53 protein-coding genes and 1 pseudogene (1 of these 54 running past the window's edge) are annotated in these 56,528 nt (G+C 59.8%); 20 read left to right on the top strand and 34 right to left on the bottom strand.

What is annotated here, in order from left to right; translation table 11 throughout:
• The 4 genes in view from DEVEQU_RS05235 to DEVEQU_RS05220 are tightly spaced (at most 28 nt apart) and all read right to left on the bottom strand, a layout consistent with a single transcriptional unit that may run on beyond the window.
• Positions 1–27, bottom strand: the start of a protein-coding gene (locus DEVEQU_RS05235; RefSeq protein ID WP_126149524.1) for a methylamine dehydrogenase light chain. The gene continues 513 nt to the left of window position 1, outside the view; only the first 27 of its 540 coding nucleotides appear in the window; it begins with the start codon at positions 25–27; its stop codon lies beyond the left edge, outside the window.
• Between the two features lie 28 nt (positions 28–55).
• Positions 56–655: a methylamine dehydrogenase accessory protein MauD gene (gene mauD, locus DEVEQU_RS05230; RefSeq protein ID WP_126149523.1), complete on the bottom strand. Its 600-nt coding sequence runs from the start codon at positions 653–655 to the stop codon at positions 56–58.
• A gap of 22 nt (positions 656–677) precedes the next feature.
• Positions 678–1,211 carry a MauE/DoxX family redox-associated membrane protein gene (locus DEVEQU_RS05225; protein WP_126149522.1) on the bottom strand — a complete coding sequence of 178 codons (534 nt, stop codon included), beginning with the start codon at positions 1,209–1,211 and terminating at the stop codon, positions 678–680.
• Positions 1,208–2,371 carry an amine dehydrogenase large subunit gene (locus tag DEVEQU_RS05220; protein WP_164550260.1) on the bottom strand — a complete coding sequence of 388 codons (1,164 nt, stop codon included), beginning with the start codon at positions 2,369–2,371 and terminating at the stop codon, positions 1,208–1,210. Before DEVEQU_RS05220 ends, DEVEQU_RS05225 begins: the two co-directional genes overlap by 4 nt.
• A gap of 154 nt (positions 2,372–2,525) precedes the next feature.
• On the opposite strand from DEVEQU_RS05220, the gene DEVEQU_RS05215 reads away from it, so the two are divergent.
• On the top strand, positions 2,526–3,452 hold the full coding sequence (locus DEVEQU_RS05215; RefSeq protein ID WP_126149520.1) for a helix-turn-helix domain-containing protein: 927 nt from the start codon (positions 2,526–2,528) through the stop codon (positions 3,450–3,452).
• A 35-nt stretch (positions 3,453–3,487) separates the two neighbouring features.
• On the opposite strand, the gene DEVEQU_RS05210 is transcribed toward DEVEQU_RS05215, so the two are convergent.
• From DEVEQU_RS05210 to DEVEQU_RS05180, 7 genes are all read right to left on the bottom strand, one after another.
• Positions 3,488–4,618: a PLP-dependent cysteine synthase family protein gene (locus DEVEQU_RS05210; RefSeq protein WP_126149576.1), complete on the bottom strand. Its 1,131-nt coding sequence runs from the start codon at positions 4,616–4,618 to the stop codon at positions 3,488–3,490.
• Complete coding sequence (locus DEVEQU_RS05205; RefSeq protein ID WP_126149519.1) at positions 4,618–5,403, bottom strand: class II glutamine amidotransferase; 786 nt, start codon at positions 5,401–5,403, stop codon at positions 4,618–4,620. Before DEVEQU_RS05205 ends, DEVEQU_RS05210 begins: the two co-directional genes overlap by 1 nt.
• 9 nt (positions 5,404–5,412) lie before the next feature.
• Positions 5,413–6,261 (bottom strand): creatininase family protein, encoded by an 849-nt coding sequence (locus DEVEQU_RS05200; RefSeq protein WP_223214109.1) that lies wholly within the window; start codon positions 6,259–6,261, stop codon positions 5,413–5,415.
• Between the two features lie 32 nt (positions 6,262–6,293).
• Entirely contained in the window at positions 6,294–7,988 is a 1,695-nt protein-coding gene (locus DEVEQU_RS05195; protein ID WP_126149518.1) for a dipeptide ABC transporter ATP-binding protein, read from the bottom strand.
• A gap of 11 nt (positions 7,989–7,999) precedes the next feature.
• Positions 8,000–8,929 carry an ABC transporter permease gene (locus tag DEVEQU_RS05190; protein WP_126149517.1) on the bottom strand — a complete coding sequence of 310 codons (930 nt, stop codon included), beginning with the start codon at positions 8,927–8,929 and terminating at the stop codon, positions 8,000–8,002.
• Positions 8,930–8,937: 8 nt separating this feature from the next.
• The gene (locus DEVEQU_RS05185) at positions 8,938–9,909 is read right to left on the bottom strand and encodes an ABC transporter permease (protein WP_126149516.1); all 972 of its coding nucleotides are present in this window, start codon (positions 9,907–9,909) and stop codon (positions 8,938–8,940) included.
• A gap of 68 nt (positions 9,910–9,977) precedes the next feature.
• Positions 9,978–11,603, bottom strand: coding sequence for an ABC transporter substrate-binding protein (locus tag DEVEQU_RS05180; protein WP_206437792.1), 1,626 nt, complete (start codon positions 11,601–11,603; stop codon positions 9,978–9,980).
• A gap of 217 nt (positions 11,604–11,820) precedes the next feature.
• Between DEVEQU_RS05180 and DEVEQU_RS05175 the strand changes: the two genes are divergently transcribed.
• Entirely contained in the window at positions 11,821–12,546 is a 726-nt protein-coding gene (locus DEVEQU_RS05175; protein ID WP_164550259.1) for an N-formylglutamate amidohydrolase, read from the top strand.
• A 25-nt stretch (positions 12,547–12,571) separates the two neighbouring features.
• On the opposite strand, the gene DEVEQU_RS05170 is transcribed toward DEVEQU_RS05175, so the two are convergent.
• The 7 genes from DEVEQU_RS05170 to DEVEQU_RS05140 form a co-directional block, all read right to left on the bottom strand.
• Complete coding sequence (locus DEVEQU_RS05170; RefSeq protein ID WP_126149514.1) at positions 12,572–13,567, bottom strand: ABC transporter ATP-binding protein; 996 nt, start codon at positions 13,565–13,567, stop codon at positions 12,572–12,574.
• Positions 13,560–14,939: a glycoside hydrolase family protein gene (locus DEVEQU_RS05165; RefSeq protein ID WP_164550258.1), complete on the bottom strand. Its 1,380-nt coding sequence runs from the start codon at positions 14,937–14,939 to the stop codon at positions 13,560–13,562. The genes DEVEQU_RS05170 and DEVEQU_RS05165 overlap by 8 nt, the downstream gene beginning before the upstream one ends.
• Positions 14,932–16,257 carry a glycoside hydrolase family 32 protein gene (locus tag DEVEQU_RS05160; protein WP_126149512.1) on the bottom strand — a complete coding sequence of 442 codons (1,326 nt, stop codon included), beginning with the start codon at positions 16,255–16,257 and terminating at the stop codon, positions 14,932–14,934. The genes DEVEQU_RS05165 and DEVEQU_RS05160 overlap by 8 nt, the downstream gene beginning before the upstream one ends.
• Before the next feature lie 3 nt (positions 16,258–16,260).
• Positions 16,261–17,100: a carbohydrate ABC transporter permease gene (locus tag DEVEQU_RS05155; RefSeq protein ID WP_126149511.1), complete on the bottom strand. Its 840-nt coding sequence runs from the start codon at positions 17,098–17,100 to the stop codon at positions 16,261–16,263.
• Positions 17,100–17,987 (bottom strand): carbohydrate ABC transporter permease, encoded by an 888-nt coding sequence (locus DEVEQU_RS05150; protein ID WP_126149510.1) that lies wholly within the window; start codon positions 17,985–17,987, stop codon positions 17,100–17,102. The genes DEVEQU_RS05155 and DEVEQU_RS05150 overlap by 1 nt, the downstream gene beginning before the upstream one ends.
• Before the next feature lie 76 nt (positions 17,988–18,063).
• Positions 18,064–19,341 (bottom strand): extracellular solute-binding protein, encoded by a 1,278-nt coding sequence (locus tag DEVEQU_RS05145; protein ID WP_126149509.1) that lies wholly within the window; start codon positions 19,339–19,341, stop codon positions 18,064–18,066.
• A 111-nt stretch (positions 19,342–19,452) separates the two neighbouring features.
• Positions 19,453–20,442: a LacI family DNA-binding transcriptional regulator gene (locus tag DEVEQU_RS05140; RefSeq protein ID WP_126149508.1), complete on the bottom strand. Its 990-nt coding sequence runs from the start codon at positions 20,440–20,442 to the stop codon at positions 19,453–19,455.
• Between the two features lie 246 nt (positions 20,443–20,688).
• Between DEVEQU_RS05140 and DEVEQU_RS05135 the strand changes: the two genes are divergently transcribed.
• Positions 20,689–21,423 (top strand): CPBP family intramembrane glutamic endopeptidase, encoded by a 735-nt coding sequence (locus DEVEQU_RS05135; RefSeq protein ID WP_164550257.1) that lies wholly within the window; start codon positions 20,689–20,691, stop codon positions 21,421–21,423.
• A 61-nt stretch (positions 21,424–21,484) separates the two neighbouring features.
• Here DEVEQU_RS05135 and nikE read toward each other — a convergent pair whose 3' ends face one another.
• From nikE to DEVEQU_RS05105, 6 genes are all read right to left on the bottom strand, one after another.
• A complete protein-coding gene (gene nikE / locus DEVEQU_RS05130; protein WP_126149506.1) occupies positions 21,485–22,312 on the bottom strand; it encodes a nickel import ATP-binding protein NikE in 828 nt (275 codons plus the stop codon).
• Positions 22,309–23,097, bottom strand: coding sequence for an ATP-binding cassette domain-containing protein (locus tag DEVEQU_RS05125; protein ID WP_126149505.1), 789 nt, complete (start codon positions 23,095–23,097; stop codon positions 22,309–22,311). Before DEVEQU_RS05125 ends, nikE begins: the two co-directional genes overlap by 4 nt.
• The gene (gene nikC, locus DEVEQU_RS05120; RefSeq protein WP_126149504.1) at positions 23,097–23,972 is read right to left on the bottom strand and encodes a nickel ABC transporter permease subunit NikC; all 876 of its coding nucleotides are present in this window, start codon (positions 23,970–23,972) and stop codon (positions 23,097–23,099) included. Before nikC ends, DEVEQU_RS05125 begins: the two co-directional genes overlap by 1 nt.
• A complete protein-coding gene (nikB, locus tag DEVEQU_RS05115; protein WP_126149503.1) occupies positions 23,969–24,913 on the bottom strand; it encodes a nickel ABC transporter permease subunit NikB in 945 nt (314 codons plus the stop codon). Before nikB ends, nikC begins: the two co-directional genes overlap by 4 nt.
• 7 nt (positions 24,914–24,920) lie before the next feature.
• Positions 24,921–26,486 (bottom strand): nickel ABC transporter substrate-binding protein, encoded by a 1,566-nt coding sequence (gene nikA / locus DEVEQU_RS05110; protein WP_164550256.1) that lies wholly within the window; start codon positions 26,484–26,486, stop codon positions 24,921–24,923.
• Positions 26,487–26,643: 157 nt separating this feature from the next.
• Complete coding sequence (locus DEVEQU_RS05105; RefSeq protein ID WP_164550255.1) at positions 26,644–27,285, bottom strand: DUF1028 domain-containing protein; 642 nt, start codon at positions 27,283–27,285, stop codon at positions 26,644–26,646.
• 203 nt (positions 27,286–27,488) lie between these two features.
• Here DEVEQU_RS05105 and DEVEQU_RS05100 point away from each other — a divergent pair, with 203 nt between their 5' ends.
• The 6 genes from DEVEQU_RS05100 (at position 27,489) to DEVEQU_RS05075 (ending at position 34,500) form a co-directional block, all read left to right on the top strand.
• Complete coding sequence (locus DEVEQU_RS05100) at positions 27,489–28,985, top strand: ABC transporter substrate-binding protein (protein ID WP_223214111.1); 1,497 nt, start codon at positions 27,489–27,491, stop codon at positions 28,983–28,985.
• A 158-nt stretch (positions 28,986–29,143) separates the two neighbouring features.
• Positions 29,144–30,091: an ABC transporter permease gene (locus DEVEQU_RS05095; RefSeq protein ID WP_126149500.1), complete on the top strand. Its 948-nt coding sequence runs from the start codon at positions 29,144–29,146 to the stop codon at positions 30,089–30,091.
• Positions 30,092–30,096: 5 nt separating this feature from the next.
• A complete protein-coding gene (locus DEVEQU_RS05090; RefSeq protein WP_206437794.1) occupies positions 30,097–31,875 on the top strand; it encodes a dipeptide/oligopeptide/nickel ABC transporter permease/ATP-binding protein in 1,779 nt (592 codons plus the stop codon).
• Positions 31,872–32,675, top strand: coding sequence for an ATP-binding cassette domain-containing protein (locus DEVEQU_RS05085; RefSeq protein ID WP_126149498.1), 804 nt, complete (start codon positions 31,872–31,874; stop codon positions 32,673–32,675). Before DEVEQU_RS05090 ends, DEVEQU_RS05085 begins: the two co-directional genes overlap by 4 nt.
• Entirely contained in the window at positions 32,672–33,460 is a 789-nt protein-coding gene (locus DEVEQU_RS05080) for a FadR/GntR family transcriptional regulator (RefSeq protein WP_126149497.1), read from the top strand. The genes DEVEQU_RS05085 and DEVEQU_RS05080 overlap by 4 nt, the downstream gene beginning before the upstream one ends.
• Positions 33,457–34,500, top strand: coding sequence for an osmoprotectant NAGGN system M42 family peptidase (locus tag DEVEQU_RS05075; RefSeq protein ID WP_126149496.1), 1,044 nt, complete (start codon positions 33,457–33,459; stop codon positions 34,498–34,500). The genes DEVEQU_RS05080 and DEVEQU_RS05075 overlap by 4 nt, the downstream gene beginning before the upstream one ends.
• Positions 34,501–34,786: 286 nt before the next feature.
• Here DEVEQU_RS05075 and DEVEQU_RS05070 read toward each other — a convergent pair whose 3' ends face one another.
• The 3 genes from DEVEQU_RS05070 to DEVEQU_RS05060 form a co-directional block, all read right to left on the bottom strand.
• On the bottom strand, positions 34,787–35,590 hold the full coding sequence (locus DEVEQU_RS05070) for a restriction endonuclease (protein ID WP_126149495.1): 804 nt from the start codon (positions 35,588–35,590) through the stop codon (positions 34,787–34,789).
• A 372-nt stretch (positions 35,591–35,962) separates the two neighbouring features.
• A complete protein-coding gene (locus tag DEVEQU_RS05065; protein WP_126149494.1) occupies positions 35,963–37,159 on the bottom strand; it encodes a PAN domain-containing protein in 1,197 nt (398 codons plus the stop codon).
• 79 nt (positions 37,160–37,238) lie between these two features.
• Positions 37,239–38,504, bottom strand: coding sequence for a hypothetical protein (locus tag DEVEQU_RS05060; RefSeq protein ID WP_126149493.1), 1,266 nt, complete (start codon positions 38,502–38,504; stop codon positions 37,239–37,241).
• 114 nt (positions 38,505–38,618) lie between these two features.
• On the opposite strand from DEVEQU_RS05060, the gene DEVEQU_RS05055 reads away from it, so the two are divergent.
• Together DEVEQU_RS05055 and DEVEQU_RS05050 are read left to right on the top strand one after the other, a co-directional pair.
• Complete coding sequence (locus tag DEVEQU_RS05055; protein ID WP_126149492.1) at positions 38,619–39,065, top strand: hypothetical protein; 447 nt, start codon at positions 38,619–38,621, stop codon at positions 39,063–39,065.
• Positions 39,062–39,472 carry a hypothetical protein gene (locus DEVEQU_RS05050; RefSeq protein ID WP_164550252.1) on the top strand — a complete coding sequence of 137 codons (411 nt, stop codon included), beginning with the start codon at positions 39,062–39,064 and terminating at the stop codon, positions 39,470–39,472. The genes DEVEQU_RS05055 and DEVEQU_RS05050 overlap by 4 nt, the downstream gene beginning before the upstream one ends.
• A 382-nt stretch (positions 39,473–39,854) precedes the next feature.
• Here the strand turns inward: DEVEQU_RS05050 and DEVEQU_RS05045 are convergent, their stop codons facing one another.
• The 3 genes from DEVEQU_RS05045 to DEVEQU_RS05035 all read right to left on the bottom strand — a co-directional run bounded on the left by DEVEQU_RS05045 (position 39,855) and on the right by DEVEQU_RS05035 (position 41,677).
• On the bottom strand, positions 39,855–40,445 hold the full coding sequence (locus DEVEQU_RS05045; protein ID WP_126149490.1) for a hypothetical protein: 591 nt from the start codon (positions 40,443–40,445) through the stop codon (positions 39,855–39,857).
• Between the two features lie 36 nt (positions 40,446–40,481).
• Complete coding sequence (locus tag DEVEQU_RS05040) at positions 40,482–41,150, bottom strand: hypothetical protein (protein ID WP_126149489.1); 669 nt, start codon at positions 41,148–41,150, stop codon at positions 40,482–40,484.
• Positions 41,151–41,266: 116 nt separating this feature from the next.
• A complete protein-coding gene (locus DEVEQU_RS05035; protein WP_126149488.1) occupies positions 41,267–41,677 on the bottom strand; it encodes a DUF6626 family protein in 411 nt (136 codons plus the stop codon).
• Positions 41,678–41,776: 99 nt separating this feature from the next.
• On the opposite strand from DEVEQU_RS05035, the gene DEVEQU_RS05030 reads away from it, so the two are divergent.
• Positions 41,777–42,298, top strand: coding sequence for a hypothetical protein (locus DEVEQU_RS05030; RefSeq protein WP_126149487.1), 522 nt, complete (start codon positions 41,777–41,779; stop codon positions 42,296–42,298).
• 575 nt (positions 42,299–42,873) lie between these two features.
• On the opposite strand, the gene DEVEQU_RS05025 is transcribed toward DEVEQU_RS05030, so the two are convergent.
• The 4 genes from DEVEQU_RS05025 to DEVEQU_RS05015 all read right to left on the bottom strand — a co-directional run bounded on the left by DEVEQU_RS05025 (position 42,874) and on the right by DEVEQU_RS05015 (position 46,122).
• A complete protein-coding gene (locus DEVEQU_RS05025) occupies positions 42,874–43,545 on the bottom strand; it encodes an AAA family ATPase (protein ID WP_164550254.1) in 672 nt (223 codons plus the stop codon).
• Positions 43,546–43,603: 58 nt separating this feature from the next.
• On the bottom strand, positions 43,604–44,347 hold the full coding sequence (locus DEVEQU_RS19830) for a hypothetical protein (RefSeq protein WP_164550253.1): 744 nt from the start codon (positions 44,345–44,347) through the stop codon (positions 43,604–43,606).
• A gap of 128 nt (positions 44,348–44,475) precedes the next feature.
• Positions 44,476–45,459: a hypothetical protein gene (locus tag DEVEQU_RS05020; protein WP_126149485.1), complete on the bottom strand. Its 984-nt coding sequence runs from the start codon at positions 45,457–45,459 to the stop codon at positions 44,476–44,478.
• An 87-nt stretch (positions 45,460–45,546) separates the two neighbouring features.
• The gene (locus tag DEVEQU_RS05015) at positions 45,547–46,122 is read right to left on the bottom strand and encodes a tyrosine-type recombinase/integrase (RefSeq protein ID WP_126149484.1); all 576 of its coding nucleotides are present in this window, start codon (positions 46,120–46,122) and stop codon (positions 45,547–45,549) included.
• Between the two features lie 302 nt (positions 46,123–46,424).
• Between DEVEQU_RS05015 and DEVEQU_RS05010 the strand changes: the two genes are divergently transcribed.
• The 8 genes and pseudogenes from DEVEQU_RS05010 (at position 46,425) to DEVEQU_RS20260 (ending at position 56,181) form a co-directional block, all read left to right on the top strand.
• Positions 46,425–47,198 carry a hypothetical protein gene (locus tag DEVEQU_RS05010; protein ID WP_126149483.1) on the top strand — a complete coding sequence of 258 codons (774 nt, stop codon included), beginning with the start codon at positions 46,425–46,427 and terminating at the stop codon, positions 47,196–47,198.
• 183 nt (positions 47,199–47,381) lie between these two features.
• A pseudogene (locus DEVEQU_RS20300) lies at positions 47,382–47,447 on the top strand (DUF4113 domain-containing protein); the annotation flags it as partial.
• Positions 47,448–47,867: 420 nt separating this feature from the next.
• On the top strand, positions 47,868–48,827 hold the full coding sequence (locus tag DEVEQU_RS05000; protein ID WP_126149482.1) for a DNA-methyltransferase: 960 nt from the start codon (positions 47,868–47,870) through the stop codon (positions 48,825–48,827).
• Positions 48,828–48,870: 43 nt separating this feature from the next.
• Positions 48,871–50,976, top strand: a complete 2,106-nt coding sequence (locus DEVEQU_RS04995; RefSeq protein WP_126149481.1) for a DEAD/DEAH box helicase family protein — start codon at positions 48,871–48,873, stop codon at positions 50,974–50,976.
• Entirely contained in the window at positions 50,976–51,179 is a 204-nt protein-coding gene (locus DEVEQU_RS04990) for a DNA modification system-associated small protein (protein WP_126149480.1), read from the top strand. The genes DEVEQU_RS04995 and DEVEQU_RS04990 overlap by 1 nt, the downstream gene beginning before the upstream one ends.
• Before the next feature lie 3 nt (positions 51,180–51,182).
• Positions 51,183–53,168: an AAA family ATPase gene (locus DEVEQU_RS04985; RefSeq protein ID WP_126149479.1), complete on the top strand. Its 1,986-nt coding sequence runs from the start codon at positions 51,183–51,185 to the stop codon at positions 53,166–53,168.
• Positions 53,169–53,170: 2 nt separating this feature from the next.
• Entirely contained in the window at positions 53,171–53,545 is a 375-nt protein-coding gene (locus DEVEQU_RS04980; protein WP_126149478.1) for a hypothetical protein, read from the top strand.
• Positions 53,545–56,181, top strand: a complete 2,637-nt coding sequence (locus tag DEVEQU_RS20260) for a DNA-directed RNA polymerase subunit alpha C-terminal domain-containing protein (protein ID WP_329601443.1) — start codon at positions 53,545–53,547, stop codon at positions 56,179–56,181. Before DEVEQU_RS04980 ends, DEVEQU_RS20260 begins: the two co-directional genes overlap by 1 nt.
• The last annotated feature ends 347 nt before the right edge of the window (positions 56,182–56,528 follow it).

Below are 56,528 nucleotides of genomic sequence, written 5' to 3'. Positions count from 1 at the left end.
GAAAAGTCGTTCCATCAGTTTTGCCATAGCGGCTCTCCTAAAGTGTGTTCGGGAACTAGTGCTGAACCGCCGACTGCTGATCGATGTAGGACTGGATCGAGGCAACCTTCATGTCATAGGCGTTGAAGAGGCTGTCGAACTGCTCGCGGCTGTTGATCAGGCCCTTGGCGCGGATAGTACCGTGCTGGTCGAACAGCACGGCGTAGGGCAGTCGGGCGACGCGATAGGCCAGGCCAAGTTCAGTCGAGACCACATAGGGGTAATCGGCGAGCCTGGCCGTTTCGATGAATCGCTCGTGTTGCGCCTTCTGGCCATCGCTTGCGAGCACGACATCGAGCCAGCTCGATTCCGCTTTGCGGACGGACTCGATGATCGGCAGCAGTTTTTTGCAAACTGGGCAGGTGGGCGACAGGAAGAAGACCAGCGTCGCCTTGCCCGGCTTAGGCCCGATATTGACCATACCGCCGGTGAGGCTGGGGAGGCTGAAGAGCGGGGTCATCTGGCCCACTTCGGGGCCGGAATCGTTGACCAGCGCCCCCATGGGCGAGACGCGTTCGAACAGGATCCCCACCTGCCGGCCGAGGGCGAGCAGGCCGACGGTCAGCGCGATGACCATGACGAAAAGAACGGCGAGAGCGAAAATGACGAGTGTCATGATTGAGAACTCCGTGGCGGCGTCAGCGGGTGAGCCGGGCAATTGAGGCGTTGGAGAGGATCTGTTCGATGAGGAGGAACCCCACCCAAAGGGCGAAGCCGGCACCGATGGCGGCGATGGCGTCGGGGGCGCTCATCGGGCCAAGCGGCATGGCGATAGCAACCAGGCCCATGGTGGCGAGGATGGCGTTGCGCACCACCAGCGACCAGGACAGCGGCTGCACCGCGCCACCGCAGCCGCATTCGATCGCCGTGCGTCCGCGACGGATATTGACGGCCATGGCACCGGCATAGGCGAGCAGCATCATGACTGCGATGCCGAGGCCAAGGAGGCGCCCACCGGGCACCAGTTGCAGGGCGACACTGGCGGTTTCGGCGGCGACGATGGCCCAGGATGCCGGGACAACGAGGCGCTCCGGCAAGAGCTGGTAGTCGGCAACGAAGCCGGTGAATTCGGTGAATTCGCTCAGCTTGTGCCAGGCGGCGCGGGCAAAGATCAGGCTGACGAAAACCGTCAGTGCCGCCGCCAGCAGGGAAAACATGTCCGCGTCGGTCATTGGCGGGCCGCCAGCGTGGTGGTGAAGCCCTTGGTGGCGTGTTCGGCAACCTTCTTGGCAGCGAACTTGGCTTCGGGATCAACCTCGAACTTGATGACCTTGCCGCCACCGATATCGAGCGCATAGAGGGTGGGAACGGCCTCATCGGTGGTGATCACCGAAGTGATGCCCTCGACCGGCGTGCGATAGAGCAGCTTGCTGTTGACCAGGTCGTAGGCCCAGATTTCCTCGGCGTCGTGATAATGGGAGCCGTCGTGGCGACCCGAGGCCATGGGCACGAAGAGAATGCCGTTGGGCTCGTTATAGCTGACCACGGTGTAGCCCGAAGTGCCCCAGTCGCCCTCGACACCTTCGGTGATGGGGGTGGTGGAAACCTCGGTGATGACGCCATCGGCATCGGCCACGCGATGGACCACGCCCTTATAGGAAATGAAAAGCAAGTCGCTGCCGGCGCGATCGAAGGAGAGGTAGATCGGGTCTTCCTCGGGGTCGAAGACCGGCGCGCTCTTCTTGGATTCGAAGCTCTTGCCATCGGCGCTCAGCGTCATGGTGGTGAAGGTGCCGTCGCCGCAAATGGTGGAATAGGCGTGGCCTTCCAGGCTCGGATAGATGCCGAAGCAACCCGGCGATGGCACTTCCTGGACAACTTCGCCCAGTTCCAGATCGACCACGGTCACCGAGGTCGCAGGCGTGGCATTCTGAACATAGAGGTATTTCTCATCGCTGCTGAGCTGCATGAGGGCGGCATCGTCGGTATATTGCGACACCTTCACCGGAAGCTGGATTTCCTTGATCAGGGTGGCGGTGTCGGTGTCGAAAATGCGCACCACATGCTCGGCCGTGCCCGAGCTCAGGCGACTGTAAAAGCCGGAGGCGATGTAGATTGTCTTGCCGTCACCGGAGATGGCGAAATGGCTCTGGGCGCCAGCGTCGGCCGTACCCTGAATGGTGAGGTCATCGGCGGAATAGATCCGCACGAAGCTCGGCCCGCCGCCCCAGTTCTGCACGTTGACGAACACCTTGGGGCCGGGATCGAGCCGCTCCCTGGCCGTGAGGGTTTCGGGCACGAAAGTGTCGTCCTGGGCGAGGACGCTCACGGGCGCTGCAAGCTGGGCGGCGAGCAAAGCCGAGCAGGTCAGAACCGAAAATGTATTGGCCATTGCCATCTCCATGGTCGCGGAGTTGGCACCTCAACAGCGCGAGCGGACCGGCGAAATCCGAATCCAAAAGATATTTCGCCTATTTTTTAGGCTATCTTTTCTGTTGCCGTATTTTTGATCGCAATGTAGGAGTCGGCTGTCCAGGGGTGAACCTTTGCGAACGCTGCCCAGCTTCTCCATCAATGCCTTTGCCGACGCATCCGAACAGGAACGCGGGCTTTTGGGCTGGGACCAGCGCTATACGCAGATGGGAGCCGGCCGTTTCGAGGGCACGGTGGTGCGCATGGAGCTGGGGCGCGTCAGTATCTGGGAAGAGCGGCTCAATGTCAGCGTGGCCGAAACCACGGCGCCGCCAGCCGGAAAGGTGGTGCTGGTGCTGCCGGCACCTGCGGTGGACAGCCGCATCAACGGCGCCAAGCGTGAGGGGCCCGGCTTTCTGCATATGGGCGGACACGAGATCAATGTGGTCACCTCCGAAACCACGCAGGGCTATTTCGTCACCCTCGACGAAAAGGACCTGCCCGGTCTCGACCGGCGGCGCACCGGGCCGCTTTGCAGCATCGAGGCCTATCCCGGCGCGCATGAGATGAGCAGCTGGATCGCCTCGATGATGTCGATGGCGCCGGAGGGCATGCGCCGATCACCGCGCGAATTCGGCACGGTCCTGCCCGATTTCATCGTCGACCGAGTCTCAGACCTGTGCACCTTTCTCTCGAGCATGGACCACAAGCCGCTGACCGAGAGCTATGCGCATGCCGTGGTGCGCAAGGCGCGCAAGGTCATCGAGGCCAAGTCGCATGGGCCTTTGAGCGTGGCCGAGCTGGCCAGAGCCATCGACCTGCCCGAACATGTGGTGCGCAGCGCCTTCATCCAGGCCGTCGGCATAAGCCCCCTGATCTGGCTGCGCCGGCACCGCCTCGATCAGGCGCGACGTGCCATGCTGCGGCCGGAGGAGGCGCGTAAGGGTGTAGCGCAGATCGCCATGGAAAACGGCTTTTTCCACCTTGGGCGCTTCGCGGCCTATTACACGCAGACCTTCCACGAACTGCCGATCGAAACCATTCGCAGCGTCATCGGCTAACGTTTGTCGCGGGCGCGCCGTATGGCGCCCATGGCTTAGTCGGACGGTTCGAGGAGAGCGTTCTCGCTCGTGAGGAAGGTCTCGATGCGCTCGATATCGGCACGCAGGTCGAGTTTTTGTTCGGCCAGCCATTCCGGGTTGTAATAGGTGTCGGCGTAGCGCTCGCCACTGTCGCAGATCAGCGTCACCAGCGAGCCCTTGGCGCCATCCCGGCGCATCTGGCTGGCAGCCCAGCAGAGGCCGTAGAAATTGGTGCCCGTAGAGCCACCGACGCGCCGACTGAGGCGTTTGGAAAGCACATGCATGGCGGCCAGCGAGGTGGTGTCGGGCACCTTGATCATGTGGTCGACAACACCGGGAATGAAGGATTTTTCGACGCGCGGACGCCCCACGCCCTCGATGCGGCTGGGCAAAGCACAACGGGCTTCGGGATTGGCGTCGAGCCAGCCTTCGTAGAAAGCGGAGCGCTCGACATCGGCGACGCAGAGGCGGGTATTGTAACCGCGATAGCGGATATAGCGGCCGATAGTGGCCGCGGTGCCACCGGTGCCGGCGCCCATCACAACCCAGCTGGGGACGCAGAAGGGTTCGTTTTCCATCTGCCGGAAGATGGATTCGGCGATGTTGTTGTTGCCGCGCCAATCGGTGGCACGCTCGGCGAAGGTGAACTGGTCGAGATAATAGCCGCCGCACTCGGCCGCCAGATCGGCAGCGACCTGGTAGATGGTGCTCCCATCTTCCACCAGATGGCACCGGCCGCCCTGCTGAGTGATGGCGGCAATCTTGCTGGGGCTGGTGCGCGCGGGGAGGACGGCGATGAAATCGAGCCCGAGCATGCGCGCGTAATAGGCTTCGCTGACGGCGGTGGAGCCGGACGAAGCTTCGGTCAGCGTCGTGCCCTTGCGGATGAGGCCATTGCAGATGCCGTAGAGGAAGAGCGAACGCGCCAGGCGATGCTTGAGGCTGCCGGTGGGGTGGGCGGATTCATCCTTGAGATAGAAGGGCGTATCCTCAAAACCCCGGATCGGCAGGGGAATGAGGTGCGTGTCGGCCGAACGGCGGCCCTCGGCCTCGAGCAGCACCAGGGCCTGACGGGTCCAGGCGCGGTTGGGGCAGTCGATGCTGGGGATCACCGGCTCGGTGCGGGGTGCGAGGGAGGCGGCCATCATGCTGCAACTCCATAAGCGATGCTCATCGGCTCGATGTGGATGCCACCGGCATCGACGCGCAGCACCGACTGCTTGGGGACCACGTTCCAGCACTTGGTGCCTTCGTCGATCGGCTCGGAGACGACGAGATAGCCGCCCTCCTCCTCGCGATAATAAAGGCTCGGCGCCCTGTCGTCAGAGGCCCAGCGATAGGCCCAGAGGGTTTCGCCATTGGTGTAGCAGCTGGTGAAGCGCAGGGGTTCGGTGATGCCGGCGCGATCAAGCATGGATTGGACCGTACCCAAAGTGCGCTCCATGGCGGCAATGGGTTCGTCGCGCAGGCCATTGGCGAGAGCCATGAGAAACAGCGCCTCGGAATCGGTAGTGCCCAGGCGATGCTCGTAAAGCGTGTCGGGCAGGACGGTTTCGATCTGGCGCTTGAGGTGGCGATAGCCGCCGATCTGGCCATTATGCATGAACAGGTCAGCCTGGTGGCGGAAGGGATGGCAATTGGAGCGCGACAGTGCGGTGCCGGTCGAGGCGCGCACATGGGCAAAGAACAGGCGGCTACGGATCTGGCCGCAGAGGCTGCGCAGGTTCTGGTCGGACCAGGCGGGCAGGACTTCGTGATAGATGCCCGGCTCGGTGCGGTCGCCATACCAGCCCAGTCCGAAGCCATCACCATTGGTCTCGGTCTTGGCCTCGGTCGCGTGCAGAGATTGGTGAATCAGCGAATGGGCCGGGGTATAGACCAGCTCATCGAGAAAGATCGGCGCTCCGAGATAGGCGAGAAAGCGGCACATGATTTTCTCCTAGGACTTTGACGGCGCCAGCGGGCCGTCCTGTGTACGCAGGCCCCTGCCCTCTTGCCAGACGGCATCGGGCTGCGACCAGACACGCTCGTTGCGGATGGCCTCGACCACCAGGCGCTTGTGAATGGCGAGGACCGCTTCGCCCTTGGCGGCAGTGGCCTTGCGCGGATCGCCCATGACACCGGTCTGGGGGGCGCGCTCGGCGAAGGAATAGAAGCGCGAAATGCCCGGCGGGGCATTGGTGGGCGCGATGGTCGAGGATGCGGCTTCCTCGAATTTCTCAGTGCGCACGAGATCGCCTGCAATGGCCAGCATCAGGGACGTCTCACCTTCGCAGGCATGGCCGGGCGCAGCGCTTTCCATCAGCGCGGTGATTTCGGCCCGGGCGTTCATCCAGGGCATGATGGTGGCGATGGGCATGTCGTGTTCTACCGCCAATTCGCGCGCCGACAGATTCAGCCCCTCGATATTGCCGCCATGGCCGTTAACGATCAACAGGCGTGCAAAGCCGATAGCCTTGAGCGAGCGGACAATCGCGGCAAGCACGGCGCGATAGGCGGCGTAATCGAGGCTGATGGTGCCGCCGAACGGCAGATGGTGCTCGCTCATACCCATCCACAGCGGCGGCAGAACCGCCACCGGCATGTCCGCCGCAACCTCCTGCGCCGCAGCAAGCGAGGCGGCATTGGCGCTGGCCGTGTCGACGATAACAGGCAGATGCGGGCCATGTTGCTCGAGCGCGCCGGCGGGAAGAATGGCGAGCGCCTTGCCGCTCATGGCCAGCGCCTTGAGCTCGGGGGCGGTCATGCGTGCCCATTCGACTTCGCGCTTGGCATTGGTTTCGGTCATGGCGTTCCTCGATTGTCCAGAAGCCGATGTCCTCAGAGCGAGGGCATCAGGTTCAGCAGTTCCTTGGCGTAGTCGGACTTTGGGGCATTGAAGAGATCGTTGACTTCTGCCTCCTCGACGATGGCACCGTTGCGCATGACGATGACGCGGTCGCACATCTGGCGAACCACCGGCAGGTCGTGGCTGATGAACAGCACGGTGAGATTGAGCGCGTCGCGCAGATCCTTGAGCAGATTGAGGATCTGCGCCTGGATGGAGACGTCGAGCGCCGATGTCGGCTCGTCACAGATGAGGAAGCGCGGACGGGTGGCCAGCGCTCGGGCAATGGCGATGCGCTGGCGCTGGCCACCGGAGAATTCGTGCGGGAATTTCGATGCCGCCGCGGCGCCGAGCCCGACCACTTCGAGCAGATCTTGAACGATGCCGCGCAGTTCGGTCTCGTTCTCCGCCAAGCGGTGGTGGCGGATGGGCTCGGCGATGATGCGATCGACCCGCATGCGCGGATTGAGCGAGGAATAGGGATCCTGGAAGATCATCTGGATCTGGGTGCGGATCGCCATGGCTTCGCGGCTGGGCAATTTGGCATCGACCAGCTTGCCGCCAAAGGTAAAGGTGCCGCTGGTGGGGCGGTAGATCTGGGCCAGGACGCGGGCGATGGTGGATTTGCCGCTGCCGGACTCGCCGACCAGCCCCAGCACTTCGCGCTCGCGGATATCGAAGCTGACATCGCGCACGGCATTGAAATAGCGCCGGTTGCGCGGCAGCATGGCATTGCGGGTCAGAAAGCGCAGATCGAGATTGCGGACCTCGACCAGAGCCTTGCCTTCGGTGCTGGTGGCGGCGTTGGCGGCGCGACCCAGCCAATGGGTGCCGAGGTCAATCTGCTTTTCGGGCGTGGCATTGTCGGTCTTGTAGACGACGCGCGGGAAGCGGTGAAGGCTCCTGTCGCCCCGCGGCACGGCGGCGATCAGCGACTTGGTATAGTCGTGGCGCGGCTCGTGAATGACCTGATGGGTGTCGCCGGTCTCCACCACCTGGCCGCGATGCATAACCATGACGCGATCGGCGGTTTCGGCAATGACGCCCATGTCGTGGGTGACGAGAATGACGCCGACATCGCGCTCGGCCACCAGCTTCTTGATGAGCTTGAGGATCTGCGCCTGCACGGAGACGTCGAGCGCCGTGGTCGGCTCGTCGGCGATGATGAGGTCGGGTTCGGAACAGAGCACCAGGGCAATGACGACGCGCTGGCGCATGCCGCCGGAGAACTGATGCGGATATTGATCGACCCGCACTTCGGGCTCGGCAATGCCCACGGCGTCGAGCATTTCGATGGCCCGCTTACGCGCTCCAGCGTGGTCCAGCGGCAGGTGCGACTGGATGGTTTCGATCAGTTGGTGGCCCACCGTGTAGATGGGATTGAGGCTAGTCAGCGGATCCTGAAAGATCATCGAGATGCGGCGACCGCGCAGCGCCTGCAGCGCCGCCCTGTCGGTGGCATCGATCTTCTGGCCTTCGAAGAGGATTTCGCCGGCGGTGACGCGGCCCGGAAAATCGAGCAGGCCCATGATGGCGCTGCCGATGGTGGACTTGCCGGCGCCCGATTCACCGACCAGGCCGAGAATTTCGCCCCGCGCGACAGTCAGATCAACGCCGGTGGCGGCGACGAAAGTACCCTTACGGCCGGGATATTCGACGCGCAGGCCCTTGATGGAGAGAAGTGTCATGGTCGGTCTCCTCAGCGCAGCTTGGGGTCGAGCACGTCGCGCAGCCAGTCGCCAGTCAGGTTGACCGACAGCACCAGCAGCGCCAGCGTGATACCGGGGAAGATCACCAGCCATTGCTCGCCGGAGAACAGGAAGCCATTGCCCATGCGGATGAGCGTGCCCAGCGACGGCTGGGAGGCGGGAATGCCGACACCGAGGAAGCTGAGGGTGGCTTCACCCAGCACGGCGAGGCCGACATTGATGGTGGCGATAACCAGCACCGGGCCCAGAACGTTGGGCAGCACATGGCGGAACATGATGGTGAGCGGGGGAATGCCGATCACCTGCGCGGCCAGCACATATTCGCGCTTGGCCTGCACCATGGTGGAGGCGCGCACGGTGCGGGCAACCTGCGGCCAGATGGAAAGGCTGAGGGCAAAAATGATGACGAAGATGGCGAGGCTGTCATGCTGGTCGCGCGGCAACACGCTACGGCTGACACCGTCGATCAACAGCGCCACCATGATGGCCGGGAAGGTCATCTGGATATCGACGATACGCATGGCGATGGCGTCGAAGGCGCCGCCGACATAGCCGGCGATCAGGCCGACCGCGATGCCCACGACGACGGCGATAAGCACGGAGATGCCGCCCACCATCAGCGAAGTGCGGGTGCCGTAGAGCAGGGCCGAGAGCAGGTCGCGGCCCTGATCGTCGGTCCCGAGCAGGAAGCGCATGTCGCCCCCTTCGTGCCAGGCGGGCGGCAGCAGCGAGTTCCACAGATCCAGCTCGGCCATGTTGAACGGGTCTTGCGGCGCGATCCAGGGCGCCAGCACCGCCGCCAGCACCATGGCCAGGCCGATAATGGTAGCGATCACCGTGGTGGGCGAATTGATGTAGCGATAGAACAGCTCGCTATCGGTCATGCGCGCGAAAAGCGAAGTTTTGGTAGCGGTTGACATGGCGGGCCTCAGCTCGCGTTGACGCGCAAGCGCGGATCGATGAGGAAATAGAGGATGTCGACGATCAGATTGACCGTGACGAAGATCACCGCGACCAGGAGCAAGTAAGCGGAGATCACCGGGATATCTACGGTCGAGACGGCCTGCAGGAAAAGCAAGCCAATGCCCGGCCACTGGAACACGCTTTCGGTGATGATGCCGAAAGCGATGATCGAGCCCAGCTGCAGACCGGCAATGGTCATGACCGGGATCATGGTGTTTTTCAGGGCATGGCCGAAATAGACCTTGCGGGCGCTGAGGCCACGGGCCTTGGCGAATTTGATGTAATCGGTCTTGAGGATTTCCAGCATTTCGGCGCGCACGAGGCGCATGATGAAAGTGAGCTGGAACAAGCCGAGCGTGATGGCCGGCAGGATGATGGATTGCAGCCCCGAAACGGTGAGCAGGCCGGTAGGCCAGCCCAGGACATTGACCACCTGGCCACGTCCGAAGGTGGGCAGCCAACCGAGTTCGACGCCGAAATAAAGGATCAGCATGATGCCAATGAAGAAGGTGGGCAAGGAAATGCCGACCAGCGACAGGATCATCATGGCGCGAGCGCCAAAGCTGTTGGGCTTGAGGCTGGCATAGATGCCCATGGGAATGCCGAGCACCAGCGAGATGCCGAAGGCGACGAGGCTCAGTTCGATCGAGGCCGGCAGGCGGTCGGCCAGGAGGCGGGAAACCGGCTGGCCCATCTGATAGGAAAGGCCGAAATTGCCCTGCAGGACGCGGCCGACGAAATGGGCGAACTGCACCCAGATCGGCTCGTCGAGCCCCATCTGGTTTCGCAGCGCCATGCGGTCGGCATAGGTGGCATCTTCATTCACCAGCTGCGCGACCGGGTCGCCCAGATAGCGGAACATGATGAAGGACAGCAGCGCAACGACCAGCAGCACGAAGGCCGACTGCACCAGGCGCCTGAACAGGAAGGAAAGCATACCGGCCTCGGGTCGGCGTTGACGGGAAAGGCCGGGCGCAGCGGCAATACCGCGCCCGGAAACCGAAATCAGTCGATGGTGACGTAGCGCCAGTCGAAGACGTTGTCGGCGCGGCGCTCGAGCGTGACATTGGCGGCGGTGGCCCAGGCCGACCAGGACTGCATCAGCGGGATATAGGCCACATCATCGGTGGTGATGGTCCAGGCCTGCTTGATCAGCTCGTCGCGCTTGGCCTCGTCGGTCTCGCTGAGGATCTGCTTGGACAGCGCATCGACTTCCGGATTGCAGTAGCCGGCATAGTTGGACGTACCGGCCACCAAGCTCTTGATGTCATCGGCTGCCCAGATCGGACGATCCTCGGACAGGCGTGGGCACATATGCAGCGAGAAGAGCGCAATGTGGCTGTCGAGGCTTGCCGGGGTGGTGCCCAGCATGGCGAGGCCGAAATCCATGTTCGGGGAGAGCACGGCTTCGAGATATTGCGCGCGCGCCTGCACATTGGTGTCGGCCTCGATGCCGACGCGGGCGAGCATGGAGCTGATGGCAAGGCAGATGGCCTCGTCATTGAGATACATGTCGTTCGAGCATTGGAAGGTCAGCTTGAAGCCATCGGGATAGCCCGCCTCGGCCAGGAGCGCCTTGGACTTTTCCGGATCGTAGGCATAGCGCTCGATCTCGTCGGTGAAGCCATTGACGCCAGGGGCAACCATCAGGGCGGCGGCAGTGGCCTGGCCGCGCATGATGCGCTGATTGATCAGGTCGATATCGATGGCGCGATAGACGGCCTCGCGAACCCGCTGGTCCTTGAAGGGATTTTCACCCTCGACGGCGGAACCGGGCAGCGTATCCTTCCACTGGTTCATGGTCAGATACATGGTGCGCACTTCGGGGCCGGCGATAACCTTGACGTTGGGCGCAGCCTCGAGGCGCGGAATGTCCTGCACCGGGATGGGATAGACCATGTCCATCTGGCCCGACAAAAGGGCGGCGACGCGGGTGGCGTCGTTCGGCAGCGGGGTATAGGTGACGCTCTCGACGTTACCGGCCTTATTGGCCTCGTTCCACCAGCCGTCATTGGCTTCAAGCGTGGTCTTGATGCCGGGCTCGCGGGTCACGAGCTTGAACGGACCGGTACCATTGGCATGCAGCGTCGCGAAATTTTCGACATCGGTGGCGCGGCTGGCATCGGCGACCCCATTCGCCTCGGCCCAGGTCTTGGACATGATGTACCAATTGGGCCAGGTAAAGTGCAGAATGGGGTTGGGTTCGGCGGTGATGAAATCGACGGTGTAGTCGTCGACCTTGACCACTTCGGTGACGCCGCTCAGGCGGTTCTTGAAATCGGAATCGCCGGCGCGCACACGGTCGGCCGAGAAGATCACGTCATCGGCGGTGAAGGGGCTGCCATCGTGGAAGCTGACGCCCTGGCGCAGATGGAAGCGCCACTGGGTCGGGGAAACCATCTCCCAGCTTTCGGCCAGTTCCGGCGCGATGGTCAAATCCGGGTTCCGGCGCACCAGACCTTCATAGACATTGCCGAGGAAGCTGTAGGTGAAGACCTCGTTGCGGATATAGGGGTCCATGGACACGGCATCGCCGCTCGAGGCGAAACGCAGCTCCTGGGCTGCTCCCATGGACGCGGTGCCAGCCATTGCAGTGGTGGCGAGAAACAGAGCGAGAAGCATTCTGGACATTACGTTCCCCCTTTTTGATGCGCCGCCACTTAAGCAAATTGCTCTTCAGCTTGCATTCTAAAAATATGAACGATAATGGAAAAAATTGCTATAGAATCATATCGCGACAGAACTTCGTTCGAAATATCGTACCTTAAATAGCAAATGCTTCGTTTGCATGCATGGTGCACAAACTTGCGTCGCCTGCCCGTGTGCGTCGCTGCCCAATGGAGTTGAGATGATCGAGATCATCAATGGGAACGGCTCATTCCCCTGTCTCATCGTGTGCGATCACGCCAGCGCGCATATCCCGCCCGCATTGAGCGGACTGGGTTTGGCGCCCGGCTGCGACACCCTCCACATCGCGCTCGACCTCGGCATCGAACCGGTGGTGCGGATGCTCTCGGCCGCGCTGGACGCCCCCGCCGTGCTGACCGGGCAGTCACGACTGGTGCTCGACACCAATCGCTGGATTGCCGACAGCCAGTCTATCCCGGAAAGCAGCGATGGCGTTCTTATCCCCGGAAATATCTGCCTGTCCGAGGCAGACCGGATGGACCGGCAGGAGCGCTATTTCTGGCCGTTTCATGCCGCTGTGGCGGAGCAATGGGCGGCGATGCGGGCACGCCATGCCAATCCGGCATTTTTCGCGCTGCATTCCTGCACCAGGCAATTGGCGCTGGGCAGCATGCGCACCATGGATGGCGGCACGATCTGGCATGAGGATAGCGGCTTTGCGCGGATGCTGGCGCAGAGCCTGGGCGACCAATTCGGCCTGACCATTGCCGACAATGCCCCCTATAGCGGCATCGGCGGCGGCTCCTTCACGCTCGACTACCATTGCTGGAGCTCAGGCAAACCGGCCTGCGGCTTCGAAATCGTCAACGACTTGATCGCCGAGGAGGCTGGGCGGCGCCAATGGGCGGGTTACCTCGCCGCAGGCCTGCGCTCCGTTCTGCAATAGGCTGGCCGTCTCGGTTCTGAAAGCCCTATTCCTGCCGGCGGCCGCCGACGAAGCGGTGGAGATCTTCGGGCTTGAAGCCAATGCGGATGGACTTGCCGCTGGCCAGGGGCACATCGCCTTCGGCCTTGATGGTGATGGGACCGATGGCTTCGGCATCGGCGTGGATGAGGGTTTCGGCGCCCAGATGTTCGACATGGCGGATGGTCGCCGTCCAGGGACCGGTCTCGTCGATACGCAGATGCTCGGGGCGGACGCCCACCAGTTCACCGCCAAGTTTCTCGGCTTCGGGACCGGTGACGAAATTCATCTTGGGCGAACCGATGAAGCCGGCAACGAAGGGGGTGGCGGGCTTGCGGTAGAGCTCCATGGGCGCGCCGGCCTGTTCGATGCGGCCGCCATTGAGCACGACGATCCGGTCGGCCATGGTCATGGCCTCGACCTGATCGTGCGTCACATAGACCATGGTGGCGCCGATGCGGCTGTGCAGTTCGGCCAGTTCGACGCGCATCTGGGCGCGCAGGGCGGCGTCGAGATTGGACAGCGGTTCGTCGAACAGGAACACTTTGGGTTTGCGCACGATGGCGCGGCCAATGGCGACGCGCTGACGCTGGCCGCCGGACAGCTGCTTGGGCTTGCGATCGAGCAGATGGGTGAGTTGCAGGGTGTCCGCCGCATCCTTTACCCGAGCCGCGATCTCGGCCTTGGGCATACCTGAAAGTTTGAGGCCGAAACCGATATTGTCGGCGACACTCATATGCGGATAGAGCGCGTAGGACTGGAACACCATGGCGATGCCGCGCTGGGAGGGATCGCGGGTGGTGACGTCGTCGCCCCCGATATGGATGGAGCCGCCAGAGACTTCTTCGAGGCCCGCAATCATGCGCAAAAGCGTGGACTTGCCGCAGCCCGAGGGCCCGACCAAGACGGTGAAGGAGCCATCAGGGATGGCCAGATCGAGACCGGGAATGATCTCGACGGCGCCATAGCGTTTCTGGACGGCGGTGAAGACGACATCAGCCATTGGGCTTCTCCTCGGTGCGATCGGTGCTGCGCAGGGACACGGTGCCATCGAGCGTGGCAAAACCGTCATCGGCGAACAGCGAAACAGTGGTGGCGCCCACCCGGTAGTAGCGGAAGCTCAGGGCGCGAAAATCGTTGATATAGAGGACGCCCAGACCCAGATCGGGATCGATGACCAGGTCGAGCGTGTAAGCCCCGTCAGCGCTGGGCGGAAAGGCGACGCGCGGCGCGCCACTGGGGTCACCATTGTAGAGAAAAGCCGCTTCGCCCTTGGTCGTGTCGATTTCCAGCGTGCTGACGCGGCCCGAATTGGTGGCGGTGAAACTGAGGCCGAAGCGGGTACCGGGTTCTACCGAAAGCGCGGCGCGCGCGCGCAAGGCGGTCTCGGGCGTGCCGATCTCAAGGTTTTCCGGCGACAGCGTGACGCGCGCGGTGTCGAACTGGTTGGCGAGGCCTTTGGGCAGGCTGACCGCCAGAGCACCATCATCGGCTCGCTTGAGCGCGTGCATGATGAGATCGCCACCCCAGACGAGGTTCATCGCATCCTTGCGCAGATTCTTGTGCGCCACCCAGCCGAACAGCAGGCGCTCATCGCCGGTGCCCGCGGATTTGCCGGCATAGAAGCCGCGACCATCGAGAGCATCGTAGGCGCCATAGGCATAGGGCCCGACGCTGGTTTCGGCAGTGAGATAGCGGACCTGGCGCGCATTATCGCGCTGATCGGAATAGAGCAGGAACCAGTCATCACCCTCGCTGAACAGGTCGGGCACTTCCAGATTGAGGGGCGATTCTTCGGCGTAGATCGGATCAGCAGCGGCCCATTGGCCGAGATCGGGTGAGGTGTAGAGGCCGATGGCGGCCTTGCCGTCGTGCCGCGTCGTCAGCAGCATCCACCAGGCGTCGGCATCCTCGTTCCAGAACACGAAGGGGTCGCGAAAATCCCATTCGTCATAGCTGGGAAGGCCGGCGAAGGTGGTTTCAGGAATTTTCGTCCAGGGTCCAGCCAGCGTTGCGGAGCGGGCCTCCATGGTTACTTCCTTCGGCCGGCCTTCGGGATCGTGGCCGGTGTAATAAAGGCGATAGCCGCCTTTGGGGTCAGCGATGACGCTGCCACTACCAGTCCAGTAGTCGGGCGCGCCGGCTTCGCCCACAGGGACGGTCTCGACCGGTTGTGACCACTCACCGAGATCGGAACTCTGAGACATGAACCAGGGGTGACGGCCCTGGTTCTGCAGGTAAAACACCGAATAGGTGCCGTCTTCGTAAAAAGGATTGGGATCACCGACGCCGGCGGTTTCGCCAGCGAAGTAGAGCGGCGCCGCCTGAACGGAGGCGCAGGTGCCCAGAAGCAATGCGGCCAGAAGGCTACGCATTGGCCGGCTCCAACAGGCCCACGGCGAGCGGGGCTTCCGGATCGGCCGGGAAGAACAGGTTGGTGATCCACACCAGCCCATCGGCAGCGCTGAGTTCAACCAGCCCGCGATCGACATAAACAGTGAGATCGAGCATGCCGTTTTCTGGCCAGGGCAGATCGACTGCATAGTCATGCGCGAAGTGGTCGAGCCCGTCGAGCGCATGGCGAATAGTGCGGATGCTGCCTCGACCGACGCTGGCACGACGGACGACGAAGCTCGGCTCGCGCTCGCCGAACAGGGTGATCACCAGCTCTTCGCCCACTTCGAGATCGGCCATGAGGTCGGTGCGCTTGGTGCCCGGCAGTCCGGCTTCGGCAATACCCGCTTCCGCCACGGCCGGAACGCGGCAAGCGACGCGCAGGCCATCCGGCGTATCGACCAGCCGCAATTGGCGCGGCAGCGACATGACCCCGCGGAACGCCGCAGTGCGGGTCTGGCGGGCATAGAGCCAGTTGCTGGCCCAGGCGATGGCGACCGGCGTTTCGGTGCCGCCGCGCTCGAAAAAGGTCTGGGCGGCGTAATAGTCGCGACCATAATCGAGCCAGAGCTCGGTTTCGGGCGCATTGGCATTGGTGAAGCTGGTGCCATCGAACTGGCCCAGGAAATACTGGGTACCCGATCCCAGCGCATAACCGCCGGGATTGAGGCCGACGATGAGTACCCAGACCACGCTGCCATCGGCTGCCGTCAGCGGCACCATATCGGGGCATTCCCAAGGGCCTTCGCTATGGCGGCCATGGCTTTCACCGAAGCTGGAGAGATGGGTCCAGCTTTTGAGATCGGTCGAGCCGTAAAAGCCGATGGATTGGCCTTCGGTCACCAGCATCACCCATTTGCCGCTCGCTGCGTGCCAGATGACCTTGGGGTCGCGGAAGGCCGTGAGGCCGGGATTGGGAACGACGGGATTGGCGCCATCGCTCTCGAACGCACCGATATCGGCGTCAGCATGAACGAGGCACTGGACCTGATAGTCCTCGCCTGCAGGAGTACGGCTATGGGCGGTGTAGAAGAGTTTTACCCCATCGTCCGTCTCAATCGCGCTGCCGGAAAAGCAGGTCCCGAGATCGGTGGGAAAGAGCGCGATGGGCTGCTCGTCCCAATGAACCAGATCAGTGCTGGTGGCGTGGCCCCAATGCATCGGCCCATGCACAATGCTGTCGGGATCGTGCTGGAAGAACAGGTGCCAGACGCCGTCCTTGCGGATCATGCCATTGGGGTCGTTCATCCAGCCGGCACGCGGGGAAAAATGCAGGTTGGGGCGGTATTTTTCAGTCATGGCCTAGCCCTTGACGCCGGAGGACATCACCGAGGCGATGAACTGGCGCTGGAGAATGAGGAAGAAGAGGATGACCGGGATGGCCATGGACACGGCAAAGGCCATGATATTGCCCCAGGCGGCCTGGTTGGTGCCGAAATAGGCGGACATGGCGACCGACAGGGGCCGATATTCGGGGCCGCGCGTGACCATGACCGGCCAGAGATAGGCGTTCCAGATTTCGAGGAACTGCAGGACGGCAATAGCCGAGATGACAGGTTTGGACAGCGGCATGGCGACATGCCGGTAGATCTGGAAGAAGGAGAAGCCGTCGATGCGCGCCGCCTCGATGAGCTCCTTCGGCAGCCGCGAGAAGAACTGGTAGAACAGGAAGATCGACATGGCATTGGCGACACCCGGCACGATCTGCACCTGGTAGCTGTCGACCTGTCCCAGCCAACCGGCCATCATCAATTGCGGCAGCACCAGGCTTTCCCCGGGCACGGCCAGGGTAGCGAGGATCAGGATCATCACCGGCTTGCGGATGGCCAGAGTTCCCTGGGCCAGCACGAAGGCGGCCATGGAATTGAACAGGATGGACAGGACCAGCGTCGAGAAGGTGATGAAGGCGGTATTGGCGAGGTAACGGCCGAATGGGTGCACCGGGTCGGTCCAGACTTCGACATAGTTCTGCAGGCTCAGGACATGGGGAATGAACGAGCGGATCGAGCCCATGGAGACCATGATGTCCTGCTCGTTGGGATTGAGGCTGATGGTGACCATCATGAGGAGTGGCAACAAGACGCCCAGCGCCAGGACCAGCGCGAACAGGGACGGCAGGATAGCGTCGCGGGGAATACGCATCAGGCTTCTCCCTCATTCTTGAGGAACCGGCGCTGCAACAGCGCGATGGCGGTGACGGCGAGGAAGAAGAACACGGCGACGGCCGAGGCATAGCCGACCTTCTGGGTCGCATAGCCCTGCTTGAACAGGTAATGGATGATCGTCGTCGTGGCCCCGTTGGGTCCACCCTTGGTGAGGATATCCACCTGGGTGAACAGCTTCAGCGCACCCACCGTGGTGATGATGATCAGGAAGATGTTGACGTTGCGCAGGCCGGGCCAGGTGACATAGCGGAAACGCTGCCAGCGCTTGGCGCCGTCGAGCTTGGCGGCTTCGTAAAGGTCCTGTGGGATGTCCTGCAGACCCGCCAGATAGATGAGCATCTGATAGGGGAAGGTGGCCCAGGCGGAGAGCGCCACAACCGACAGCATGGCGGTGGACGGATTGCCAAGGAAATCGACATAGGCGCCCTGCCCGGCGAACCACTGATAGACCGCATTGAACGGACCGGAGGGAATGCGGAACAGCACCGCCCAGATCGAGACGATGACGGTCATCGGCAGGAGCAGCGGCAGAATGGCGACCGAGCGGAAGAAGCCGCGGAAGGGAATGGCCGAATTCAGGATCAGCGCGGCGCCCAGCGACATGGCCAGCTGCACCGGCGTCACAATCAGCGCGAACAGCACCGTGTTCCAGATCGCCTGCCAGAACAGGGGATCGACGAACATGCGCTCGTAATTGGTGGTGCCGATGAACTTGGTGGGGATCGGACGCGGCACCAGGCGCTGGTCGGTGAACGAGAACCAGACCGAGAGCAGGAAGGGTAAGACGATAAGGGCGGTGATGAAGATCAGCGCCGGCAGCAGCATGGCCAGCTCCTGGCCCTGCCCCTTGGTCCTGATACGCATGAGAAATCCTCCGGCCTTGGTTCGGCCCCTGAAAAGAATACGGGCGCGCCGTGAGGAAGCGCGCCCGTGATGCGGCTTACTGCCCGAAAGGCGGATAGCCGTCGTTGTCGGCAATGTCCTGGTCGATAGTCTGGGCGGCGCGATCGAGCTCGGCCTTCACGTCGACATCACCGGACAGGACGTTAACCACTGCGGTGGCCCAGGCATTGGTGATCACCGGATAGGCCGGGTGCACCGGACGGACGACGGCACAGCAGCCGGCCAGCTTGGCGAAGATCTCGCCTTCGCCGCCTTCGCCATAAGTCTTGGACAGCGGAATGGCCGAGGCCCGCGAAGGGACATAGCCGGTGGTGTCGGCATAGGCCGCGACCTGTTCGCTCGACATGGCGTAGTTGAGGAAGACCTTGACGTCATCGAGATTGGTGGACGACGTGGGGACTGCCCAGCCCCAGCCGCCATTGGCCGAGATCGGGCCCTTGGCGCCGAATGCCGGCGGCGGGATCAGGACGAGATCGTCGCCCAGGCCTTCGCGATGGGCCGGCCACATCCAGTTGCCGACCCAGGACAGGGCGGCAGTCTTCTCGCCATAGAACTTGTTGTCGCCGGCGCTGGCCGGAACGATATAGCCGGCCTTGTTCCAGTTCTGGAGCGTGGTCAGCGTGTCGATATTGGCCTCGGAGTTGATGGTACCATCGGCCACCCAGGTGGTGCGATCGATGATGTCGCCGCCATTGGACTGGGCGAAGGGCGAGAAGCCGTAGGTCATCCACTCGCCGGCGCCATAGTTCATCTTGACATCGAGCGGCCATTCAATGCCGGGCAGTGCCTTCAGCTTGGCCAGGGCATCGGCGAATTCCTCGCGAGTCCAGGCATCTTCGACGGTAGTCGGGATGCGCACGCCGGCCTGTTCGAGCAGCGCCTTGTTGCCCCACAGGATCGTGCCAGAGTCATAAGGGCTGACGAAGTAGAACTCTTCTTCCGGACCATAGGTGCCCTGCGCCTTGATGGCAGGGAGGAGGTCGGCGATGATTTCGGGATCGAGCAGATCGCCGATCGGCTGGATGGTGCCGGCCCAGGCCACGGAAGCCATGTTGGGGCCATCGAGCATGATCACGTCGGGCAGTCCGCCGGACAGGGTCGCTGCCTGAATGGCTTCGTTGTAGCTCGGGATCGGCACGACATCGAGCGTGATGCCTTCGGCGCCGTACTTGGCGTTGAAGCTCTCTTCGAGCTGGGTGAAATAGGGTTTTTCGCTATCGCCATCGATCACCCAGGCGGTCAGCTGGCCGGCAAAGGCGTGCGAGGACATGACGCAGGCGGCCAGAGCCACCCCTGCGTAAAGGGCATGCTTCATCGATAATCTCCTCCGAAAGCGGCGTTATCGCTTTATGACAACGTGAGACAATTGCTAATGCAGAATGTCTCACGTTGTCAATAGTGCATAGCTGCAATGCGATTTTGGAGGTTACATCGAGGCGCGTTCGATGAATTTGCCTTTGAGGCGAAGGACTTGGCGATCTTCCCCGCCATCGATGGCCAGGTTCATCGCCGTCCGCCCCATTTCATAATAGGGCAATTCCATCGTCGACAGGCCCGGCTGAAGCAGGCTGACAATGGGTTCGAGATTGTCGAAGCTGGCCACGGCGATGTCGCGACCGACCTTCCGGCCCAATTCGCCGAGTTCGAAATAGACATTCATGGCCATGGTGTCCTGGCCGCACAGCACCAGATCGGGCTGTTGATCGCCGACGAAAAGCGGCGGCAGGATATCGTGGGTGGCGAGGCGCGGCGTCGTTCCGGCGCGCGACACCACAGCGGTGTGGATGGCACCGCTGACATCGTGACCCATGGCCGCTGCAGCATCGGCAAATCCCTTGGCGCGCAGATGGCTGGCGACGATGTCGGAATTGAGATTGAGGAAAACCGGCCGCTTGTAGCCACGCTCGAAAATGGTGAGGGTCAGGTCATAGGCCAGCTGGTAGTCGTCGGGGACGATGGCGGTGTGGCGTTGTTTCACATCGAAGCAATTGAGCAGAACATGCGGCACGCCGGTATCGGGCAGATCGACTTCCTGGTGGAAGACGGCGGCATAGATGATGGCTTCGGCCCGAAACGCCGCCAATTGGCTGTCGGCATTGGCGGCACTGGCTGTGCCGCGCTCGATATTGAACAGCATCATCTGCTTGCCGCGTTCCCACGCCACGTCCTGGGCGCCGCGAATGAGGTCGATGGATGAACTGGACGTGGCCACGCCATCAGCGAGAAAGCCAATGACGTTGCTGCGCTGCGAGCGCATCATCCGCGCCGCTTGCGAGGGCTCATAGCCGATTTCGGCAATGATGGCCTCGATCCGCGCACGTGTCTCGGCATTGACCAGGGGATCGCGGTTGATGACCCGCGATACGGTCTTGAGCGATGTCTTTGCCCGGCGGGCGATTTCACGCTGCGTGGTCAAGGCAATGGCTTTCGTTGGACAATGGGCGGATTGGTGCCACAGCGTCGGGGGCGGATCAACTGCCTAGCGGGCCAATCTCCAGTCCAGTTGGATCGCGATGAACCTCGATGCGGGGGCGCTGCTGGCCGGTCGTCGCCGCAAGTGCGCCCAATTCCACTTTACGGTGGACGGCGGCTTTCAGTCTGTGACCTAATTGCTGCGAGGGTTCGCCGATGCGCGGGCCTACTGGCGCATTCGGGGGCAGGAATGAACGGCGGACCAGACTATCCGTATTACAATGGGGAGCCTGTCGCGATTACCCCGGGCGGCTGGGCGCTTGTGGTGGCCAGCTGTGCAATGGCTTTCTTGGTGCTGACCTTCTGGCCATTCCCCTATTTCCCGCTGAACTTCGTCTCGGCCGCCCTGTTCACCGCTATTCCGCTCGTCGCGCTCATGGCTGTGAGCGGCTGGCGTCCACCGGCCATGTTCCGACCATTCGGCGCCAAAGACATCGCCATCGCCATCGGCTTTGGGCTGCTGACCATCGCCTGTTCCTTTGTTGCCGGCTTCATCCTGTCGCGCTTCATCGACATGACACCCAACAACGTTGTCACCAGCGTGGCGAGCATGGGCTTTGTCGAGACATTGGTCTTCTTGTCGCCGACGCTGATCCAACTGGTCGGCGAGGAAGTAGTGACCATCCTGCCGCTGCTGGGCGTGATGTGGCTATGCGCGACCCGCCTCGGCATGACACGTCACAGTGCGATTATTGTAGCGGTCGCGGTGTCCACACTGTGGTTCGCGGCACTGCACCTGCCGACCTATGACTGGAACATCCTGCAGTGCCTCGTCACCATCGGCACCGCACGGATCGTCCTGACCATGTCCTACTTGCTTACGCGGAACCTTTGGGTGTCGTCGCTGGCCCATATCATCAATGACTGGTCGCTGTTCTTCACCAGCTTCCTGCTCGGCCATGGCCCCATCGGGGTCGACAGCTAAAGCGCAGGCGCGGACTGGACTTCGCACGCCTGCGCTCTCGATACGATGCCGTTCACCCGAACTACCTCATTGCGGGATTGGGCATGTTCTGGCTCTGCACGATCGTTTTCGGCCGTGGTGGCAGAATGGCCGATTGCAGCAGCCGCCCTTCAGCACTGGACAGGCGCAATTGCCGGTCGACGGGGCCTTCCTCGACGATGCGGCCATGGTGAAGCACGATCACGCGCTCACACAGCAGCCGAACCAGACGCAGATCGTGGGTGATGAAGACGACGGCCATGCCGCTCTCGGCACGCAAATGCGCGACCAGCTCGATAATCTGGCCCTGCAACGTGAGGTCGAGATTAGAAACGGCCTCGTCGAGCACCAGAAGGCGCGGTTGAGTGGCGAGAGCGCGGGCAATGCAGACCCGCTGCAGCTGACCACCGGACATCTGCCCCGGACGCTTGAGGGCGTCGGATGGCTTCAGGCCGACCGCGGTCAACAATTGCTCGACGCGGTGCTCTCGTTCGGCAGCCGTGAGGACGCTCAGGTGCCGAAGCGGTTCGGCGATGATGCGACCGATGCGCTGACGCGGACTGACCGCTCCGATGGAGTCCTGAAACACCATCTGCACCGAGCGGCGAAAATGCTGCCATCCGGACCGGTCAAGCGTGGCGAGATCACGTCCCTCGAAGAGCACCTGCCCCGCGCTCGGGGTTTCGATGCCGAGCAATTGGCGCATGAGCGTGCTCTTGCCCGAACCGCTGCGGCCCAGAATTGCCAGGCTTTCGCCGGCCCGAACCTCAAGATTGATGTCGAAGAGCACCTGGCGTGGCGCATGGCTGCGAATGAGGGCCTGCCGGCGATAGGTCTTGTCGAGATGGCTGGCGCCGAGAAGCACGGTCATGCGGATTCTCCGGCATAGAGCGCGAGATGAGCGGCGACGAGTTCGCGGGTAACCGCGTGCTGCGGCGCCGAGAAGATGCGCTCGACACTGCCCTCTTCGACGACCTGGCCCTCCTGCATCACCGCGACACGGGTCGCCAGCCGGGCCACGACGCCCATGTCGTGGGAGACCAGCAAGATGCCGAGGCCGCGGTTGGCGACGAGACCTTCGAGAAGATCGAGGATGCGGGCCTGCACGACGAGATCGAGATCGGTCGTCGGTTCGTCGGCAAAGAGAAAGGGAGCACCCGACAGTAGCGCCAGGGCAATCATGGCGCGTTGCAGCATGCCGCCGCTCATCTCGAACGGATAAAGGGCGAGCGCGCGCTCGGGCTCGTCGAGACCTGTATCAGACAGGGCCGCGATCGTCGCCGCCCGATCCTCGGCGGCGTCGGCGCGCGCCACGCGTCGCACCTCTCTCGCATGATCGAAAATGGTGCGGAGCGGGTTGAAGGCCGAACGCGGGTTCTGCAGCACCGTCGCGACGGTACGGCCGCGCAATGACTTGGGTGCGACGTCGCTACCATCGACCAATACCCGGCCGGCGCGCCGATAGACACCGGGTGGCAGGACGTCCTGCGCGCCGGCACAGGTCATGGATTTCCCCGAGCCAGAACCGCCCACCAGGGCCAGAATTTCACCGCGCTCGAGCGTAAGCGACAGCTCGCGAACCAATTGGATATCCTGCCCCTCGCGCCGGGCGCAGATACATAGATTTTCGATGGCGAGCGTTTGCGGTTGCGTCATCAATGGTGGTGTCCCTGATGGCCATGAGGATCGAGGCGATCGCGCAGGGCTTCGCCCAGGATATATGCCGCCATGACCGAGAACAGCAGGCATAGGCCCGGCAGGATGATCAGCATGGGCTGGGTAAAGATGAATTGCCGCGCATCGGAAATCATCACGCCCCATTCGGCAGTGGGCGTTTCGACGCCGAGCCCGAGGAAGGACAGACCCGAAACATGCAGCATCATGTGGCAAACGTCGAGCGTTGCCAGCACCACCATCTGCGCTGCGATGGGCGGCAGGAAGTGCTCGATGAAGATACGTGGGCGGCTGGCACCGGAGAGGCGCGATGCGGTGACATAGTCGGCCGAGCGCAGATTGAGAACGACACTGCGCACCAGCCGGGCGTAGAAGGCAAAGTGCGAAATGGCGATGGCGATGACCACATTGGTGAGGCCGGTGCCAAGCACGCCGATGAGAAAGAGCGCCAGGACGACCGTGGGAAAGGTCATCATGGCGTCGCAGAAGCGCATGAGCGCCTGATCGACCCGACCACCGATAAAGCCGGCGGCACCGCCCAGGGGAATGGCCATCGCCATGATCAGGGCAATGCAGAGCACGACCGAGCCGAGCGACATGCGCGTTCCATAGAGCAGTCGCGAGAGAATATCGCGGCCCAGATGGTCGGTGCCCAGCCAATGACCGGCACTGGGCCCCTGCAGCTTCTCCACCAGGCTGACAAGATTGGGATCGTGCGGGGCGATGAGGGGTGCGAACAGTGCCGCGATTGCCATGATCAGCACGACGATCAGGGCGAGGCCGATGGCAATTCGCCCGACGCCACGTGTGAAATTGGGGGCCGGGGAGACGGCGCCCAGAGTCGCCTCGGCGCTCATGCCTGTGCCTCCTCGCCCAGCCGCAGCTGGGGATTGAGAGCCGCAGTCAGGATATCGACCAGGAGATTACAGACGACGAAGACGACCACCATGAAGAGGGTGAAACACTGGATCACCGGAAAGTCCTTGTTGGCAATGGCGCTGACGGCATAGCGACCGACGCCGGGCCAGGCGAAGATGGTCTCCACGATCAGCGCCCCGCCGATCAATTCCCCAAGATGCATTCCGGTGGCGGTGAGGACGGGCAGGATCGCATTGCGAAGCACGTGGCGCCGCTCGACCTGCCGGTCGGAGAGGCCGCGCATACGAGCCCAGGCGACGTGGCGGGCATTGGCATTTTCGAGCAGGCTGGCCCGCAGCAGGCGCGCATTGATCGAGAGCGACATCAGCGACACGGTGATGACGGGCATGACCATATGGGACCAGGTCCCGGCGCCGAAGGGTGGCAGCCAGTGCAATTGCACGGAAAACAGCAGGATAAGCAGGAAGGCCAGCCAGAAATTAGGCGTCGACACGCCGAAAAAGGCAATCGTGCGCACCACCTGATCGGGCCAGCGATCCTTGTAGCGCGCCGACCAGATGCCGAGCGGAAAGGAGACGATCAGCGTGAATGCCAGCGCGATCCCCGCCAGCAGCAACGTGGCCGGCATATAATAGGCGATGTCCTGGAGCACAGGGCGCTTGGTGGCAAAGGAAATACCGAAATCGCCCTGCAAGGCCGCCGTCAGCCAGCTCCAATACTGGGTGAGCAAAGGCTGGTCGAGCCCCAGAGCCGTCCGAGCCATGCTCAGCGCTTCCGGGGTCGGCGGAATGTTCTGCAGGCGCAGATAGGGAAATGCGGGATCACCCGGCGCAAGCCGGATGATCGCGAAGATGGCAAAGGAAACGACCAGCAGCAGCGGGATCAGCAGCAGCAGGCGTCGGAGCGTGTAGCCGAGCACGGCAACCTCACTGCTTGGGCTTGAGCGTTTCGAACGGGAAGTCGTAGGAGGTTGCGCCAAAGGTCAGGCCCGTGACATCCGGCCCGACCACGCCGATCGCCGCCAGATTGCTGATCGGGGCGTAGAGGGCTTCCTCGTGCAGGGTGCGCATGACAAAGTCATATCGTGCCTGTCGGTCCGTCTCGTCCGTCGAATTCAGCGCGGCGGTGATGGCAGCGTTGACGGCGGGCTTCTCCGGCAGGCCCGAAAGCGCGTGATAGCCACCATTGACGGGCACCAGCATCGCGCTGAGGAAGGCGTGCGGGTCATAGGGGGCGCCCCAGGTGGGGTTGAAGATCATCTCGAAATTGCCCTCGGTGCGGCGGCCATAGAATTCCGCGTCTTCGGCGGCGACGAGACGAATGGCGATGCCGATGGCGGCCAGATCGGCCTGCACCACTTCGGCAACCGATTTCATGGTCGCGTCTGGCGCCGGATAGAGCAACTCGATGGCAAGCGCGACACCATCCTTGGAGCGGACGGTCTGGCCATCAGCCAGCGTCCAGCCGGCAGCGTCGAGCAGCGCAGCGGCCTTGGCAGGATCATAGGCATAGGGTTCAAGACCGATATCGGCATAGGGGATGGTGGTCGGGAACAGCGTGTCCGCCCGGCGCTGCGTGCCGTAGAACACGTTGTCGATGATCGCGTCCTTGTTGATCGCGTGGTTCACCGCCTGGCGAACCGCCAGGTCGTTGGTTGGTGCCTTGCCCGAATGAAAGGCCAGGGCCATGGCCTCGTAAGGCGCAGACACGCCCGACTCAAAACCGCTCTGCGACAGCATGTGGAAAGTGTCGGGCGTCACCTGCCCATCAGCACCATAGATCAGGTCGATTTCGCCGGTCTGGAAGGCAATGGCGCGGGTATTGGGATCGGCGATCACCTTTACCCGCACGCTTTCAAAGGCCGGCTTGTCGCCCCAATAGGTTTCGTTGCGGACAAACACGTCGTACTGGCCGAGCACCGATTCCGAAAGCACCCAGGGGCCCGTTCCGATCGGCGCAGCAATGCCCTCGGCCGTGTTGCCGGAAGGCGGGAAGCCGGCGGGCGCCAGAAAGCGCACAGGCCGCACCAGCGAGAGCTCCTGCAACATTGGATAGTAGGGCTTCTTGGTGACGATCTCGACGGTCAGGTCATCCACCGCCTCGACTTTCTCCAGGGCGGCGACCAGGCCAAGCCAGCTATGGTCAGCCTTGTTGGCGAGGACGGTGTCGAAGTTCTTCACCACGGCGGCGGCATTGAACGGCTCGCCATTGGAGAAGCTCACACCTGGCCGCAGCTTGAAGATGTAGGTCGTGCCATCTTCGGAGACGGTCCAGCTTTCAGCCAGCCATGGAGCCACCGAGCCGTCCGCCTGGTACTTGACCAGCGGCTCATAGACCATGGATTGGGCGAACATCTGGTTGGCGCCATATTGGTGCGGATTGAGCGGACCGACATTGAGTTGCCAGGAAAAGTCCAGCGTCTGGGCCTGAGCGCCCAACGGCAGGAAAAGGCTGAGCGCCAGAGCGACGCCAGCAAGCGAGCGGATGTTCATGAAGACCCCCGATGAATTTCGGGATTTCGTAATGTAATAACATACCGCATGCAAGCGGCGAAATTGGACCGGCGGGCGTTATTTGGTCAGCCGCACGGATGAAATTTCGTTTGGGGTCGGGCGTTAAGCACCCAAGATGACCGCAGCGGCCAAGCGGTCAGCGTCGAGGCACCGTGCCGAAGAAGTCCGCATATCCACCATGAGTGGCTTGCTCCAACAAGGCCTCGAGAGACGCAAGAGGGGCATCCGACATGTCGACCCGAAGGTCGATTTCGGGAAAGGCCTGGCCATGGTGAACGCGGAGGGCCACGGAGCCCAGCCCCCTCTTGTCACCGCCCGCTTCCGCACCAGCCCGGAGCGCAGCAAACAAGGCCGCTGCGAAGGACGATTTCGCCAGAATGTCGCGATAGGCATCCATCATATCGGCCAGAACAGCCTCGCCGGTGAGCATATTGCCGGCAACGGCCACGCCTTCGCCCAGTAGATGACCGGCAAATCCAATGCATTGACCGCCCGTCCAGCCAACCGCCGAGCCATCGAGATCGACGATGATCACCTGGCGAAGGTCTGCCTTGTCGTCCTTCGTCAAGGCATGATGCAGTGCCTGTTCCGCCCCCAGATCGTTGAGTGCGCCGAGTGCATCTATCGCCAGATAAGGGTTGGTCATCGCCTGTGTCGCCGCGGCCCCGAAACCTTGGCGCGTATGGGGCACCAGCGCTCCAACCATCGGTCCGGCGGTCGCGGTGGCAACGCCGAAGGCACCGGTTTTTGGGTCGCGGGCGACGATGGAAAAGGTCATGCAACATCCTCTTTGCGTCATTTATCATCATAAATTGACAGCCGGCAAATTTATGATGATAAATTACCTGAAGCCCTTCTCACATGCTCCACCGCGTGAGGCAAGGGCAAGGGAACGCAAGGAGGTTATCAATGATCCGCAACTGGAAAGGCCTGGCGCCGCTTCTGCTCGCCGCCACCGCCCTGGCCCTGGTCTCCCCGGCCATGGCCCAGACACCACCAAATGTGCTGGTGATCGGCCAGATCGCCGAGCCGGCATCGCTCGATCCGCATGTCTCGACCGCCTCGAATGACTTCCGCATTGCCGTCAATATCTATGACGGCCTGGTGCGCAATGCGCCCGGCACGCTGGAAATCGAACCGGCTCTGGCCACCGACTGGACCATTTCCGAGGACGGTCTTGAATACACCTTCAACCTGCGAGAAGGCGTCACCTTCCACGACGGCACTCCGTTCAACGCCGAAGCGGTCAAGTTCAACTTCGATCGCATGTTGAAGGAAGACCACCCTTACGCTTCGACCGGCCCCTTCCCGCTGGCCTTCTTCTTCTCTTCGGTCAAGGACATCGAAGCGGTCGATGATCTGACGGTGAAATTCACGCTCAACGAGCCGTTCGCGCCGTTCATGAGCAATCTGGCCTCGCCCACAGGTCTGATCGTATCACCCGCCGCCGTCGCGCAATATGGCGCCGATTACGGCCGTCATCCTGTGGGTACGGGTCCGTTCAAGTTCGAGGAATGGCAGTCCAATACCAGCGTCGTCGCCTCGCGCAATGACGCCTATTGGGATGGTGCGCCATCGCTTGAAGCTGTGATCTTCCGGCCCATCACCGACGCCAATACCCGCGTTGCCGAGATGCTTTCTGGCGGCATCGATGTGCTGCTGGAAACCCCGCCCGACAACGTCGCCCAGTTCCGCAACGACGCCAATTTCCAGGTGGTCGAAGCCACCGGCCCCCATGTCTGGTACGTCATGCTCAACGCCAAGGACGGCCCCTTTGCCGACAAGCGCGTGCGTCAGGCGGTCAACTATGCGGTGAACAAGGAAAGCCTGGTCAACGACGTGCTGCAGGGCACGGCCGACGTCTCTGCCGGCCCGATCCCGCCAGCCTTCAACTGGGCCTATAACGAAGACGTCCAGCCCTATCCCTACGACCCGGCAAAAGCCAAGGAACTGCTGGCCGAAGCTGGCGCGGAAGGCGCAAGCCTGACGTTTCTTGTGACCGAAGGCGGCTCGGGCATGCTCGATCCCGTGCCCATGGGCACGGCCATCCAGGCCGATCTGGCGGCGGTCGGGCTCAAGGTCGAGATCAAGACCTATGAGTGGAACACCTTCCTTTCGGAAGTGAATCCGGGTCTTGAAGGCAAGGGCGACATGGCCGAGATGGCCTGGATGACGTCCGATCCCGACACCCTGCCCTTCCTCACCCTGCGCACCGCTGCCTTCCCGGCCGAGGGCGGCTTCAATTCGTCCTATTATTCCAATCCGGAAGTGGACGCCTTGCTCGACCAGGCGCGCATCTCGACCGATCCGGAAGAGCGCGGCGCGCTCTACAAGCAGGTCCAGGCCATCACCCACGAAGATGCCCCCTGGCTCTTCGTCGCCAACTGGAAGCAGAATGCCGTGGTCACCAGCGCCGTCGGCGATTTCGAACTGCAACCAGACTTCAGCCTGGTCTTGCGGGATGTGACCAAGCAGTAACAAAGGCGGCATACCCCCACCCGACCTCCCCCTGAAACAGGGGGAGGAGTCTGCCGGTGGCTCACCACCCCCGCAGCAAACGCGAACTCTCCCTCCCCCTCCTTCAGGGGGAGGCTAGGTGGGGGGCCTCCCCCACGCGCTGCACCAAGGAGGAACCCATGCCCACCTACATCGCCAAGCGCCTCCTTGCCGCAATCCCGGTCATTCTTGGCCTCTCCATCATCGTCTTCCTGGTGATGAAGCTGATCCCCGGCGACCCGGCCCAGGCTCTCCTCGGCTCCTATGCCACCCCCGACAATGTCGCGCGCATCAATCGGGCGCTGGGCCTCGATCGTTCCTGGCCCGAGCAATATGTCATCTGGGTCGGCAATCTCCTCCAGGGTGATTTCGGCCGCTCCTATATTCTCAACCGGCCCGTGCTCGACGAGGTGGTCGAGCGGTTCGGCGCCACGCTCATCCTCGCCGGTGCATCGCTCGTCATCTGTTCCATCCTCGGCATTCTCGCGGGCATTGTCTCGGCGGTGCGTCAGTTCGGCTGGACCGATCGCATCGTCACCTTTTTCGTCTTGATCGGCATTTCCATGCCGGCCTTTTTCCTTGGTCTGGTCTTCATCCTGTTCTTCGCCGTGCAATGGCGGCTGTTGCCGGCCTCGGGCATGTATGCCGTGTATGGCGGCGGCGACCTGCCCGATCTTGTGCGCCACCTGATCCTGCCGGCCTCGACCCTGGCCATCGTCGCCACCGGCGTCGTCGCGCGCCTGACCCGCGCTGCGATGCTCGAAGTGCTGCGGCAGGATTTCATCCGCACCGCGCGCGCCAAGGGCCTTTCCGAAAACAAGGTCATCTACCGCCACGCATTCCGCGCGGCCCTGGTCTCGATCATACCGGTGCTCGGAATTCAGGCCGGTTTTGTGCTCGGCGGCGCCGTCTATATCGAAACGGTGTTCCAGTGGCCCGGGCTTGGACAGATGCTGGTCAAGGCCGTCTCCACCCGCGACCTGCTGCTCGTCCAGGGCGGCGTTCTGGTTGCTGCAACGGTCTATGTGCTCGTCAATCTGCTCGCCGACGTTGCCCAGGCCATGCTCGATCCGAGGCTCAAGGCATGACCGACATGACCGCTCCCACCCAGACTTTTTCCCGCAAGCGCCGCAGCAACTGGCAATTGCTGATGGCCAATCGCCTGGCGGCTGCCGGACTGTTCATTTTCGGCTTCATCGTCATCGTGGCGGTGCTGGCGCCAATCCTGCCGCTCCCCAATCCGGACATTACCGACCAGCCGAACCGTCTGCTGCCACCACTCACTGCGGGCCATCTGCTGGGCACGGACCATCTTGGGCGCGATATCCTTTCGCGCCTCATCTGGGGTACGCAGGTTTCCCTGCTGGTCGGGATCAGCGCCACCGCGCTCGCCGCCCTGTTCGGCTCGGTGATCGGGCTTGTTGCTGGCTATGCGCGCGGCGCGACCGACAGCATTCTCATGCGCTTCGTGGATATGCTGATGGCCTTTCCCTATATTCTGCTCGCCATCGCGATCGTTGCCGCGCTCGGCCCGGGCCTGCTCAACGCGCTCTACGCCATTGCACTGGTCAATATCCCCTTCTTCGCGCGCAATATCCGTGGCGTCACCGTCTCCATCCGCAATCGCGAATTCGTCGATGCGGCACGCCTGTCGGGCAAAAGCCACGCGGCCATTCTGTTCACCGAAGTGCTGCCCAATGTGCTGCCGGTCATCGTCATCACCATGTCGACCACGGTGGGCTGGATGATCCTGGAAACCGCCGGCCTTTCCTTTCTCGGCCTCGGCGCGCAACCGCCCACCTCCGATCTCGGCTCCATGCTCGGCCAGGCCCGTGCGCAATTGTTCACCGCGCCCCATGCCTCGATCATTCCCGGCATCATGATCTTTGTCCTGGTCATGAGCATCAACCTGCTCGGCGATGGTATCCGTGACGTGCTCGATCCACGCCTGCGCTCGGGTGCGCTCGACCGTCCGATGGCCGTCACCAAGATCAATCGCAAGGCCAAGCCGGCCCCCACGCTGGAGAATGCCCCTGCTCTCGTGGTCGAAAACCTGTCGACCGGCTTTGATACCGGCGATGCCATCACTCCCGCGGTCAAGGGCATCAGCTTCCGCCTCGGCAAGGGCGAATGCCTCGGCCTGATCGGGGAAAGCGGTTCGGGCAAGTCGGTCACCGCATTGTCGCTCATGGGCCTAGTTGCCTCGCCACCCGGTGTCGTCACCGAGGGTGCGGTCTATGTGGAGGGCAAGGACACGTTCTCGCTGCGCGAACAGGATTTGATCGCCCTGCGCGGTGCGCGCGTTGCCTATGTCTTCCAGGACCCGCTGACCACGCTGCATCCGCTGTTTTCCGTGGGCGATCAGGTCGCCGAAGCCATCCTCGCACACAAGTCCATCGGCAAGTCCGCCGCCCGCGCCCGCGCCGTCGAGCTGATGGAAAGGGTCGGTATCCGCGACGCCGCCGGCCGCGCCTCGGCCTATCCGCATGAGCTCTCTGGCGGCCAGCGCCAGCGCGTCGGCATTGCCATGGCGCTCGCCAATGATCCCGACATCATCATTGCCGACGAACCCACCACTGCACTCGATGTGACCGTACAGGCGCGCATCCTCGAATTGTTGCAAAACCTGCGCCGTGAACGCGGCTTGGCGCTGCTGCTCATCACCCACGATTTCGGTGTCGTTGCCCAGGTCTGCGACCGGGTCGCGGTAATGCGGCATGGCGAAATCGTCGAGCAGGGCGACACCCAGGCGGTGCTCACCGATCCGCAACACGACTATACCAAGCGTCTCATCGCCTGCGTGCCCGAACTGGGCGAGGGCCATGGCTTCCTTGACCGTGTCCGCCCACTGTTCCAGGAGGCCCGCCGATGAGCGACAATGCGGTGCAAATTCGCGATCTGGTCAAAACGTTCGGCGGCGGGCGTTCGCTTTTCGGCCGGAAGTCCAACGAGGTTCAGGCCGTCAAAGGCATCTCGCTCGACCTCAGGCGCGGCGAAACGCTGGGAATCGTGGGCGAAAGCGGCTCGGGCAAGTCCACATTGGCGCGCATGCTGGTTGGCCTGGAGGCGCCGACATCCGGCAGCATGCTGATCGACAACAAACCCTGGGCGGATCTGGCCTCGTCGGGCTCGCGGGCCTTCGGCCGCACCATTCAATATGTGTTCCAGGATCCGGTGGCCTCGCTTAACCCACGCAAGACCATCGGCCAGATTCTCGACGTGCCGCTGAAACTGCTTTGCGGCCATGACGCAACACGCCGCGCCATCCGCAAGCGCGAACTTGTCGACGCCGTGCAGATGCCGCTCGACACGCTGGAGCGCTATCCGCATGAGTTTTCAGGCGGCCAGGCCCAGCGCATCGCCATTGCCCGGGCACTAGCGGCAGAAGCCAGCATCATGGTGCTCGACGAACCGGTCAGCGCACTCGACGTGTCGGTGCAGGCACAGGTGCTGCTGCTGCTGCAGCAATTGCGCGATGATCTGGGGCTCTCCTATCTGTTTATCAGCCACGATCTCGCCGTGGTGGAATCGATTTCCGATCGAGTCGCCGTCATGTATCTGGGAGAGGTGGTGGAGGTAGGCCCTGCAGCCCAGCTCTTCGCCAGCCCGCAACATGATTATACGCGCTCGTTGATCGCCAGCGCGCCGCGCCTGAACCCGGATGCCGCATGAGCCAGGTAGAGTCCATTCCCCGCCGCAAGCGCACCGACGAGATCGTCGACGCCATCAAGCGCATGATTGTCGAGCATGGCCTGGGCCCCGGTGACCGCCTGCCGCAGGAGCGTGACCTGATTGCGCAGTTCGCGGCCAGCAAGGGCACTGTGCGCGAGGCGCTCAAGGCGCTCGAAGTGCAGGGCCTGATTTCGGTGCGCACTGGTCCGGGAGGCGGCGCTTTTATCGAGCGCATGTCGGAAGGGCGGGCGATGAGCCTGTTGTCCAATTTCCTCTTCGCCAAGAACCTGACCATCGCCAATGTCTACGAGATGCGCAAAGTGCTGGAGCCACAACTGGCTGCCAGCGCCACGCCGCATATCGACGAAGCCGGCTTGAAGCGCCTCGAAGCCATCATCCGCATCTACGATCACGAACCGATCGACGCCACCGAGCGCTGGAACCAGCGCATGGCCGAGCTCGATTTTCACGGCGTGGTGGCGGAGTATTCCGACAACCCCATTCTCGCATTCACCTGCCGCTTCCTGCAGCGCCTGCTCAAGGAGCTCACCATCGCGCAGGACATCTATGTGCAGCCAGAACCGGTGTCGCGCGAAAGCGGTATTGGTCACCAGCGCGATTTGATCGCTGCCATGCGGAAGCGCGACGCGGCAGCGGCTTCCGCTATCCTGGCCGAGCACATGGCAGAGGCCGAGCAGCATATGTTGGGGCTCGAGGCCAGGCTCGAAGACCGCTTCCTTGAGGAAATTCAGCCATCCCAGACCCGAAAGCGCCGCAGCGCATGATCGATCATGACTATCTCCTCGCCCGGCTCCTCGATCTCGTCAAAACGCCAAGCCCCGTTGGCATGACCGAGCGCGCCGTCGCGCTGGTCGATCGCTGGCTACGCGAACTCGGATACGCCCCCAAATATACCCGGCGCGGCGTGCTCTATATCAAGGTCGGCGACGGCACGCCCCGCCGGGCGCTCGCAGCGCATCTCGACACGCTCGGCGCCATGGTCACCGAACTCAAGCCCAATGGCCGCCTTGCCCTGCGCAATACCGGCACCTGGGCCGCCCGTTTCGCGGAAGGCGCCCGCGTCACCATCTTTTCCGATGCTGGGGAGCATCGCGGTACCATCCTGCCGCTCAAAGCCTCGGGCCATCGTTTCAACACCGATGTCGACACCCAGCCTGCCGACTGGGACAATCTCGAAATCCGCGTCGATGCCGTCCTGCCCGGCCACGACGCGCTGGTTGCTGCCGGCTTTAATGTCGGCGACATGGTCGCCATCGATGCCCAGCCCGAGGTGATCGACGGCTTCATTGTTTCCCGTCATCTCGACGACAAGGCGGGCTGCGCCACGCTTCTGGCGGTGCTTAAGGCGATTGCCGAGGGCACTGTAGAGGTCGCTGTCCCCTTCCAGGCCATGTTCACCATTGCCGAGGAAATCGGCATAGGCGGCACTCATGGTTTCGGCTCCGAAGTGGAAGAACTGCTTGCCATCGACAATGCGGTGACCGCACCAAACCAAAGCTCTCGCGACGACGCCGTGACCATTGCAATGCGGGATCGCCAGGGCCCCTTCGATGCCCGCATGACCCGGCACATGCTTGATATCTGTGCTCGCGAGGGCATTGCCCATGTCCGCGACACGTTCCGCCACTACCGCTCCGACAGCGCCGCCGCCGTCGAGGCCGGCTGGGATATCCGCGTCGGCCTCGTCTGCTTCTCGCTCGACAGCTCCCATGGCTGGGAACGCACGCACATGGCCTCGCTCGTGGCGCTTGGACAGCTCATCGCGGCTTACATAGCCTCGCCGCTGGAACCGGTAGCGGATTAGCGCCCCTCCCCGAACCCGGTCGAGCAGTCTCCAGAGGCGCCCAGCTTCGCCAACACTGAAAAAGACTCCGTCCAAGCAGCAGCCAGACTGATTCCCTCTCGACCGGGCACACCCAGCCAGCGCTCTGACATACCAATAATTGCCGGGAAAACTGGTGCTGCCGGACAGGATTGAACTGTCGGCCTCTCCCTTACCAATTGCAACAAAACGCCAAAAGTTTATTAAATTTCAAATACTAAAGAATTCTCGTGCTAGATACGTGCTAGGGCTAATCTTTCGGCGGATACTAAAAAGCCCCGGCAAATAACAGCTCGCTCGCGGTCTTTTCCCGACGCCAAACTCCTCTTTCAGACTGAACATAGCAACGGCATAGCGAAATGATTTTTGTTGCGTCCCCAAGTAAGACCGGCAACTGCGTTAGTTCGATGCGCCCACGGAGCAAGGTTGACGTAAAACCTGACGACGAAATCAGCAGCCCCTGCGCACCATGTGATACGGCCACGTCCGTGAATTTTCGGAGTACCCCAGGTCCAACACGGTTTGGCTGCGCCCAGTGCTTCACCTCGACAAGATAGGTTTGTCCGTCAGCTTTCAGGACAATGTCGAAGCCGCCGTCTTTTGCCGAGCGTGTCACGGTGACATCGAATTCAAGTCGCTCAAATACAACTCCGAGCAGTCGTTCAAGATCACGCCATTCCACACTCGCCAACTCGTCTGGAAACTCCGCCAGCGTCGTTACCAACTCATGCATGAGTTTTCTAACAACCTTGTTTACTGGGCTCGCCGGAGCTTCCGAGCTTTCTGAAATCTGACTATCAAATAGCCAGTCAGTTGCGCTCGCGTAAACCTGATCAGGTTGAACATCTGAGACGATCGGACGGATCGAGACATTCAAATAGCCGCCTATGTCGTTTCGACATGCAATCGAAGCCGCTCCCATGGCAGACTTCCTGTTAGGGAAGACGCACCAATGTTCCTTCCCTTCACTCGCGTAAGACATTGCACAGAGGCCACCAAAATCCTCTGGCACAAAACACTCAAACGTTTCATTTAACCAAGATCCTTTGGCTTCAATAACTTCAGGTACCATTCACTTACTTTCATGGGCAGAATGTAACCACATTTAGCGCCGCATGCGTTTGACAGCATCTCGACTACTGCTATTGGTTATCAAATAGTAAAACTTAACCACCTGTTAACTCTGGGCTGCAACAATGCTGTAACTCGGAGTTCGCGATGCATATCAAGCGGTACGTCACAGCTGGTTTTGTATGCCTGCTGCTGGGCACATCGGCACCAGCCCAGGAACTACCAGGCCGGTTTGCCATAGCCGCATTGGTGGAAAAGGATCATACGGGCACTTACAAGCTAGCGTGGCAGCGCCGGCTTCTAGCTATACAAAAGGCGTTCGCAGCCGACATAGCAAGCCAGCCGAGTGTCGACTATACGGCAACAGGGTCGATTACTCCGATAGATCAAGAACCTCGCCAGCAGTAAACGTCACCCACCGCTTTACCCCGCTGGTGACGTTGGTTGCTGACTGGCGTTCACCCACCTCTGCTTTTAGCCAGCATTGTTTCGGCCCACTCGCAAATGCGAAGGCAACACACTGGTCGTTATCAACACACGCCATTCGGCAGGCTCCTGGCGTGCTTATTCCAGGCCATGGCGCAGAACTCAGATCGCCACCGGAATAGTCGGTTCGTGGCGACACATCGACCGTGGGATCGATGACGCCGATGCGAAATGTTGGCGCTGTTGACATGTTCGGCGGAAGAAAAACGCCGGAAAGTGCGTCGGAGTACCCCTCAAGACGATCCGTCCCACTCTTCAGAAAACAGTTTGGACCGCGTGTCAGCGATGGGTTTGCGTTGAAGGTAAATGCGACACACTGCTGATTGCCAAGGCACGTGGCAGCACAAGCAACAGCGTCGACCTCACGCTCCGAAGAAATGTCTTGGCCGTAAAAATCGAGACCTTCGTAAAGGGCCAAACGCAGGCCGAAATCCTCGACGGTTTCCGCTGCTGCCGGCGGCGTAGTGTTTTCAGATGGAGCAGCAGGTTCAATCAGCTCAGCCAAGGCAGTATAGTCCGCCTTGCCTTTCAAACCCTTCCCGACACGATTGATCTCTAGCTCGTCTAGTTCGGCTTGGGTGAAGACGTACATATCCTCGCTTGGCGTTCGGAACATGCGTGTGAACACTTCTGTGTGGGTGTCAAAGCGAGTTAGTACCTCAAGAATATCAGAGACTGACGACTGCACGCCGGAAGGGTCAGGCTTCTCAGACCACATCTGATGCACACCGAGCTCGCCACTTGCTAGCCTCTCTTTACCCGCGAAGAAGATGAAGGCGCAGGCGGAATAACATTTGGCACCGTCGGGAATGACTGTGCTGAGGCCTTTTGTGTGAATGTCGTCAGCGATAAGCAAGGCGCTAGCGACCAACCCTCCGTCACTAGAAAGCACGACAACTTTGGCGTCTGGTCGCAAAGCCAGAGCACGCCGGAACTCAAGCGGAGTGCCAATGCCAATCTCGCCGTCGAGTAAGATCGCAGATTGACTTTGATCGGACACCACAAATGCGCCGATACGCTCGTCGGCAAGCGCTGGCGCGAACGCGGTTGTCAACGCCAGAAAAACTAGAAGCAAGAACCGCATAGTGCCTCCCCAATGTCCGCATTGAAACAGCTGTGAGGCGAAACGGCAATGTCACGCTCCTGCAAAGGCAAATATGCAGTTAGTAAGCGCCATACCCTCGCGGCTTCTCAAGCAGCGGCTTTAATTCATCTGCTTTCCTTCGAAGCTCAGATGATTGATGTTCTCTAATTTCCTCGGGCGCCCTCGCGATGGTGCCACTCGTTTTCATTCGGATGATGGGGTCGATATCATCTGCTTGAAGGAGCGCCCACGCTACCCATTCATCTACAGCCGCAGCATTATCGACTGCGGCTTTCTCCGTAGCGACTTTAAGCGCGTAGGCTCGGATATCTTCAGCCTGTCGGTGGGCAGCAGCATCCAGCAATAGGCCGTCATACCTGGCTTTGCGGTCGGCTTCGTTCCGTTCACGCTCGCGCTTTAATTCCTCCTCGATGCGCTTTCGCTCGTTCTCGATCAGCTGCTCCTTGCGGGAAATCAGCCAATTGTGCCGCCGCAGTTCATCGTCCCGGAACTCGACTTCTGCGGTAACGATCATGGACACAAGGATGTCCTGAAGATGAGCCTCGACCTTGTCGCCGCCGTTGTCGATCCACCGGCGCTGTGGCTTCTTGTCTTTGTCGCCCTGTCCAATGGAAATTACGATCGGTTCCGATACTGAACGCGTGGCGAGTTCTTCACTCATCCAGCTTGAACGGCGGCTCTCGGGATGGTCCACCGTGACATAAAGGTTCTGGTGTCCGACTTTATAAGAAAAGCCCGAAGGGTTTTTGTCACGCATTGTCGCTTTGCCGCCGAACCGATGCAGGTCGAGCATCAGGGCATTCATCATGCGTAGTCGCCGCTTCTCGTATGGCGCATCGAAATACGGGGCATCCCAATAGGAGTGATACGAGGCCGACAGATATTTGATCCGGCGTTCCTCGTCGTGTTCCAAGAGCCTCCGAATGAGATGATGCGCCCTAGAAAAGTCGCGGGGAACAGCGACCTTGCCAACCTGCTGACGCACCGTTTCCATGACCTTGTCGATGCTGGGTTGAAAGCTCGGCGCTGGACCGATTTCCATCGTCATAAGTCCCGCAGGTTCGGGATAGGAATAGTAGTAGCCGTTGCTACCACCGACCCTGATTGTATCTCGCTTCCCAATCCCCCTCGGTGGCAAGCTGGGCTTTTTCACCCGCTTGCCTTCGGCCCTCAGCCAGTGCCCGCGAGGCGGTGCAGGGATGTCGTTGTCCTTGCAGTAGGTGGAGATTGCGGCGGTTGATACACCAATGTCTTCTGCGACCTCGCGGGTGGGCTTGCTCCAGATGATGTCCAGAAGCTCTTGGCGGGAGTGGGTTTTGGTCAATGTCAGGCTCGTGGTCTCGTGATCGACCAAGCCGTCCTATCAGACTTTTTGGTCGCTCTTTTGGCCGTTGGCGCTAGGCCATGTGGCAAGTAAACCACATGGAGAAAACGCCGCATGAGCATCCTGAAGACCCTGAAACTGACCACGGCCCAGCCTGTTCGCACCAGCAATGATCCTGTGGAACGCGCCCGCAACAAGGTGATCGCGGCGCTGGCGGAACAGAGGGCCATGGCCGAAGCCAAGCTTGCTGGGCAGCACTATGCGCCGACCCATATGGTGTGGCGCAAGAACGAGGAAGGTCAGCGGGTCCAGGTCGAAACCCCGAAACGTCTCCGCGCAGGCTGGTTCGTGGATGCCAGCGGTCAGACCTTCTTTTCCCTGCGCTATGCGGCCAAGCCCATCGAATTTGCTAAGGACAAGAATGCCATTGCAGTTGGCGAACTTTCGGCGCTCCCCGCGATCATCGACACCCTGACCGAAGCTGTCCGTGCTGGTGAACTGGATGCACAGCTTGCGGCTGCGGCTGCCGAACGCGGGCACATGCTGCGCAAGGCCGGTTGATCCCGGCCATCATGAAATACCTCCGCGTGCCGGGAATGGCCTTTGTGCTGTTCCCGGCATTTCTGTCTTTGGTTGCTCGTGTCCATGCCGTTGACCAGCAGGGACAACGCGATTGCGCCAACCTCCGGGCAACGGTCCTGCAGTTGGTCGGTGACTGGTCCAAGACCATGTTGTTCACCAGCCGTGACATGGACCGGAACGGATGGCTCGATGCCGATGTGGCGAACGCAGCCTTCAAGGATGTGCAGATCGCGGTGATGCATTTCGACTATGCTTATGAGGCGTTGCCGAAGACCCACGAAGCCTGCCGCGAACTGGCATTCCGGTTCGGTATGGAAGTGGGCACCTATATCGAACAGATCATGATTACCGGCACGCGCCCAGCAAGGGGCATAGTAGGTTGGTAGCCCAATAGGGCAGTAACGCTTACCCGTTAGCCCTTCGTCCCGCCAGCGGGGGCCGTAGGGCATCAGCGGGGCACGCTGTCGGGGTTTGCAGCTATCCGGCCAATGATGGCCCCTTTGCGTGCGGATTGTCAGACAATGATAGCCGTAGGCTATGATTGTCTGGGTCTGTGCCAGAATGCACCCGCTCGCAAAACGCCTTCCTAACGCCTTGGTTTTGCTGGCTTTTAATCCCGAATTTCCGAGGCTTCTTGGCCTTTGCTCCATTCGAGGCTGGGCCCATTAAACTGGTTCGATCTCACTGAGCCGGCCGTAAATGGCATGCATCTGTCTATTGCCCTTCACATGTGGTCGAAGCCTGTTCCCGGCCGCCTGAGACCAGTTGCTAGTTAACTCCATGCTCGCGTTTTTGCGAGCTAGCGGCGAATTCACGTAGGCTCAATTTGTCTCGTCGCCACACGTCCAGCTGTCCGGGAGTGACTGGATGAACTGGGAGTGATGCGGGGAGCCAATCTTCGGGAAAATTGGTCTTTGCCCTTAATTCCGCAGGGTCTTGCGCGCATTGATCAAGCAATCTTTGGATGGCAGCAAATGCAACGGCAGGATGCGCTGAGTAGACTGTGGCGACTTCGCCGTCTGCGGGCCTGGGTACGTAGCGATATGCATGCGAAGCATGGGCTTCGTCCATCTCCAACACCACATCCGCCACCTCGTAGGTGGTCCGCAGCCCCTGCTCAACGGCCATCAGCAGCAGGCCATATAAAGAGTGTCGAACGTTCTGTTTTCGCAGCTCTTTCTCCGTCACGCCCACGCGCTCAAGGTAGGCCTTGAGTGCGAGTTCGAGGGACATTGAGAACAAATGGTTGAGTGGTTCCCATAAGGCATTCGGCGCTGGAGAGTTCTTGTTGAGCACCCTTGCCGCATCGAGATAGCGCACAGCAATCGTTGTCATGAGTTTATGGGCGCTGGTTGCCATGTTTCGGCTCGTCAGGTCTTGGGGCGCGGCTGCAGGCTAGCGATGACCGCGCAGCCTCTCCCACTCGGCGATAAGCGAATTATATCGATCCAGGAAGAGGGCGCCTTCGTTTCCTTGCAATGGTGTAATTTGCGGCGAGAAGAACGCTTTGCGGAAGGGATCTATAATTCGCATGTCTTCTGCGTCTAAAGCCGGAAGGGCTTGCTGCATTGCCCACAGACCCAGTCTTCCACCTTCGTCGGATAGGGCCGGTTCCTCGCTGAAATAGGGGTAAACAATTCGGTTGTATTCTCCCCTTACGCGCGCATGAATTGCGTCCTTTACCCGGATTGTCGCGCCAAGACTTTCAATTCTGAGAATGCCATTCACGCTTTTGGGGGTGATCTCGACCGGTTCGTTTGACCACCGCAATTTTGCGCTTAGTAGCTCAAGCACGCCATCTCTCAGTTGGGGATACAAACGCTTGTAGCTGCCATTCGAAAGCAGCCGCTCTGCGGTCATTGCGCCTAAGTCCCCATCACCGGAGATATGCTTTTTTACGTCTGACCAGAACGGCGCATAAAAGTCCCCGCCCTGGCTTCGCGAGCCGCCTGCCGCCTTCTTGTCGTCAAGACGAATATCCGTCTTCAAGATCGACTGGCGGAGCTTCGAGGAAGCGTAGAATAATTGCAACACCTTGCGGAGAGGAATATCCAATACAGACATGCGACCCCCATTCCAAATAGATCGAAGAATGGTCATTCAGATTAGCATGTAGCGCAACACTATCCTGTTTTTATTCACCGCTATTTCGATTTCGCGATGCATCAAATATTTTCCGCTCATTGCGTAATCTCGTTGCCTCGGAGCAGATGACTAATGCGCCTGAGGAGCCAGGTCGTGAAATTTCGATGCCCGCCTTGCCGGCAGGGCAAGGATGTTTCCGACTTCAAGCAACCCGGAATGGTCTGGTCGGCCAAATAGTTATTCACGTGCGCTACGGCCCGGCGCAGTGTGGCGCGGCTTTCAACATGAACCGTGTCCGGACCGAGTTCATCTATAGCGGCCATTAGATTATCGCCCAACCCCATGATGACGTCGCTGGAAATTACTCGCTGCTTTGCCCTCATAGAGGTCAGGTAGCTAGGAGATTTCCCGAGCAGCCGCTCGGAAAACTCGCCCTTGGACCGGATTATTCTGGCCCCGTGAAGCTGCCCGTAGATCAATTCCAGAAATTCGATCCCCTGCGTCATCGTCGCTGACCCTTCCCGCATAAATAGAACGAGCAGCAGGCCGGAAACGGCTGCTGGCAATCGTATTTAGCGGCGGAAGCCGTACAGAGGGTTTCAACGATGACAACGACTATGCCCGCAAAAAGCGGCAATACAACCTCACACCAGCAGCGGCTACGGGAGGCCTATCTTGAGCTTAGCCAGCGCTTTCCTGACTACTTCGTGACGCTGGTAACGAACCGCAATACCCTTGTGGGCAAGCGTTTGTCCTATATGTCCCTGGATGAGTTTCACCGGGCCGTTCGAGACTTTCACAAGCGTATCGACACTGCGCTTCTGGGTACTCGGGCCAGCAAGAGGCCTCAGAACCAGCGGACCAATGGCCTAATGTTCGTGGAGCATGCAGGACGCAATATCCACGGGCACGCCTTCGTGCGGTTCGCCGATCAAGACAATCGGACACTCGAAGACCTGAAAGAGATTTGCGGTCAGGCATGGGCGGCGATCTGCCCCGGCGGCAACGTGCTGATACAGGCGCAGTATGGCGGCGGACCTGGCTTCTATCCGAGCAAGGAACTCGAACGCCGCGACTACGATTTCGACCAGACAATTCTGTTTTCCACCTTCGTCAGCAAAGACTGACCCTGCCCGCGAGGTCGGCCTGTTGCAACGCGCGGTCGGCATGGAGCGGATGGATATTGCTGTTTCCCATTTGCGAGCTTTCGGTTTTGAGGCGCGCAGTGAAACGGTATTGAATGATGGCCATAGATCAAGACACTCAGACATCTAGCCCCCCATAAACGGACCAACAAGACCACAGGCTCAGAGTATCTCGGTGGTTTTAACCGAAAAACTCATTGCAATAAGGACAACGGCCACCGACTTCATCGGTGGCCGTTTCTGTCTGCGCCAAGATATCTAGAGCAGATCACGCTTCATCAAGGTCACTGTGGCTTGGCGAAGGTCAGCCAATTTGACCAGCGCTATTCTTTTGTTCAAGCGACGTTGCGGTTTTCGGAAAGCCAGCTTCTTGCCGACAGGCTCACGGTAGAGAATTTTGCCATCCGGTAACGCGAAGAAGAACTGGTCGCCAACATAGTACACCCAGTCACCTAGCAGTACGCCGTGATACCTTGCCACGTAGATCGGAATTAGTGAGCCCCTCCTCGTTTGAGCGAACTCCCTCCGAATGGACAGGTGGGCAGGCTTCACCCTCATCACGAAGCCCGCCCAGTGGCAGCGGCTTCGCGCCGTTTAGCAATGAGCGTTTCAACCCGCTCGAACATCTTGCGATAGCTTAGATGCCCAACTGGCCAGGTTTCCGCGCTCAGGACCGCCAAAAGGTGATCCCCGGAAACGTCCTCGCCGTGATCACGCATGATCCGCTGCGCCAGCGGGAGCAGAAGCTGCGTGTTGGGCAGCGGGAATTCCACCAACCGGCACCGATCCCGAATGGGGTCATGGATGCGCTGGACGTGGTTGGTCGTCATGATAACGAGGCAGTATTCTTGCACAGCCTCCATTTCTCCCTTGAGGGCGTCCTGAGCGTCTTTGCTTAAGCCATCGGCCTCATTGAAGATGATGACCCCAAGGTCCATGCTGTTGGACTTTGTGGTTCGAGCAAATCCGTCGAATACGGAACGGATTTTGTCGATGCCGTTCTCCTTGCTGCCATTCAACTCCATGATGTCGGCCTGTTGGATGTCCGGGCAGATTGCTGCCGGGAGCAGTTTTGCGCTTTCCGTTTTCCCACCACCGGGCGGGCCATGGAGTATTAGTGGGCGGCGGGTCAGGCCTCTAAAGTACGGCGATAGTGCCGTGGTCTGGGCTGGTGTGGCGAACGTGATATCGCCGAAGCTGCTTGGCCGATACCGGCTTTCAAGGCTCATGGGAAATTCCTGCGATGATGGGATTGGCCGGTGACACCGAGGCCACCGGCATTGAGGGTCAACGAAGGGCTTCTTCGTAAGCCCGGTCGAGGCTCTGCTTGCGCATCGAGCGCAGTTCCACCTCAAGTGTGTCCTCTGGGCTGTCGTCGGTCCCGATGGTCTGGCCATGACGTTCGGCATATTCAGCCAGCACCGCGTTCAGGGCGCTTTTGTTGCTGCTGATATGGATGATCTCGACCTGATTGCTCGGCCCCACCTTAACGATGGCAAGGGCGAAACCGGTTTCGTCGGCAACCCCATCTGATGCACCGAAATCCGGCACGACCACGCCCTTAACCACACCCGAGTTGAGCAGTGTGCGAGCATCGTCGGCTTTCTTGGACACGGACCCCGGATTTGCATCATCCTTTGCGCTGCGCACCCCCTGGATGCCGCCCGAGACTTCAAGCCATGCGGGCACTTCGGCTGGCTGCAGCTCATCCTCTGCGGCCTTGCGCAACACAGCAGCAATACCGGGAAGTCGACCGGGCTCGTCCGTGCCAAACACGATCTTGGCCACCAGATTGGCGGTGTCCATGTTCGCGGAGACCTTTAACCCGAGTTCGCGGGCCACCTTGCGGTAAGCGATTGGGTCCTTCTTGGCTCCGAGATAGGCCTCGTAGGTTTCGCCGATAATCGCGTATTGCACCTTGCGACTGGCCTTGCGCTCGTTGTTCTCCCAGTCCACACGCTTCTGGATCAGCGACTTGACCTTGTTCAATATGTCATGGCTGATCGGTGGTTCTTTGTTAGCATTTGCCATCGAAATATTCTCCTTTGTCTGAATTTCGATGCTGCTATTGAAGTCGATCTAGGCCTCGGGGTTAAGGAAAGCAAAAAATCACGAAAGGCCCTGAAACTGGGTCACTACAACGGCCTTTAGAATTTTATCTATTTGAACTGACCGGTCGCTACGCACTCACGGATATGCCGGAGAACGGCTCGGAAAATTTCCGCATCCTGTTCATAGGAGGCAATTCTGCCCTTGCCCGTCTTGCGAGCTGCGACAATGCAGGCGGTCAGGGTGATCACAACGTCCTCGATTTTTGCATTAACCTCCAACCCATCAAATTCAGCTGCTGCTCCGTAATAGGCGAACGATTGCCGCTTGTTGGAAGCGCCCTCCTCCAAGAGTGCGTTGTGGAGTTCCCGGACAGGATCGGTTGCCCTCTCGACGCGCTGGGGTAGCCGTTCTGCAATCCGTTTCTCACTATTCAGCTTGGCCGTGGCCGGGGGAATATTCCTGCGTACCGTGGAAGGGATAGACAAGTTGGGCAATGATATGCGCAGCTCATCGTCAAGCGCGCGTGCCTCATACCATTTCAGTTCGTGCAGACGCTCCAAACCATCAGGCCGCTGCCATGGTTCTTGTTCCAGCAGCTTAATATCGTTCTTCACCAATTCGACGAGCAACTTGGTGCGCTGGATGGGGCTGTTGCCGGTTTTCAGCATGTCGATGGTGGCGGCATCCATACCCATTTCAGCCAGCCATTTCGGGTCAGTCCAATAATCGTAGTGGGCTTTGACGACATCAAGGTGCCGCTGCTCATGGCCTGCTCGTTCGGCGTCGCCCATTTTTGGTCGCCCGGCAGCGATGCGGTCCCGCACCTTTTGCATGGAAAAGTCGGGACTGGCCAACTTGGTCAGGATCAGGTCGCTCAAGGACATAGGCGAACGCCCATCCGGCAACGGTTTCTTTCCTTCTGGATCGGAGACGATCAGGAAGCGTAGATGATCGAGCAGCGTATAGAGTTGCTGAAGCTGCTCTCTCCGTAACGCAGCCTTTTGAAACGCCTTGGCATGGCGTCTGGCCTCCTTGATGGTATCGACAAGATCAAAGAATGGCGGTTTTGGGTCGGTCTTGGGATCGGACATGGAAACTGCATGGATTGACCCGCCCACCTTGCGCAAAACTCAGTTTCAAAACCGTGTTTCAGAACTTGGTTTTACAACAAGTTCTGGTCAGAGCAGTTCGACCGCTGCCCGCATCATGTCGTCCCGAACGTCGATATAGCGCTGGGTCGTGGTCATGTTCCGATGCCCGGCCAAGGTCATTATCACCTTTGGGGACACCCCCGAGTGTGCAAGCTGGGTGATGAACCAGCGGCGACCCGAGTGCGAAGACGCCCCGTCAAGACCCGCGTCACGGTAGAGCTGACCCATCAGCTGACAAAGCGTATTCGGGGAGAACGCCGTCCTCTTCTGTGTCAGCAGCAGGGGTGCATCCAACTCTCGCCCGGTAAAGTCAGGAATGGCTTCACGGTAGCGGATGATCTCGCGGCGTAGGCGTTCGCTCATGAATACAACACGCTCATGCCCACCCTTGGCAATGCTGGCACGAACCCGAAGCTGCTCGCGCACCCCACCGTTGGTCTCGAATACGTCCCTCAGGATCAACCCGGCGATCTCCCCGACACGTAAACCAGCGAGGTGCGACAAGATCAGCGCGAACCGATCTCGGGCAGCATGTTTGCGCTGCGCCACCACGGCGAGCAGGCGTTTTAATTCTGGTTCGGTGAGCACTCGGGCTTGGCGCATTAGGAACCTCATGATTTGTGGCGGTTTGCTAGAAATCATGATGTTGCCGTTGATGCCGAAGGGCGACCGAAGACTTCAAATTCCCCAAACCACCAAGGATTGCAGGCGTCTCCGGCAGTTTCGACAACCTAACAAAACATACATTATATGATGTTTGATATGCCTGGTGGTCCGACCGAACTGATCGGCTCCGCAGATCGGCGGTGTCCCTCTGCCCCCTTCACACCCGCTAGATTGTCGCCTGAGACGTATCGCGGTACGAGGAGTTCAAGACGATATCGTTGGCACAGCGTGGGCGTAGAATGGGACACTTCTACTTTGATGAGAGCATCCATGAGCGCGGAGCTTTTATCGTCGGCGCGTTCGTGTACTCGCCATTTGATCTTGGACCATCCGTTGATGCAGTTGTATCGAGCGCTGGCCTGACTCCGAGGGTGGACGAGTTTAAGAGCAACGCAAACATGTTGCACAACCCTGTGGCGCGAATGCTCCGCAGTGGGATTGGCGGCTTATTGAGCAGCGCTCGAGTCGCCATAGTTATCCTGCCACGCGTTGATCGGAGCAAGCTTGGGACAGAGGCCCTTAAGGCTTTGACGCGTCTGGTAAGTGCGAACGATCTCTCGTCTGAGGCCCATTCGGTTTATATCGACCAAGGAATAAGGGTTTCACATCAGGATCTAGAGTTTATAGCCCAGCAAGACCTCACGCTCGACATCCATCCAAATCAGGACTCGAAGCTTATTCCGGGAATTCAGGTTGCGGATCTCGCTGCTCACCGAGCTAGCGGAATGCTCTTAGAACAAATGGGACTTGTGACCAAAATGGTCAAAGCCGGGCCTCATTCTGGGTATGATCCGGACTTGGATATTGAGCTGGGCTTCGAACTTTGGGCAGGCCTTCGCTACCCGTTTTTCAAACAGCCAAAACTCTTCACTGGCGATGAGGAGGACATGATTGAAGCGGCGACCTACAAGGTCGAGGGCTTCGGTCTCTTCATCGCTGACAGCTGCGACGAAGTGCTTCGCAACGCATCGCTGAAAAGATTTGGTTCTGTCTATCTAGGATGCATTCATTAGGGCGAAAGGGGTTCGATACTTACGGCCAGCTCTCCAGAAACGCATGACATTGTGCAACGGGCTTATGGCCAGTGGAAATCCCATGGTGAGCGGGCGCTACCTCTCCATTCGAAAGTCGTAACTTCCGCAACGGCGGTTCCAGCGGCCACGATGGGCCGACCGAAGAAGCAGTAGACGTTCAGCACCAAGTTTGAGATGCGGTCGCCGAGGTTTACGACCACGTGGGACGATCTGCCGAACGTGCGGTAGACTGGATGTACAGAAAGGGAGAGTGAGATGGATCTCGATGACCTAGTCGAAGAGGTAGCCGTTCCCCAGAAGCGGGCCAGCAATGTTGCGGGCGGCATCGAGCACAAGATGCACGAAGGTCCCGTACTGGTCGCCTAACCTTGTGCCGCATCCGAGAATACTGGCCTTGGAACACTTGACGGCTCGACAATTCTCCGACTCATACGCAGGGGGACTATTTTTGGGGGTAGTGTGCGACGAAATCGGTTCACGCGCTCGGGACGAGCTACACAGCGTGCAGAGGAACGTCGTCGCGTCGCCCGAACGAAACGTACGGTAGTCGTTTCGGAGCAACACCCCATCAACGACACCCAGGAACCTAAAGCAGCGAAGCGAAATCTGAGTGTGACTAATCCAGCAGCAAAGTCGGCCGAGCCGAAAATGACGCCAGACGAACTAGCTGGACCGGTACGTGAGATCTACAAAACAGACTCCGGCCTGATGCTGCATGGTCGAATTGAGGACGCGCTTAAGGGCGAGCATCTTATCTCCCTTAAGGGCAAGGTCAACTTGATCGTCACTTCGCCCCCATTTCCACTGGTACGCAAGAAGCGCTACGGCAACGAAACCGGCCAAGCATATGTGGAATGGTTGGAGGCGTTGGCACAGTCTCTTGCCGATCTGCTCACAGACGACGGTTCAATCGTGATCGAGATTGGCAATGCGTGGGAAGAGGGTGCGCCAGTGATGTCCACGTTGCCCCTTGAAGCTCTATTGGCATTCAAAAAAGCCGCAAACCTCCACTTGTGCCAGCACGTCATTTGCCACAATCCAGCTCGACTCCCGAGCCCCGCTGCGTGGGTGAATGTTAAGCGCATCCGATTGAAGGACTCATTCACGCATGTCTGGTGGATGTCTCGGACGAAAAATCCAAAGGCAGACAACCGGCAGGTCCTGAGTCCGTATAGCAAAGATATGAAACGGCTACTCACGACGCAGAAATATAACGCGGGTGCGCGACCTTCCGGTCACGTCATTTCTGAAACGGGGTTCCTGAAAGACCATGGCGGAGCAATTACAGCCAATGTGCTCGAATTGGACGACCCTGCCTCGATGCCTGAGTCGCTCTTGAAATTCTCAGGCACGAAGTGGGATGCGAATTATCGCAACTATTGTGCAAAGCACAATTTGCCTGCGCATCCTGCCCGGATGCAGGCATTGCTTTCATCCTTCTTCGTAAATTTCCTAACCAATGAAGGTGATCTTGTGCTTGATCCTTTTGCTGGGTCGAACACCACAGGCGCGGTGTCGCAAGCGCTCGGGCGAAGATGGCTGGGTGTTGAGGCGAATGAAGAATATGCAAAGGGATCGCAGGGGCGGTTTGTAGCGGCCGAGGAATAGCGGACTCTACAATGCCGTTCTTCGCTACCGGCAAGGCAAGTTTATGATCGACAAGAGTGGCGAGCAGAACGAGGAAGTCGCGCAATTCTTAGGTGACCTAGCGGTGCTTCGGTTGAAGACGGAATACCGTTCGATCAAAGAATCGCCCGCGACTGCGTTCTATCGGCCGTGTCTCCAGCATTCGATTCGATACAAACGTGCCGCCGGATACTTTCGATCAACGGTGTTCTTTGTAACCGGAGGAAGTGTCGTCGAGTTTGCGCGACGCGGCGGCAAAATGCTTCTCATTTGCTCGCCCGAACTTGAAGAAGGCGACATCGATGCCATTGCCTTGGGGTACGCAAAGAAAAGCGAGGTTGTTGTTGATCGGCTCACAAGCCAGATCGACCGAATGTTGTCAGATGATGCCACGGCCTATCAGACACGGGTATTGGCAACACTGGTTGCGATTGGTGCGCTTGAAGTTAAACTGGCCTTTCGCGCTGATCGCAAGGGACTTTATCACGAGAAGATCGGTATCTTTGTCGACGGGCTTGGGAACAGGGTTTCATTCAAGGGGTCGGCAAATGAGACATGGAGTGCATGGGACCCATCTGGCAATTTCGAGTCTATCGAGGTCTTCTGTAGCTGGCGCGGTGGCCTGGAGGCTGAGCGGATTGCCAAACACGAGACCCATTTCGACCTACTGTGGTCAGAGACCGATCCAGACATCGAAGTGTTTTCGTTTCCTTCGCTTGCATTGGATCGACTAAAGCAGGCAGCATTCAAGGGGCTCAGTGATGTGACAGGCACCCCATCGCAACTTACCATCGCAAAACGAGAGCCGATGTCCCATCAACTGCGAGCTATCGCAGGATGGGAGGAGCAGGGCTCGCGAGGAATTTTCGAACATGCAACCGGCAGTGGCAAGACCTTCACTGCCATCGTAGCCTTGTCCCGGCACCTCGACAAAGGCCTTCCCGTTTTGGTTTTGGTGCCCAGCCAGCTGCTGCTCGTGCAGTGGGCGAAAGAGTTACGTGATGAGGTTCCATCTGCGGCGCTGCTACTCGCCGGCGCAGGGAACAACGACTGGAAGCTGCCGCGACGACTAAAGAGCATGACCGATCGTGACCCCGCATTGGGTGCTCGGCTTGTGCTTGCGACGATGCAGACCGCGTCCTCGCCGGAGTTTCTTGGCAAGGTGTCGGGTGGCGACCATTTGATGATCGTAGGGGACGAGGTGCACCAGTCTGGTAGCCCACGGAACTCACGTATCTACGATCTGGCCACCGGACCGCGCCTAGGTCTTAGTGCAACGCCGACGCGTTACGGCGACCCCGAGGGAACAGCCAACATGTTCAGGTACTTTGGACCCGTCGTTCCCCCGTCTATAACGCTTAATGATGCCATTGAGGCAGGTCGACTCGTGCCCTACGAGTACTTTCCCCATCCTATGCACCTTTCTGCGACGGAGGCGGCGGAGTGGACAGACCTCTCGCGTGCTATTCAGCTAGAGATCGCGCGGCAGCGAACGGACGAGAATGGCAGGAAACCGATCTCTGAGCGAGCGAAGATGCTTCTCATCAGGCGTTCTCGAATTGCCAAGAAGGCCTCCGCAAAGATTGACCTAGCAGTACAAGTGCTTAAGGACCATTTTGAGGATGGGCAAAGTTGGTTAGTCTATTGCGAAGATTCGGATCAGCTTGGGGTTGTACTAAACAATCTGAAGTCAGTCGGAATTGATGCTGTAGAGTATCATTCATCCATGTCAGGTGACCGGGATGAGACCCTGTTATGGTATCGTAAATTTGGAGGCGTGCTTGTCTCAATTCGATGCCTGGATGAGGGAGTTGATATACCCTCGATTTCGCACGCGCTGATCCTTGCCTCATCGCAAAACCCGCGCCAATTCATCCAAAGGCGGGGCCGTGTACTTCGCAAGTCGCCTGATAAGGATATCGCTGTAATACATGACGCTATTGTTGTTCCGGTAAGTGCAGAACAGGAACAAGATCAGATGGGGCTTCTGAAGGCCGAACTTGTCCGTTCAATCGAGTTTTCGAGCCATGCAATCAATCGCGCCGGGGGCGCTGAACTTAGAGCAATTGCGATTGAGATGGGTATTGATCCAGACACGCTGAGCGACGACGGAATTGAAAGTGATGACTGATGCCGGATGAAGATATGACGTTGGACACATTGCTTGTGGTTCGCGAAGAAATCGGCGGCGACCTAGATGAGGCGCTTTTGAGGCTCTGCTACCAAGTGCAGAAACGCTTTCAGTTCAGCGACGATCGAACGATGTCGGCCACCGAAATGGAAAAACTCATTGACGCCCACGTGACTTCGCTCCTCGACGAAACGAAGGGCTAAAAGATGAAGCTGCATAAGCTGACAATGCTAAACTTCATGCCGTACTACGGCGAGATCGCGTTGGACTTCCCAACCGACGAACAGCAAAATGTCATGATTGTCTTCGGTGACAACATGCGCGGCAAAACAAGCCTGCTCAATGCGCTACGCTGGGGATTCTACGGTAAAGCAATTGGTCGGCACTCTCGGACGATAGGCCTCCAAGATATTGTTAACAAAGATGCTGCGGGCGCAGGCAATTGGAAAGTCCAGGTCTTTATCCAGTTTGAGGCGAATGGGTACAAATACGATCTTCGCCGGACGGCAGATCGCAGAGCGAACGTTGCCATCCCGATGCGTCCTGAAGACTTCACCACGAGCGTGCACCTAACGAAAGATGGCGCTGCGGTAAGCGGCGACCAGGTGCGTCCAGAAATTGACCAGATCGCGCCAGAGCAAATATCTCGCTTCTTTCTGTTCGATGGAGAACTACTGCAGGAATATGAGAGTCTCCTCATCGAAGGCAGCGAGGAAGGCCGTCAGATCAAAGAGGCCATCGAAGACGTACTCGGAGTTCCTGCCCTCATTAAGGGGCGTGCTGAATTAGGTTCTATATTGAAGCAGGCCACCAAGTCCCAGACGCAGGAACTTCAGCAGGTCCAGGGTCTTGAAAAGCAGGCGGCGAACCAGCGCGACCTGACGTCTCGGCAAGATGCGCTGGAGCGGGATCGAGATACGCTTCAACAGAAGCTCGACACAACTCGAAAGACGCGAACCCAGCTTGAAGATGACTTGGACGCGTCCGCCAGTGTGCTAGCCCAGAAGGCGAAACTCGACGGGCTGAGGACGACAAGAACAGGCTTGGAAACGACCATTAAGCAGAGAGATTTGGATCGGAGATCACTGCTTGGGGAGGCGTGGCAGGACCTTCTGGATGCCCGGTTGTCTGCAAATCGGAGCGCACTTGAAGAGCAGCAGAGGCAGCTAACGCAAGAAGTCCGAAAGCAAGCTACCCTAGAGCAAAAGAGCCGACAATTGCAGGACCTGGTCGACCGGGGTGTCTGTCCTACTTGCGGGCAAACCGTCGATGCCGACCACAACCATTCATTTGGAGCGACTCTTGGGGCGCTTCAAATCGAAATGGCAAAGGCGGTGGACACGACCAACCAACTGCAGTCCATCGCCGCACAACTTGCCGCACTAAGTAAAGTGCGCGGTGTAGGCGCCGGGGTTCGTATTCGAGAGATAGATCGAGACCTCAAGCGGGCGTTTGTCGACCTACAAAAAACTGAAAATGACATCGCATCCATCGAGGATGAGATCAGCGGGCAGGACACTGCCGAACTCGCACGGAAGCGCATCCTTAAGGACGAGGCGATAAAGGAGGAAGGACGCCTTCAAGGCGATATTGAGCGGGTGAAGAAGGACATCGACAAAGTACGCCATGAACTCACTGTCGCGCAAAAGGCGATAGAAGGACTTGGTGCGGCCCGCTCACGTCGCAGCACGACGAAAGTCGCTGTAACACAGGGGCTAGAGCGCATATTCGCTGCCAGCATTGAGAAATTGCGCGACAGGTTGAGGGGCCGCGTTCAAACGCTTGCGAACGACGCTTTCAGGCGGATGACTACCCAGAAGAACTATCGAGGACTGGAGATCAACTCCAACTACGGACTCAGCATTATCGATGACGTTGGCCGCAAGGTAACGGTTCGTAGTGCAGGCGCAGAACAGGTTGTGGCGTTGTCTCTTATCGACGGCCTAAATCGCACGGGCCGCAGCGTTGGTCCCGTAATTATGGACACACCCTTTGGGAGGTTGGACTTAAAGCACCGCGACAATATCTTGTCGTACCTTCCCGAGGTCACTAGCCAGTTTGTGCTCCTTGTGCACAGCGGCGAAATCCGTCCCGACACTGACCTATCTAGCGTGAAGCCCAGGATTGGATTCGCCTATCAGATTGTCGAGGTTTCGCCGACACGATCAAAGATCGAAAGGGTGTCGCTATGATAGTGCAAGAGATCACCACAATCGGTCTATCGAAGGCCGGTGACGACAAGCTTGATGCTCTTAAAGAGAGCGGTGTCTTTGCAGAGAAGATGGACGGTTTCCGTTTCGCAGTCGCCCTTGCTCTCGCGCAAGGTGTCATTCCACCTGAATTGCCAGACCGGTCCCCATTCCTAAACGTTGGCTCGTTAGATCGCGATCACACGCTGCGGGATGCCGTTGAAATGCTCATGCCCGAGCAATTGAGAGACACGACGCCCTACCGACTCATTGAACGACTCGCGGACTGGGGGGTCAGTGAACTCGACGCCCAATCGAAAGCCGGTGAGATCGACTTCGCTGCTCTCTTTGACCAGGTGGCGGCTAAGGTTAGCAGCTAGTGGCAACTCCTCTTCGAGCATTCCTCATCACCCACTCTGGGTCTGAGTGGGGCGTAACCGTTCATCGAGAGTTCGAGGACTTTCTGGAGACGTGGAAACGGCGGTCTGACTATGATCGAACCGTTGGCGTACTGCATATCGGCTTTTCTCGTCCGCCTTCGCGAGAATTCGACTCGTTCCTCGAGATCGGCAAGGGACGCCTGCTGATCACAGCCGCGGCTAAGTTTGCGCTCCCTGAAGGCTACACCGCGTCAACGGGCGCGCTCGGTCACGTCGGCGATATGCCAATTTATTTGGGAATTCGCGGCTGGGGGTACGAGGTATCTGAAGATGCGCTTCCGAAAGTTGCACCAGAGTCTGCGTTGGTGGTTGGCCCTGTCATAGGCTGGCTGAAGACCTACCTGGAGGCACAGCCTGATGACGCGGACCTCCTAGCCAAGCATTCGATATTCGACGATCAAAGCTATTTCGATCACGAGGCGCAACTTCCGTGGCAGGTTCGCCGTGTTCTGGGCATATCCCGCTTCAACGCGCTCCTGTCGGGCGAAAGGAATGATCCTTGCAATGTCGCACGGGCATGCCCTCCCTGGATGCTAGCGCGGCGTTTCGACACGATCGAGATACCAGTGCGTGTCACCAACGTCTTTACCAGCATGGACATAGAGACGGTGGGCGACCTGTCTGGGCTTACTTTGTCGGAACTTCTGGACACCCGGAACTTTGGGCGCAAGTCCGCAGCCGAACTGCTTGTGGCACTCAGCAACGCCCTCGACGAGGGGCCGGTTGGCACAGAGTCATACGTTGCAAGACATACCCACCCTCTTCTCGACGAGCAGTTTCCTGGCAGACGTACGGTCGGGGCCAAACCGGAGGACCGCCAGTATGGAGATGGCCCTACTGTGAAAGCTCAGTACGGCACACTAATCGAGGCCATCCAGAGTTCGCTTCAACGGTTCGAGGAGCGGCAGCGAGAAATTGTAGTTCGTCGCATGGGGCTCGGCCAACCATCGGAAACCCTTCAGGAACTCGGAGAGCGCTTTGGGGTTACGCGAGAGCGTATCCGACAGATTGAAGCGAAGGTTCTTGGAAAAATTACCAAGCGTGAGACCTGGGACGATCAGCTCACGGCCAAGCTGGCCGAGCTGACGAAAGAGCGATCCATGCCATTACCACTGCACGGTATTGAGGGCGCTGATCCGTGGTTCGCTGGCATGGGGGCCGAAGGTAAAGCACTGGCGTACCTGCTAGAGAACATGTCCGAAGGATCGGCGGAAGTTATCGAGATTGATGGAACACAGTACGTTGGTGCCCTCACGCAGCAGGAATGGGATGAGGCGGCAACGGGCGCTCGGCGACTACTGGGCAGCGGTATCGATCACCGTTGGACTGAGGAGCACTGCAGGACGCTTGTTAAGGCATTGCTGCCGGAGCGTTGCAGCGAGTTTCGAGCACTGCTGTGGGAACAAGCTACGGCACAGGCCCACTTTATTGAGCGTGACGGCGAGTTCGTCCTAGCCAGGTATGGCAAGTCGGCTGAAGACTACGTGTTCGCCATACTCGCCGCGTCGCAACAGCCGCTACACTATTCTGAAATTCCCCCATTGGTCGTTGCAAAGTTTGATCGGGAGATCGATATTCGGCGCGCCCACAATGCTGCTGCAAACGTGGGCTTTCTCTTCAACCGCGGCACATATGGGCTCGATCAGCATGTTCCCGTCGCCCCAGAGACAATGACATTGCTCGCGGAGGAAGCGTACCAGATTATTGCAGAGGGTCCGCCTGGACGTCAGTGGCACACAGCCGAGTTGACGGCAGAGTTAGCGGAACGAGACGTTGCCGGGGCAACCGAAGTCGACAAATACCTGCTTGATATCGCACTCAGACGCTTGGGGGGACTTGAGCGCCTTGGACGGCTGGTTTGGGCGTTCGACAGTGGAACAGGCCAGGAAGACACTTATCGCATTGATATCCGGCAGGCGATTGTTGTGGCTCTGCAAGAAGCTGGGGCACCCTTGAGAACGGATGAAGTTCGCAAGCGCGTTATGGAGAGCCGAGGTGTCGACAAACTTTTCCAGATATTTGTGACTGACCCAGTCATACGTGTTGCACCGGGATTGTGGGGGCTAAACGACCGCGACCTGCCTATCAAGCGTCACGAACAAGCTCGATTTCTCAACGCCTTGGTCGATCTGGTTCGGCAGCGCGGGTCTGGAGTGCACTACACCGAGCTTGAGCGATCCGCCGCTATGAAATCGTGGGGACTGTCTGTCACAGCATTCTTTAGCCTTGCCACGTTCGACCCTCGCCTGCGCGTCAGTACTGGGCGCTACCTTTACCTACATGAGTGGGGCGGCCCTCGCCGGGAGAGTCTAGGTCAAGCCTTGCGAGCGGTAATGTTAGAGGGTGGGCAGCCGCTGTCCATGGCGGAGATCACCGAACTTGTTGAGAGGCGTTTAGGACGCTCGGTCGAGCGAGTTGCTGTATCGTCGCAATTACAGGTAGCCGAGGCGGCCTATGATCCAGCTGATGGCAGGTGGTCATTGGCGACTTCCAACACGCTGGAACCAGATATGGAACCAGAAGACGAGACCTACTCGGCTGAGCAGAAGATTTGGACGGATCAGCGGATCGACTGATTCGCAGGCCAATGCTGGGGCCGACCCTCTACAATGGTTGTGGTCCATTGCTGCCCTAGGCAGAACCGAGCATCTCGTAGCGGCCCCGCGCATGGCCGACATATTGAACCCGAAGTAGATCAAAGTCTTTTTTGTCCACTGCCAAGCGAAAGCAAACGTTCAGCGCTAGAGGACTGGTGAAACCGTCGCAAGCCCTTGCGGCCAACGACTATCAAAGACAATAGTCCCTCTGTAATAGTAATAGAATTGTAAGCGGTGTCTTACCCCCACCTTCCTCCCGTTTGTGAGCCATGAGATTGCGCACTGATTGATGTCAGTGCGGGAGTTTCTCCATGGACGCTACAATG

Origin of the sequence: Devosia equisanguinis (assembly GCF_900631955.1) — a bacterium.
Lineage (GTDB): Bacteria > Pseudomonadota > Alphaproteobacteria > Rhizobiales > Devosiaceae > Devosia > Devosia equisanguinis.
Note: the sequence above shows the minus strand (reverse complement) of the source record. Positions and strands in the feature narration are given on the sequence as shown.

Bases quoted from the DNA above. Each gene is read 5' to 3' on its own strand.
- DEVEQU_RS05225 (WP_126149522.1), bottom strand. From the start codon at position 1,211: ATGACCGACGCGGACATGTTTTCCCTGCTGGCGGCGGCACTGACGGTT.
- DEVEQU_RS05170 (WP_126149514.1), bottom strand. From the start codon at position 13,567: ATGGCTGATGTCGTCTTCACCGCCGTCCAGAAACGCTATGGCGCCGTC.
- DEVEQU_RS05180 (WP_206437792.1), bottom strand. From the start codon at position 11,603: ATGTCCAGAATGCTTCTCGCTCTGTTTCTCGCCACCACTGCAATGGCT.
- DEVEQU_RS05055 (WP_126149492.1), top strand. From the start codon at position 38,619: ATGAGCATCCTGAAGACCCTGAAACTGACCACGGCCCAGCCTGTTCGC.
- nikE (WP_126149506.1), bottom strand. From the start codon at position 22,312: ATGACCGTGCTTCTCGGCGCCAGCCATCTCGACAAGACCTATCGCCGG.
- DEVEQU_RS05150 (WP_126149510.1), bottom strand. From the start codon at position 17,987: ATGCGTATCAGGACCAAGGGGCAGGGCCAGGAGCTGGCCATGCTGCTG.
- DEVEQU_RS05195 (WP_126149518.1), bottom strand. From the start codon at position 7,988: ATGACACTTCTCTCCATCAAGGGCCTGCGCGTCGAATATCCCGGCCGT.
- DEVEQU_RS04995 (WP_126149481.1), top strand. From the start codon at position 48,871: ATGATCGACAAGAGTGGCGAGCAGAACGAGGAAGTCGCGCAATTCTTA.
- DEVEQU_RS04985 (WP_126149479.1), top strand. From the start codon at position 51,183: ATGAAGCTGCATAAGCTGACAATGCTAAACTTCATGCCGTACTACGGC.
- DEVEQU_RS05220 (WP_164550260.1), bottom strand. From the start codon at position 2,371: ATGGCCAATACATTTTCGGTTCTGACCTGCTCGGCTTTGCTCGCCGCC.
- nikC (WP_126149504.1), bottom strand. From the start codon at position 23,972: ATGAGCGCCGAGGCGACTCTGGGCGCCGTCTCCCCGGCCCCCAATTTC.
- DEVEQU_RS05025 (WP_164550254.1), bottom strand. From the start codon at position 43,545: ATGAGCCTTGAAAGCCGGTATCGGCCAAGCAGCTTCGGCGATATCACG.
- DEVEQU_RS05185 (WP_126149516.1), bottom strand. From the start codon at position 9,909: ATGCTTTCCTTCCTGTTCAGGCGCCTGGTGCAGTCGGCCTTCGTGCTG.
- DEVEQU_RS05155 (WP_126149511.1), bottom strand. From the start codon at position 17,100: ATGCGTATTCCCCGCGACGCTATCCTGCCGTCCCTGTTCGCGCTGGTC.
- DEVEQU_RS05145 (WP_126149509.1), bottom strand. From the start codon at position 19,341: ATGAAGCATGCCCTTTACGCAGGGGTGGCTCTGGCCGCCTGCGTCATG.
- DEVEQU_RS05065 (WP_126149494.1), bottom strand. From the start codon at position 37,159: ATGCGGTTCTTGCTTCTAGTTTTTCTGGCGTTGACAACCGCGTTCGCG.
- DEVEQU_RS19830 (WP_164550253.1), bottom strand. From the start codon at position 44,347: ATGGCAAATGCTAACAAAGAACCACCGATCAGCCATGACATATTGAAC.
- DEVEQU_RS05070 (WP_126149495.1), bottom strand. From the start codon at position 35,590: ATGGTACCTGAAGTTATTGAAGCCAAAGGATCTTGGTTAAATGAAACG.
- DEVEQU_RS05095 (WP_126149500.1), top strand. From the start codon at position 29,144: ATGCCCACCTACATCGCCAAGCGCCTCCTTGCCGCAATCCCGGTCATT.
- DEVEQU_RS04990 (WP_126149480.1), top strand. From the start codon at position 50,976: ATGCCGGATGAAGATATGACGTTGGACACATTGCTTGTGGTTCGCGAA.
- DEVEQU_RS05175 (WP_164550259.1), top strand. From the start codon at position 11,821: ATGATCGAGATCATCAATGGGAACGGCTCATTCCCCTGTCTCATCGTG.
- DEVEQU_RS05105 (WP_164550255.1), bottom strand. From the start codon at position 27,285: ATGACCTTTTCCATCGTCGCCCGCGACCCAAAAACCGGTGCCTTCGGC.
- DEVEQU_RS05030 (WP_126149487.1), top strand. From the start codon at position 41,777: ATGACAACGACTATGCCCGCAAAAAGCGGCAATACAACCTCACACCAG.
- DEVEQU_RS05085 (WP_126149498.1), top strand. From the start codon at position 31,872: ATGAGCGACAATGCGGTGCAAATTCGCGATCTGGTCAAAACGTTCGGC.
- DEVEQU_RS05010 (WP_126149483.1), top strand. From the start codon at position 46,425: ATGGGACACTTCTACTTTGATGAGAGCATCCATGAGCGCGGAGCTTTT.
- DEVEQU_RS05125 (WP_126149505.1), bottom strand. From the start codon at position 23,097: ATGACGCAACCGCAAACGCTCGCCATCGAAAATCTATGTATCTGCGCC.
- DEVEQU_RS05015 (WP_126149484.1), bottom strand. From the start codon at position 46,122: ATGCGCCAAGCCCGAGTGCTCACCGAACCAGAATTAAAACGCCTGCTC.
- DEVEQU_RS05200 (WP_223214109.1), bottom strand. From the start codon at position 6,261: ATGACCGAAACCAATGCCAAGCGCGAAGTCGAATGGGCACGCATGACC.
- DEVEQU_RS05020 (WP_126149485.1), bottom strand. From the start codon at position 45,459: ATGTCCGATCCCAAGACCGACCCAAAACCGCCATTCTTTGATCTTGTC.
- DEVEQU_RS05165 (WP_164550258.1), bottom strand. From the start codon at position 14,939: ATGCGTAGCCTTCTGGCCGCATTGCTTCTGGGCACCTGCGCCTCCGTT.
- DEVEQU_RS05000 (WP_126149482.1), top strand. From the start codon at position 47,868: ATGACGCCAGACGAACTAGCTGGACCGGTACGTGAGATCTACAAAACA.
- mauD (WP_126149523.1), bottom strand. From the start codon at position 655: ATGACACTCGTCATTTTCGCTCTCGCCGTTCTTTTCGTCATGGTCATC.
- DEVEQU_RS05075 (WP_126149496.1), top strand. From the start codon at position 33,457: ATGATCGATCATGACTATCTCCTCGCCCGGCTCCTCGATCTCGTCAAA.
- DEVEQU_RS05045 (WP_126149490.1), bottom strand. From the start codon at position 40,445: ATGGCAACCAGCGCCCATAAACTCATGACAACGATTGCTGTGCGCTAT.
- DEVEQU_RS05135 (WP_164550257.1), top strand. From the start codon at position 20,689: ATGAACGGCGGACCAGACTATCCGTATTACAATGGGGAGCCTGTCGCG.
- DEVEQU_RS05090 (WP_206437794.1), top strand. From the start codon at position 30,097: ATGACCGCTCCCACCCAGACTTTTTCCCGCAAGCGCCGCAGCAACTGG.
- DEVEQU_RS05040 (WP_126149489.1), bottom strand. From the start codon at position 41,150: ATGTCTGTATTGGATATTCCTCTCCGCAAGGTGTTGCAATTATTCTAC.
- DEVEQU_RS05160 (WP_126149512.1), bottom strand. From the start codon at position 16,257: ATGACTGAAAAATACCGCCCCAACCTGCATTTTTCCCCGCGTGCCGGC.
- DEVEQU_RS05080 (WP_126149497.1), top strand. From the start codon at position 32,672: ATGAGCCAGGTAGAGTCCATTCCCCGCCGCAAGCGCACCGACGAGATC.
- DEVEQU_RS05210 (WP_126149576.1), bottom strand. From the start codon at position 4,618: ATGGCCGCCTCCCTCGCACCCCGCACCGAGCCGGTGATCCCCAGCATC.
- nikA (WP_164550256.1), bottom strand. From the start codon at position 26,486: ATGAACATCCGCTCGCTTGCTGGCGTCGCTCTGGCGCTCAGCCTTTTC.
- DEVEQU_RS05205 (WP_126149519.1), bottom strand. From the start codon at position 5,403: ATGTGCCGCTTTCTCGCCTATCTCGGAGCGCCGATCTTTCTCGATGAG.
- DEVEQU_RS05100 (WP_223214111.1), top strand. From the start codon at position 27,489: ATGGCCCAGACACCACCAAATGTGCTGGTGATCGGCCAGATCGCCGAG.
- DEVEQU_RS05190 (WP_126149517.1), bottom strand. From the start codon at position 8,929: ATGTCAACCGCTACCAAAACTTCGCTTTTCGCGCGCATGACCGATAGC.
- DEVEQU_RS05035 (WP_126149488.1), bottom strand. From the start codon at position 41,677: ATGACGCAGGGGATCGAATTTCTGGAATTGATCTACGGGCAGCTTCAC.